Genomic DNA, 45,201 nt, shown 5'->3' with positions numbered 1-45,201 from the left:
TGTGCTGTCGAGGGTTTGCTGATTTCTCTGATTGTTCGATACCTAGTGAGTAGATGATACTTTTTATCAATCCACTCTTTTGCCATTTTGTCAATGCGTAAGTCCTATATATCAATATAAAATCAGGCAAAATCACACACATTACGGTAAATCTGACATTAGCTGATTGCCATCAAACTTAATTAACAAAGGAAAAGAGTAATATAAATTACGAATTACCAATTATTTAATATGTCTCTAGCTCCTTGGCGAAGCGCGATCGCCCATGCCCTCCATCGTAACCGCAGCCTAGTTTACTCCCGCTACTTACAACTAGCCACAGTCAAAGCAAACGGTCATCCAGCTAACCGGACTATCGTATTTCGCGGTTTTTTGGCAGACAGCAACCAACTCAAATTTATCACTGATGCTCGTAGTGAGAAAATCGACCAGATACAGCAACAGCCTTGGGCAGAAGCTTGTTGGTATTTTGCCAATACCAGAGAGCAGTTTCGCATCACCGGACAATTAACTTTAGTGGCAAGTGATGAATCTCATGCTCACCTCCAACCAGCCCGGATTAGCACTTGGCAAGAACTGAGTGATGCTGCACGCTTACAGTTTGCTTGGCCTTACCCTAGTCAACCGAGAGATGAGGATCAGGCAGCCTTTAATCCACCGCCACCAAATCCCCAGCAACCAGTACCTAATTTTTGCTTACTACTATTAGAACCCACCCAGATAGACCATTTGGAATTACGAGGTGAACCACAAAACCGTTATCTTTATCGTCGTGATCACAACCAAGAGTGGACTATCCAAGCTGTTAACCCATAATGGGGAGTGCTGAACCCTAATAGGACTTACGCACACTGTCTGTTGAGACCCGGTGTAAGGGTATAGGGGTGTAAGGGTGTAAGGGTTTCAAAAGACAATTAGCGGGAGCTTGTTGGCGCAGTCTTGCCATAGGCTATTTTGAATTGAGGACTCACGTACTGAACCAAAAAACCCTGATTTTGACTATTGACTATTGACTATTGACAAAAAAGCCAGAAAATTGGTAACACTGCGTAAGTCCTGGAATTGTTAAATGCCAGCACCGTCTAAAAACTCTTGAATTGCCTTATCTCTGAGGTTGCACCACTGAGAATCGTGGGATCTCTCTGCTTCTTGTGAATTTGCAGCAACCAAAACCGGAACTTTAGCAGCAGATTGATTATTTTGTAAGGCTTGTATTTGTTGTTCTAGCGATTCAATGCGGTCAACCAAAGCGCGAATTGCTTGAGCTTCCGAGTCTGGTAAATTGTTATGTTCTAGGGGGTCAACTCGTCCACCAGAACGATAAACAATGCGCCCAGGAATACCTACAACAGTACAATTGGCGGGTACATCCCTAAGGACAACAGAACCAGCACCAATGCGGACGTTATTCCCGATTTGAAGATTGCCCAGTACCTTAGCACCAGCACCAACAACAACATTTTCGCCTAAAGTAGGGTGGCGTTTGCCGCTTTCTTTACCCGTTCCCCCAAGGGTGACACCTTGATAAATCAAAGCATAGTCTCCCACGATCGCAGTTTCACCAATAACCACACCCATACCGTGGTCGATAAATACACCTTGTCCAATTGTGGCACCAGGGTGAATTTCAATACCTGTCAAAAACCGAGCTATGTGAGAAATTAAGCGGGGAATAAACGGTAATCCAAGGCGATACAGCCAGTTAGCTACCCGATGGAATAACAAGGCTTGCAAACCAGGGTAACAAAACAAGACTTCCAGCAAATTACGAGCAGCCGGGTCACGTTCAAAGATGATACGAAAGTCAGCACGCAGTATAGAGAGCATCGAGATAGCACCCTCGGAAACCATAACAAGGTACTATCCCATAATATCTTTAATAGGGATTGGGTACTGGGGATTGGGTACTGGGGATTGGGGATAAAGTAAATGTTTATCTCCCCTGCTTCCCTTGCTCCTCTTCTCCCCTGCTCCCAAGCTATTGCTGTACCGTCAACGTGTAGTTAGTTTTGACTCCAGAGTGGAATTTACCTATCCAAATTCGATAGGTACCAGTTTTCCAGTTGATATCGTCAATACTAGCGTCTTTACTCTTTCCTGTATCGTCACCACAGCGAATTGTGGTGTCGTCTGGCCCTTGAATTAATAAAGTAGTATCTTTCCCGCCACTATTGATAAATAATTTTAGGCGCGGAAAGTCCTTTTCCAAAACCATTATGTGATCCGGCTTGGGGTCAGCAAAGCCAATGCAGGGTTTTCTTGAGCGATCGCGGTTACTAATAGCAGACAATGAATAAGACCCACCTGTATGACCGGAAACCTTCCCCTTTGCCGGTTCAAATCCTGGTGATAGGTGAAGTGTGGCAAAATTAGCTGTCTGAGCGATGACAGGTGTAGCAATTACACTTGTGACCATAGCCAACAGCCAACAGCCTCGCAAATAAAGTCGAGGGCGACAATCTTTCATAGCAGCCCTCCAACAGGCTCTAATAATAGTTTAGTAATGGTATATACATATTCTATTGAAAAAGTTTCGGAAAAATATAAACAGTTTGTGAAACCTTTTAATGTGGCACAAATTACGTATTTATGATTAGTATCAATTATGTTTTTTTAATGAAAATTAAAAGTTTTTACACCATCTTCATTGGAGTATATTCTCTGCTTGATAAATGCTGATGAGGGAGATTTTACTCAGAAAAGTGAAAACCAGTAAGAAAAGAGGTATGTTTCACATTTTGATTAATTGCTGGGATTCCAGATAAACTCTCCTGTTCTATTGATATAGCCAGCCTTGCCGTCAATATATACTAACGCCAGTTCATTTGTAAAACTCAAAGCCAAGTCAAATTTTGGCTGGATTACCATCTTACCTTGAGTATCAATATAGCCATACTTGTTATCGACTTTGACAGCAGCTAATCCTTCAGAAAATTTTGTGACTCTATCAAATTCAGCAGCAATTACTATATCACCACGAGGATTGATATAACCCCATTTCTCACCGATTTTTACTACTGCTAAATTAAAAGTAAATTCCCAAGCATCATCAAATTCTGGTGGGATAACAAGCTTACCAGATGTATTAATGTAACCGTATTTGTTGCCAATTTTAACTGCTGCTAAACCTTGGGAAAAAGCTAAGGTTTCGTCAAAATCCGGTTGTACAACTATATGTCCTTGAGAGTTTATATAACCCCATTTATTGTTGATTTGAATTGCTGCTAATCCTTCGTTAAAGTGTAGAGCCTTATCATACTGTGGCTGAATGACTAATTTACCACTAAAGTCTATATAACCCCACTTTTCATCAACCTTAACTGCTGCTAGCCCATTTCTAAAGGCTAAAGCTTCCTCGAATTGAGGTTGAATAACTAATTTTCCATTAGGGTTGATGTAACCGTATTTATAATCAACCAATACTAAAGCGAGTCTGTTAGAGAAAGCAAAGGCTAATCTAAACTGTGGAGGTATAATCTGTTTACCTGTAGTATCAATATACCCATATTTATCATCAATTTTAATCTGCGATCGCTCGTCTATAAAGCCCCAAGCTAAATCAAATTTTGGCTCGATGACTATTTTGCCAGTTTTGTCGATAAAACCATATTTGCCATTTTTAAGAATACGAAACAACGGACTTGTCACACGCTGAGATGCTAATAATTGATTAGGGTTTTGTTTTTGTCTAACAATGATACTTGATGCTTGTAATTTTGGATGATAAATACCAATTAGAGTATTAATGATAGTCAAACAGAGAAAAAGACAAATATATTTCTGCATTATTGATATGCAAATATTTTAGTAAGTTTATATTTATTGACTCATCCCTTGTAAAAATTGTTTTCTTGCATCAATAATTGAAGGCATTAAAACACAGCTTACCAATAAACTTATATCTAAATCCGGTAATAATTCACTTTCAGTAATTTGTTCATAATTATCATTTTTGAGACGATATAATAGTAATTGATTGTTTTCCCAAAACCAAACTTCAGTAATATTGAACCGTTTGTATTTTTCTAGTTTATCAATACTGCCACTGGTAATATTGACTTCAATTGCTAAATCGGGATTTTCTTTTTTCTCTCCGATGTAATAAGATTCATCAGGTTCAAAGGATGCACTTTTTTCTTTCGCCCGTCGTGTAGCACTCCCTACTGGAATGAAGTTTATACCTTTTTCAAAAAAGTATAATGCCAATAATATACCAATCACGCTTTTAATCATTTCATGCTGTTCACCAAGAGTCATAAATTCAATGCACCCATCAAGATAAGTTATTCGCAAACCTGCTGCATCTGCGGTTAAATTTTCTATTGTCTCTAATTCTTCCCAGGTATAATGACCTGGTAGGAGAAATCGCTGCTCTGAAATCGTGGTGTTTTTATTTAAGATTTGTAGTGTCATAGTTAGTGTGAGTAGAATAGTTTAGACAAAAATGATATTTAGGTAAATACTCAAAGTCCCATTTTTGATATAGGAATCCGATTTGATTATTGAAATTATCTAAGTATCTGTAGGGTGGGCAATGCCCACCACAAGCATGATACTGTGGGCATTGCCCACCCTACTTATATTTTAGAAATAAAATACTAGTCCTATATATGTAAAAATTTGAATATTTTTGAATATTTTTGTATAAAAATTAAGCTTAATCAAGAATAAATTAGTAGCCTGAGCAATTTGTTGGTAAATGGAACAAATATTTAACAAATTTAATATTTGTAGCCACTGGGATTAGTAATATTATAAAAGCTTTTGTCTGACTCAGTAAATGGCTGGCCTTTTCTTGTTCCCATTGTAATCAAGCGATCGCCGGCTATTCATAAGGCGCGATCGCTTGACTAAATTAATGATCAAGTTGGAATAAAATACCGCCTTTAAGCGTTCCCGACTCATTACCGTAACTACTGAAGGTGAGCGATCGCAAATTCTCAAAGAATGGTTTCCCGACTAATTCTACGAGCTTAAGTATGGGTATTTGCTGCTCTACTAAATTTTGACTTCTTGCCCAGTCCAGATAGATATAACCTTGATTTGGTTGGGGAATGGTAGCGATACTATCTTGGAAGTTGCGGTTATTGATTAAAGATTTGTCTTTATCCGTAAAAATCTCATAAATGGTTGCTAGGTCAGAGGTGAAAATTTCATAATTGCCTAAGGTTGTATGTACCCCTTTTACATTGGCTTCCACTATAAATGATGGTTTGTTTTTGCCATCAGCTTTTTGAGTTGCAGTAGTTAATTCTGTCCAGGCGACGACTGTTTGCTTGTCCAGTTTAATTGTATTAGTACTGAGTCCTTGAGATGAGGCGATCGCATCTAAACGCCCAATAGCTTCTGGTACATTTTCTGACTTTTCTGCCACAAAAACCCAGTCAGGAATGGTCTGACCTGTACGGGGGATTAATGCAACGGCGTATTCTCCCTGTACCCAGCTAAATATATCTTGTTCTAAATTGATACCCTGACTTTTCTGGACATCGGCTAAGGGTTGGATCAATCGGGAAATTATATCTGTTCCTGAACCAGAGATAGCTGTTTTTGCTTGTGTCCAGAGTTTGGCTAAATCGCTGTTACCCAAATGGTCTAAGTGGGAACCAGAAATGACCAACCCTGCTGATGCGGGAATATATTGTAATGCGCCTACAGGTTTAGATAGTGGGGATGATGTTGGCGTAACTTCGGATGAAGTAAGAAAACTGGTTTCTGCCAAGATTCCCTGAGGATTTAAAGTAAAAGCTACAGTTTCACTATCGTAGGTTGGTTCTGGTAAATCTAACCCTTGCCATTGTGCCACTAGAGGGAGATTGAGAAAAGCCGTAGCTAGAGAACCTTTAGGTATTTGTTCGATAGCTTTTTGGTATTGGGAAGAACTGAGCAAATTTAAATCAGGAGCCTGGACATTATTAATCGCGTCACGCAATACTTTAGGGTTGTTGGCGAATAACACAAAGTTATCAACCACTGCACCAGCCAGAGAATCGGACTCTGGTAAAGAACTATCATAGATAACCTTTGCGCCTTGATATTCTTCCGTTGCTAAGTTTGCTCCAGCTAATACCCGTTTGGAGAACAATAATTGCAAAAATTCCTGGCTTTTCTCTGGTTTGCTAGTTGCTAGCGCCATCAGATAGCCTGGTTGTCTACCATTCTCTGGGTCACGGTCAATATCTAGGGTAGTGACAGCCAATGTAATTTCATCTTTTAGCCAAGGTTGAATGTCTTGCTTATAATCTATGCCACTCTTAGCCAATAAGCTGGTTTTGAGTTTAGTTAATTCGCCTGAACTGTCGAAAGATTGTAACTTATCAGGATTAACCAGCAATGAAACCGTTACAGGAGCCAGCTTGGATATAAATATGGCTGCACTAGGTTGAGAATTAGACGCGACAATGTTAACCGGACTTTTAGCAAAGAACCAGTAAAAGCCAGCGATCGCCGCCACAATCAAAGCGATCGCCCCAGCAACAATAAAACCAGAAAATGAGCGTTGTGTGTTCATTAGTTATTTTGTCAGTTGTTAAAGACGCGATTAATCGCGTCTGTACAGTTGTCAGTTGCTGACGGGTGTGGGGGTGTAGGGGTTAGTGAAGTGATGATTTTCTCGTTAGTCTGAGAGTCATAGCTCACTGCTTAGTAAAAAACATACACTAATGATCTGCCTCCCCTGCTCCCCCGAAGTTCGCCCGGAGGGAAACCCTCCTTGCGACTTCTCCCCCTGCTTCCCCTGCTTCTTTTCCCTCCCCACTCTTCCCCTTTTCTGTCAACATAAATAATATAGGATTGTTTACTAAAACCTCATGACTGGGAATACTTCTGGGCAACCAATGACTCAAATTAGTGTAAATGACTTAGCTCTATATCTTGCTAATAAAGATGCAAATATTCAGTTAATAGATGTACGGGAACCGCAAGAGTTAGCGATCGCCCAAATTGATGGCTTTGTCAATCTGCCACTGAGTGAATATGCTCAGTGGTCAGAAAAAATCCCAACTATGTTTAATCCAGAAGCAGAAACCCTTGTATTATGTCACCACGGTGTCCGTTCTGCTCAGATGTGTCAGTGGTTAGTATCTCAGGGATTCACCAATGTCAAAAATATTGCTGGTGGTATTGCTGCCTACTCTCTGCTAGTTGACTCCTCAATTCCCCAGTATTAAGGGCTTACTAGCTCATTAAATTATCTCAAGCTGGAATACTAAACTCCAGCTTATTTGTGCTATTGTTGACAAAATTCTCTGAGTTTGACATTGCAGAAATGAAGCCCAATATAGTTAGGTTAAACCTACATTTAGCTAGCATCATAAGTATATATATCAACCATAAAAATACGTATCTTACAATACAATTTATATAATTCATATATGCAAAAATACTGAGAAAATCAAATAATATTACATCAATTTTTTTGTTTCATCAGGCGACACAAAAAATAGCAACTACAGAAATTTAATAATAGTTATTACAATAGAAATATATATTTTGCGTTTCTAATTAACTATTATTAATTTTTGCTTTAAAATTTCACAATTTTTCAAAAACTACTTAGCATTTGCCTTCCGTCAAACATATCCCTATGCAAGTCCAGTTGACTAATCGACAACAGCATATACTTTGGGCAACGGTACGTCATTATATAGCCACAGCAGAGCCTGTGGGTTCAAAAGCTTTGGTCGAAGAATACGACCTGGGCGTTAGCTCTGCCACTATTCGCAATGTAATGGGCGTACTAGAGAAATCTGGGTTATTGTACCAACCGCACACATCTGCTGGACGAATACCTTCTGACTCAGGTTATCGCATTTATGTTGACCAGTTAATTACCCCCTCTCTACGAGACACTACACGAACGGAAGTGTTAGCAAAAGAGGTAGAATCAGCCTTACAACAGCATCTGCAATGGGAAGACTGGAGTCTGGAGATACTGTTGCAAGGAGCCGCCCAGATTTTAGCTAGCTTGAGTGGGTGTATTAGCTTGATTACTATGCCCCAAACCAATACAGCATCAGTCAGACATTTGCAACTAGTGCAGATAGAAACGGGAAGAATCATGCTGATTTTGGTGACGGATAGTTATGAAACCCACTCAAAACTGATGGATTTACCCCCAGCCAGGAGTGAAACAAAACCCGACCCAGAAGTAATTGACAGGGAATTACAGATTGTTTCTAACTTCTTAAATAGTCACTTACGGGGGCGGAGTCTGTTAGAAATCAGCACCTTGGATTGGAGTCAATTAGATCGAGAATTTCAAAGTTATGGAGAGTTTCTAAAAAATTCCGTAGCAGAATTAGCCCATCGCAGTGCTGCGCCTGCTGCAACTCAAATTATGGTACGGGGTTTGGCAGAAGTTTTGCGTCAGCCAGAATTTTCTCAGCTTCAACAAGTGAAAACGATTATACAACTATTGGAAGAAGAGCAAGAACAACTGTGGCGGCTAATATTTGAGGAACCAGAGTTAGATGATACGCACAAATCCAAGGTAACAGTGCGTATCGGCGCAGAAAACCCGCTAGAACCGATACGCACCTGCTCCTTAATTTCTTCTACCTATCGCCGGGGAGCAGTCCCTTTGGGTAGTGTGGGGGTTTTGGGGCCGACACGCCTAGATTACGAAAGTGCGATCGCAGTTGTAGCGGCTGCTGCTGATTACCTCTCAGAAGCCTTCAGTTAAATTAGATGAAATCATGGTCAGAAAAATTGCCTTTGGGGTGCTGTGGTTAGGCTTTACATTTTATGCTTTTGTCCTTGCTCCTCCCGATCAACCCGATACATTCGAGCTAATCAAAAACTTGTCCACCGGTCAATGGCAAGGTGTAAATCCCCTAGTTATCACCTTATTCAACCTCATGGGTATCTGGCCTATGATTTACAGCGCCCTCATGTTTATTGATGGTAGAGGGCAAAAAATCCCAGCTTGGTTATTCACCACGGCTTCATTTGGCGTAGGTATTTTTGCACTGTTACCCTATTTAACTTTGCGAGAACCAAATCCTCAGTTTTCCGGGACAAAGAACACCTTAATTAAACTATTAGATTCTCGTGTGACTGGCGTGATTCTCACCATAGTCGCAGCGATTTTAGTCGCCTATGGTTTGGTAACAGGAGACTGGAGCAACTTTGTCCAACAATGGCAAACTAACCGCTTTATCCATGTTATGAGCCTAGATTTTTGCCTACTTTCGCTATTATTTCCTGCCTTGTTAGGAGATGATATGGCGCGGCGCGGTTGGCAAAAAACTCAGTTATTTTGGGTATTTGCTTTGATTCCTCTATTTGGCCCGTTGCTTTATTTGTGCTTGCGTCCACCACTACCAGAAGCAAGTGTAGCTGTAATATCTAATCAGCCGCAAAAGGTAGCAAGTTAGGCAATTTAATCATGACTGGTATTAGTAAGACTCAGAAAAAAGGTAAGTCGCTACCACCTAAACTGATTATTGGGTTAGGTAAGTTTGTGTGGACAACCCTTTGGCAAATCATGATGTCAAAACTTGCCCCCCGCAATCAATCAGGAGAATATATTCGTCCTAGTAGCCAGTTTAGGAATTCTGTTAGAACTGGGGAAGATAGCCCTTATCAACCAGCCGCAGGACGTTACAATCTCTACGTTGGTTTGGGTTGTCCTTGGGCGCACCGCACACTAGTAGTCCGGGCATTGAAAGGATTAGAGGATACAATTTCGGTATCTATTGTTATTCCCTCTCCCGATTCAGGGGGTTGGGTGTTCAACACTCCAGAGGAAGGTCGTCAGACTTTAGCTGAATTATATGCCCTGGCGGAAGCTGGCTATAGTGGACGTTCCACAGTACCGGTGTTGTGGGATAAAGAAACCAAAACTATTGTGAATAATGAGAGTGCAGACATTATTGTCATGCTGAACTCTGAATTTAATGAGTTTGCCAAAAATCCTACACTGAATCTTTATCCTGAAGAACTAAAACAGAAGATTGACTGGTGGAACGAGAAGATTTACGCCAATGTCAATAACGGTGTATATCGTTGCGGTTTTGCTCAAACCCAAGAGGCCTATGACAAAGCCTGTGATGAATTATTCACCACCTTGGATGAGATTGAGGTTGCACTCGCCAATAGTCGCTACCTTTGCGGTGATCAAGTCACTTTAGCCGATGCACGTCTATTTACAACATTGTTCCGTTTTGACATTGTTTATTACGGCTTATTTAAATGTAATCGCCGCAGAATACAAGATTATAAAAATTTAGGTGCATATCTGCGCGACTTGTATCAGCTAGAGGGCGTTGCTAGCACCTGTGATTTAGAAAGCATCAAGCGGGACTATTATGGGAATCTATTTCCCTTAAATCCTGGTGGGATTATTCCCTCTGGGCCAGATATGGCATATTTATTAAAACCGAGCGATGTCTAAAGACAAGACGAAAAGCGATCAGCTAGACTGGATTGATTTTTGATTCCCAGTACTAGGTATCAGCAGATTTTTCGTGTTTTGGTAACTGACCGTGAGAACAACGGTCAAACCACTCTTGGTATTTTTTTTGGTGTTCTTCGTCTTCAACAACAATAGAGACTCGTACCTGTTGACAACCATGTTTGCGTTCTAGAGCGATCGCATTTAATAATAAACTAGCAATTTTAGGAGAGCTAAAGCTGCCACTCACAGTTAAACCACCATCCCAACCCGGCAATTCATAGCTAGCATTTTGAGCTAATTCAATGCCGGCAATTTCTCCTTGGCTTAAATCAATCTCTGCAAGTTGTTTATTTACTGAGCCTATTTGTTCCACAATCAGCTTTTCGCGCCGCACTGGAACTTGCACCATCTGAGTTTCGATTACCTTACGAACAATGACTTCACCAATTTTCTGTCTATTCGTATCAACTACAAGCTTTTCTTCTAATAAACGAATATTTGTCTCTTCTTCAATTATATGATAATTGTCTGGCTCAGTTGAATTATCAGTTATTCTTTGATGGATTTGTGTTTCTGCGGCTAAATTATCGGGCATATAATCTACTGTTAAAACTTATATTTAGAGTTTTTACAGGTACAGGTAAAGTTAATATTGATGATTAAAATTTTACCTGTACTGCATTAGGAAGATGAGTTATTAGTGATTATTTAATAACTCAATTAATGAAAAATTAGCGTTCTTCAATGGGAAGACCAGGAGCATTTACGTCTAATTCTTCACGACGGATTTTTTCTTGAGCTTCCACAGTGTCATGCTCAACAACTTTTTGCACCCTGACTTCTTCGCGGACAAAAGCTTCTTTGCGAATGTCAGGGGTTTCTTCATGAAGTTCTACGCGAGCAACTTCGCCTTCACGGAAGTCAGCTGTACCAGGTGCGACCGCAGTACCAGCATCATCTGGCGTAACACGTTCAATCACCACGCGTTCTCTTTCCACTGGTACTGCTACCCGTGCAGTTTCCGTTTCTACGTGCTTACCAATAGCTACTTCACCAGTTTTTTGACGGCGCTTATTAGCAATTAGCCGTTCTTCATAAAGTCTCAGCGTTTGGTGATCTTGTTCATTGATTCCGAACAAACCAGGCTCTTGTTCGTATCTGTAGGTGTCGCGGGTATGCGTAGTTGCAGGTGTAGTTGTTTGGTAACTTGCATCTAATGGTGCAGAAGCTTCTAGAGGTGTTCTGCTTTCCAGAGGTGCTGACCCTTCCAAAGATGTGGTTCTGTCTACATTGGTGCTACTAGCGTAACTGGGATTACGATATACTCCACGTACCCGTTCTTCATAATCGTAATCAACAGCTAAACGGTCGTTGAATTCAGGTAAATTTTCAGCTTGGTCTCTGGTCATCCCAATTGCATAGACGCGACCAGCGCCATAATCAATCCGAGAACGACCGACTGGCAGTAATACTTTTTTACCGAAGATCCAAAAACCTAAGTCAACAATTAAATAGCGGAAGTGTCCTTCATCGTCCACCAAAACATCGTTGACAGTACCAATTTTCTCATCGCTTCTTTCTGTATAGACACCAAGTCCTTTTATGTCGTTACCTTGAAAGGAATCTTGATAATTAGGATCAAAATCTGCTAACTTGTAAAGTACCATGTAATTCCACCTCAAATATATAAAATGTCTCCTAATAACTAACCTAAATATTTCTTGTTTAAATTGCCTCTTTCTAGCGAATGAAGTTAGTTTTTAAATAAAAATCAAAAGTAATATAGTAATCATATTTGATTTATGAAATATACTTGTGGTGGGCAATGCCCACCCTACTTGTACTCCAGACGGTAAGTAATTATTACCTATCTTTTAACTAATCTCAAACATTTCCATGCTTTTCTACATTAGTTTCATTGACAAGTAAATTACCAGCAGTATCAATATCTAACTCTTCCCGACGAATTACATCTTGGGCTTCAACAGTATCACTTTCTACTACTTTTCTTACCCGGACTTCTTCCCGTACAAAAGCTTCTTTGCGAATTTCTGGGGTTTCTTCATACAATTCAATGCGTGCTACTTCCCCTTGTTGAAACTTAACTTCTTTGGGATCTACTATCGTATCTGGCGATGTTGGTGCGGCTCTTTCAATTACTACACGCTCTCTTTGAATAGGTACAGCCACCCGTGCGTTTTCTGTTTCAATGTGTTTACCAACTGCTACTTCACCAGTTTTGACACGATGCTTGTTAGCAATTAATCTTTCTTCGTAGAGTCTGAAAGTTTGATGATATTGCTCATTTAAATTATATAAAGCTGGTTCTTGCTGATAGTCGTATGTCTGACGATCATAAGTTAAATTGCTAGTTTGTGGACGAAAAACACCGCGTACTCTTTCTTCGTATTCTTCATCAACTGCAATATTGTCGTGATATTCAGGTAAATGTTCTACTTGTTCTTTGCTCAGTCCATCAACATAAACGCGTCTTTCTGGATAATTGATATGGGACAGACCAATTGGTAGTAAAATTCTTTTGCTAATTGAATCATCAATATGAGTGTCAATTACTAGATAACGAAAACGTCCTTCATTATCAACTAAAACATCAGCGATCGCTCCAACTCTCACTCCACTTTGGGTATAGAGTTCTAAAGCTTTAACATCATCGCCACCAAAGGTTTCTCTGTAGTTAGGGTCAAAATCTTCAAGTTTATAAAGAGGCATAAATTGTTACCAATTGTGCAGAATAGAATAATCTATCTATCAGCGTAAAAAGGTTTGGTCTCGTTTCCCTCTGGCTGACGACTGAAGTCAGTTGAGAGATTTTATTAAGGATGTATTTAAACTCTGGTACCCATAGGATGTCTGACTTGAGATTTAACAGCTTCTACAATGGCATCAGCGTCAATTTTGGCTGCATGGAGTAATTCTTCGGGTGTGCCAGAACTAGGCATATTATTTACTGCTAACTTAATTAGTTGTAGTTGGGAACCATCGTAGTTAGGAATGTCCCCAATACCAGCAAAGGCATCCAGTACTGCTGCACCTAATCCGCCTTCCTGCCAATGGTCTTCGACAACTACTAAATTACCATCTGTATCATCGGCTGCTTGATGTAGAGTTTGTACGTCAATGGGTTTAACAGAGTAAGCATCGATGATGCGGACTGTGATACCTTCGTTTTTGAGGCGATCGCCTGCTTTGATGGCTTCATGTAAAGTTATACCTGCACCAATGATGGTGGCTTGGTCTTGGTCGGAACTACGAATAACTTTACTACCACCGATGGGAAACTCTTCTTCGATTCCGTAGATAACTGGTGTATTTTCTCTGGTGGTGCGGAGATAAACAATACCCTGGCGATCGCTCATCTGTTCTACTAGTTTCGCTGTTTGATTGGCATCACAAGGGTAGAGTACGGTACTATTCCACACTGCCCGAAAGGCGGCTAAGTCTTCCAATGCCATTTGTGAAGGGCCATCTTGACCAATGGATACACCCGCGTGGGAACCGACTAATTTAATATTGGCGCGAGAAATGGCTGCCATCCTCACAAAATCGTAAGCACGACTTAAGAAGGCGGCAAAGCTAGAAGCAAAAGGTTTATACTGGCGTACTTGCAAGCCAACGGCGGCTGCAACCATTTGCTGTTCAGCAATGTACATCTCAAAGTAGCGTTCTGGGTAAGCTTCGGCAAAATCTTCAGTGTAAGTAGAATTGCTCACCTCTGCATCCAGGGCAACAACATCAGGTTGAGCAGCACCTAAGGCTTTGAGAGCATCGCCATAGGCGCGACGAGTGGCAACTTTTGCACCTTGTTCATAAGTGGGTAGTTGCAAGGGTTGGGGGTTACCTAATGTGGGTTGTCCTGGTTCCGGTTTGGCTACTTCAATAGTAATGTGACGTTCACCACCTAATTCAGCGATCGCTTGTTTTGCCGCATCGGGTTTTAAAGCTTTACCATGCCAACCACCCAAATCTTCCAAAGACGCTACGCCTTTACCTTTCTTGGTACGGGCAATAATTACGGTGGGGCGATCGTTAATACTAATTGCCGCACTAAAGGCTTGGTCAATTTCCACCAAATCGTGACCATCTATCTCAATCGCCTGCCAACCAAAAGCCTTGGCACGATTAGCATAGGCTTGAGTATTCCAGCCTAACTCTGTCTGACCCCGTTGACCGAGGCGGTTAACATCGATAATGGCGATGAGATTGTCTAGGGTGTAGTGTGCAGCATGGTCGAAAGCTTCCCACACCGAACCTTCGGCTGTTTCACTGTCACCTAACAACACCCAGACGTTATAAGGTAGCTGGTCTAAATATTTCCCCGCTAACCCCAACCCCATACCGATGGGTAATCCTTGCCCTAAGGAACCAGTCGCCACATCCACCCAAGGTAATACTGGTGTGGGATGACCTTCCAGGCGGCTTCCTAATTGTCGCAGTGACATTAATTCCTCATCGGTGATGACCCCAGCCGCTTTATACATGGCATAAAGTAAGGGTGCGGCGTGTCCTTTCGAGAGAATGAAGCGATCGTTATTAGGGTGATGTGGATTGTCAAAATCGTAGTGAAGATAATTAGTTAATAAAACCGCCATTAAATCGGCTGGTGACATAGAAGAAGTAGGGTGGCCTGAACCGGCGACGGTTGTGGCGCGAATACTATCTATTCGCAATTGTTGCGCTAATTCATGCCATTGGTGTAGTTGCGCTTGTGTAGTCATAAGCTATGAAGCTTTTAAATTACATAGTCACTTGTATGATTTGTTAACAGTTGACGGTTAACAGTTAACAGCTAACACGAAAAAATGTGCAAGTTAAATAGATTCTTATTATGTAAATAGGAAAATGTTGTATAAGAATCTGATTTGATTATTGAAAAAATATAAATATCTGTAGGGTGTGTAATGCCTACCATGCTAAGTATATTTCACAAATCAAGGATGAATCCTATAGTCAATTTTTATTCAACTAAGACAAGATATTCGTGCTATTTAGTCCACTCTAGAGAGTTAAAAAATTAATTACTTCTTTCTAATGGAATAATCATTCTTTCTTCCAAAAGTAGTAGAAGATTAACAAAAATAGAATCATATTCAAGGCTAAAAAAGCTCACAGACTTATAGAAGACAATTTCAAGCACCAGAAGGTAATACTAAGGTTAAGGATTTATGCAACATAGGGAAAATGTAGGGGCTTACATATGTAAGCCCCTACCAAGGTATCTGCCACATTCTTTTTTCAAACTGATCTTAAGTATTAAGTTAAGGCGATCGCCTACACTTGTCCTGGTGCTTTATTAGGAGTTTGTTGTTGCCGTTAATCTACCACCTTGAGCAATCCGTTTTGTAAAGCAGTAAATACTCGGCTAATTTGCTGTTGTTCACCTTCGCTTAAGCCGTCTTTGGAGAGCAGTGTAGACATTAATAACTGCTGATCTCGGCGTGATATTCTGCCAATACTAAAAATGCGCTCAAAAAGTGTTTCTAAATTGATTTGGGTTGAGGGGCTAGTAATTTGCATATTCCTCACCAAAATTTATGTTTTTTAAATTTATCCCAAGAGAATAACAATTTTCTGTAAAGTCTGACATGAGTAGGCACACGGAATAGCAAATGCTCAATAGTTATAAGCTTGATGCCTCCTCTGATACTCACCTTTTAGGTACAATAACTGGGCAGTTCCGCAAGCAACAGGTAAAGAATCATGGCTCACGCACAGATTGGGATTATTGGTGGTAGTGGTCTCTACAAAATGGAAGCCCTAAAAGATGTAGAAGAAGTACAAATAGAAACGCCTTTTGGTTCGCCCTCTGATGCGTTGATTTTGGGAACATTAGATGGAACAAGAGTAGCATTTTTAGCGCGGCATGGTCGTAATCACACGCTGTTACCTACAGAGTTACCCTTCCGTGCCAATATTTACGCTATGAAGCAATTGGGTGTGGAGTACTTAATTTCAGCCAGCGCCGTGGGTTCCTTGAAAGAAGAAGCTAAACCACTGGATATGGTAGTCCCAGATCAGTTTATTGATAGGACAAGAAATCGAGTTTCGACTTTTTTTGGCGAGGGTATTGTGGCTCACATTGCCTTCGGCGACCCGATTTGCAAAAATTTAGCTGGGGTTTTAGCTGATGCGATCGCATCCTTAAATTTACCAGATGTCACACTCCACAAGGGTGGCACGTATGTTTGCATGGAAGGCCCAGCATTTTCCACCAAAGCCGAATCCAATCTATATCGTAGTTGGGGTGCAACAGTCATCGGTATGACCAATTTACCAGAAGCCAAGTTAGCCAGAGAAGCAGAAATCGCCTATGCAACTTTGGCATTAGTCACAGATTACGATTGTTGGCATCCAGACCACGATAGTGTAACAGTGGAAATGGTAATTGGTAATTTACTCCGCAATGCAGTTAATGCTCAAAAAGTTATTCAAGAAACAGTGAGGCGTTTGAGTGAAAATCCCCCACATAGTGAAGCTCATTCAGCTTTGAAATATGCAATTTTGACAAATCTAGAGAAAGCGCCTGTAGCTACAAAAGAAAAGTTGGGCTTATTGTTGCAGAAGTATTTATAATATCTTGTCTGTTTCAATACTGGTCATATTTGTGGTGATGGGTAATGGGTAATAAGTAATGGAAAACATAATTAATTACACACAGGGTTAAGGGGGTAAGGGTTTTAAACATTTACACCCCTATACCCCTGTACCCCTTTTTAAGGGTATTCATGAGAAACAAAGGGTATAGCAACTACTTCTCCCTCACTGTTTCCTACCTGCACTTGCAAACCCACACCACCAGCTTTGCTACGAATGTAAGCTAGACCAAAATAACCATCAGGAGTTTCTGTATAACTGGTGAGTTTACCAACTTTTTCCTCACCAATATTAATAGTATCTCCAATTTCTGCCGGAGCGTTAAGACGGATACCCCACAGATATTGTTTGACCCCTTTATATGTATTTAATCTAGCAATAGTTTCTTGCCCGATATAGCAACCCTTGCTAAAAGAAATAGTCTGCCATAAACCCGCTTCCAAAGGATTGTAATCGTCAGTTAATTCTGCATCTGGCGCTGGTCTTCCTTGTAATATGCGTAAAGTATCCCAACCGCGATCGCTCAATTCTACCGCCCCTGAGTCGAGAATTTGCTGCCATACTTGCTGTTTTTGGGACACTGGCAAAATCAAAGTATATCCAGGGGAAGCCAAACCACTGCCCACCGCAACGATCGCACCGCCATTGATAGTAATATGATTGCCGTGGGGTTGACCAATAATTCCTCCCGCCCCCAACTTTTTCACTACAGCGTCACTACCAGGCCCAATAATACTAAAAGTGGCAGTTTCTTCACTCACATCAGTTAACTGTACCTTATCAGCAAAGAAGATATAGCGATCCAGCCATTGCAGCAAAAATTCCCGACGACTAGGGGAAACTAAAAGTATGACTGCATCATCAAGAACATAACTACTCACCAAATCTATAGTCCGGGCTGTAGATGTCACCATTACAGTATCACAGCCCTGTCCTGGCTTCAAAGCCTGGAAATCATTAGTACTTTGATTGTGTAAAAACCGCAGACGGTCATCATCAGAAACACGGATAATTCCCCAATTGGAGCGATCGCATACAGCAACTTCTGCTGTTGCGGCTTGGATAGCGGCTGTGTCTTTACCGTCTATTGCAGATGTCGGCATGATAGTCAAGCGTTAAATTTAATTTATGTTAAATAACCACAGAAGCAATTACTTTAGATATATCCTAATTTCAGTTGACATATCTAAAAATATATTTTGTCCATTAAATGCTAACGTTATCCCCAAAAATGAATGCTTCATTTCCATGCTTTATCTGAATTATCCAGGGCAAACTGTATTGGTGTTTGTGCGTTTCTAGTCCCAGCCAACCTACTCGCCACATTATTGACAATTATCTTGGCTGTCATAGGTCGCCCAACCCAACAAATTTGGCAAGCTCTCAGCCTAGCTAGTATTTTTGCAGTAGTGATGATTCTACACGTATACACATGGTTCGAGATTGGCGTGGTCATGCCTCCTACATATATTTTGTTAGGATTAGCAGTCACTTGTTTAGTAGCTAACTTTGCCGCCCTAATCCTACACAAGCGCCACTTTTATCGCCAAAGCATTTCTCAAAACGCCTAAAATCCTTGATTAGGAGTGAGGAGTGATGAGTAAGAATTCCTCCCTCATCTCCTCATCTTTCTCAGTCCACCATCTCATCAACCCAGTAGCAAACTCTCCGCGTAACTCCGCGCACACCTCCGCGCCCCTCTGTCTTGAAAAGTTTCCTACGGAGGGAGACCCTCCTACAGAACTTTTCGCTGCGTTCAAAACACTCCCATCATCTCACCACGAATTTACGCACAGGGATACCAAGTAATTCAAAATTTTCATAGTAAATTTATAATCTCTCCTCACCCCTACATCATTAGAGAGACGGTAAATGCTGATAAAGTCAATACTTTCTTTCATCTAGACTTATCTAAGTTAGTAGATGCACTTATGGTGTAAATTTATTTTTTTAGTGAAAACACCGAGTAATATCTTCCGATAAGTAGATGAGTGTGTCAATATTACTGAATCAATAGGTAACAAAAATCCCTGGCAAGTCTATATCCGAAAGCAGCACATCTGCACAAAGTAAGATATCTGATGCCATACCAAATGACTCACTGCTTAACTATCCCAGAAGTTGCCAATGACAAACGTCTCTACCCTGGTTGAACTGCTACGCGCTCGTGCTAATCATGAGCCGGACAAGCTCGCCTATATGTTTCTCATCGATGGGAAAACAGAAGGCCCAAAGTTAACATACGCAGAACTTGATCGTCTAGCCCGTGCCATTGGTGCATTATTGCAGAAACATAATGCTAAAGGTGAACGTGTTTTGCTGCTGTACCCCCAGGGATTAGACGTGATGGCAGCATTTTTGGGTAGTCTTTATGGTGGAGTCATCGCCATCCCCGCACCACCCCCTGATGCTGGTAGATTGAAACGCGCACTACCACGATTAAGGGCGATAGTCAAGGATGCCAACGCTAAATTTGTCTTGACCAACCAGCACCTGTTGAGTGTTCTACAAGCAGCCAAGTTAGATTTTCCCGAATTTGAGGAAATGACTTGGTTCGCCAGCGAAGACATCGATTTAGAACTAGCAGACCAATGGCAAGACCCGCAAATTACTCCAGATACCCTGGCATATTTGCAATACACATCAGGCTCGACTTCCACACCCAAGGGTGTGATGATTAGCCACCACAACATTATGCACCACTGTGCCTATCTACAAAAAGCCTGTGGTTACGATGCTGAAAGCGTTTCCATCACCTGGATGCCATATTTCCACGATTACGGGCTAGTAGAAGGGTTGACCGTACCTATCTACAACGGACATCCTTGCTATGTCATGTCACCAATGGCATTTATCAAACAGCCTGTACGGTGGCTGCAAGCAATTTCTCGCTATCGTGGTACTCATAGTCAAGCTCCTAACTTTGCTTATGAACAGTGCGTTCGTCGCGTCACCGATGCACAACTAGCTACCCTGGATCTCAGCAGTTGGGTAGCAGCAGGGAACGCCGCCGAACCAATTAACCCTAGAGTTTTAGAAGAGTTTTTTGAGAAGTTTGCCCCTAGTGGTTTCAAGTGGGAAACCTTTGCACCTGCTTATGGATTGGCAGAAAATACACTGTTGGTTTCCACTAGCCCCAGAAATACACCACCTGTTCTGTGTTTGGTCGAAAAAACCAAAATTGAGCAGAACAAAATTGTGGAAGCCACTAGCTGGGGTGATGGAGTCCGGGCTATCCCTGGATGCGGTCGTCTAGTTTGTGAGACACAAGTCGCTATAGTCAATCCAGATACCTTGACTCGTTGTGAAGCGGATGAAGTTGGTGAGGTATGGGTAGCAGACCCCAGCGTGGCTGGTGGTTATTGGCAACGCCCACAGGAAAGCGAAAGTACCTTCCGTGCCAAGATTGCCGGGAATAATCAAGTCTCATTCCTCCGCACAGGTGACTTGGGCTTTATCAAGGGTGGTGAGTTGTTCATCACCGGACGCATCAAAGACTTGATTATTATCCGGGGGACTAATCATTATCCCCAAGACTTGGAGTGGACTGTACAGGAAATTCACCCGTCCCTGCGCCCAGACTACGGTGCAGCCTTCTCCATCGATGTGGATGGCGTGGAACAACTGGTAGTAGTCCAGGAAGTTAAACGCAAACCAGAAGAAGAGTTTAACTCAGATGAGGTATTGACCAATATTCGGCAAGCGATCGCCGAAATTCACGAACTACAAGCATACGCTGTGGTTCTTGTCAAGCCTGGTAATGTTCTCAAAACCTCCAGTGGCAAAATTCAACGACGCGCCTGCAAAGCCAGTTTCCTCGCCGGTGAGTTGGAAGTTTTAGCCGATTGGAGCGAAAACCCCAAATACACCGCCAGCTATCGGCGACTACAAGGGGAAGTAGACTCTTTGCTGGAAAAGGTGCAAGTTACTCACTAAGGAGAAAATTATGCAGCCACTCAAGCAATATTGGATCGCAGAAGCATTAGAAAAAGATTTGGGCGACCCTACTAACCCAGATAATGTGATGTCGTTCAAGCAGGTAATTGACCTGGATGAACGAGAAGAGTTTCCCCACGAGATTATTAATTGGCTCTACAACTGGAAACTCCAACACTATTACATTCCCACAGAATGCGGCGGCGAATTTACCTCCTTTGACGAGTTTATCGCCTTTGTGCGCGTCCTTTCCCGCCGTGACCAAACCGCAGCGATCGCCTTCACCACCATGTTCTGGTCATACCTGACATGGATGGCAGGCACAGACGAGCAGAAGCGCATCCTGTCCAGCTTTATGAAAGATGCCAACGGGGCTATGTGTCTGGCATATTCAGAAAAAGCCCACGGTAGCGATTTACTCGCCAGTGATGTGAGAGCGACAAAAGTTCCTGGCGGCTACATCCTCAACGGTGAAAAATGGCCGATTAACCGCGCCACCATCTCCGGCGTTACCTTCGTCCTCGCTAAAACCGACGAAGAGGGCGGAGCGCGTAGCCTTTCCCTATTCATGGTAGAAAAGAGCAAAATCGACCCCGCCAACTATAGCCACCTACCAAAAATCTTTACCCACGGTGTGCGCGGTTCCGATATGAGCGGGATCAAGTTTGAGAACTGCTTCATCCCTGAATCCATGCGCTTGGGAGCAGAAGGGGCAGGACTAGAACTAGCACTCAAAGGCTTCCAAATCACACGCGCCCTGTGTGCCGCCTTTTCCCAAGGGGCTGCTGATACTGCCCTGAGGACTACCCTCAAATTTGCCTTGGGACGGCAGCTATACGGCAAGACCGTCTATGATATGCCCCAACCCAAGCGCACTTTAACCGATGGGTTTTTAGATATCCTCGTTTGCGACTGTGCCACCATCGGCGTTGCTCGTGGCTTTAACACCATGCCAGAGCAAATAAGCGTTTGGTCAGCAGTGGTGAAATACTTCGTCACCACGACCCTAGAAACAGTCGTGCAGAATGTCTCCGTCGTTTTGGGTTCACGCTTTTATATGCGTGAAGAACACGACTATGGCATTTTCCAAAAAGTACTGCGGGATAACGCCATCATCAGTATGTTTGATGGCAGTACTGTAGTTAACCTCCATGCCCTGTTGCTGCAACTACGTCAGCTTACCAAGTCCCGCATCAGAAATGCTGGACGCAACCAAGACACCTTACAAGCACGTCTAGCAGCCACCTTTGACTTAACCCAGCCCTTACCCCCATTTGATGGTAAGAAGTTGGAACTAGTCAACCGAGGCGGTGACGACGTTCTCCAAGGACTCAGTTTAGCGCTGACATCCCTAATTGATTTAAAGACAGACTCCAGCCTCAATGGGGAGGTATTGCAGCAAATTATCCAACTAACCGAAATAGTACAGGAGGAATTAAATACTCTTGATCATCAGATTACAGAGTCTGCCTTCCAGTTTGGGCATGAGCAAGCGCCAGAAGTCTTCGACATAGCCAAACAATACTGCGTCCTGCACGCGGCTGCTAGCTGTGTCCATATGTGGCTTCACAATCGCCATCATTTGGGAGACTTCTTTAGTAATGGCGAGTGGTTAGCACTCGGCCTCCGCAAACTGCTGTTGACCTTCCGCCCGGCTAAAGCCTTACCAGGGCGGATTGATGACGCAGCAGTTGCCCAAGAGTTAGTCCGGTTGTATACCGACAATCGGATGTTTTCCATCGTTCCCTTTCAATTAGCAAACCCTCAACTACAAGAGACTACGACTGATGCAACTCAAAGACTCCAACTCCAAGCCTAGTACTAATAACGCTGTTGACACCATCCAAGAGTGGTTAGTTAACCAGATTGCTACACAACTGAGCATTAAAGCTCAAACCATCAAAGTGACTGAACCCTTGACTCGCTACGGTCTAGATTCCATTGATTCAGTTACCATCGTTGGTGAATTAGAAGACTGGCTTGATGCAGAACTACCTCCTACCTTACTCTGGGACTACCCCACCATTGAAAAAGCCTCTCAATATTTGGTGAACGAAGTAGGTGTAACACCTGCGGAAACAGCAACGGCTGAACCTGTCGCCAATCAACCCAAACAAGAAGCCCCCAAAGAAAAAGCTTGGGGCGGTTTGTGGAACAAAATCAGTGGCAGTTAAGTAATTCGTAATACCCTACGGCAAGGCTAACGCCTATGTAATTCGTAATTCGTAATTACAGTCTCAACTACGAATTACGAATTAGTAATGATCAATTATTCATGGGGGGATGTTAATTGAATTTCTCAGAGTTTTCCTTCTGGTGGGTGCTGTTGCTGTTTAGCATCCCTTACTTTACAGTCCGGTATGTTGCTAAGTCATTGAACCTGTGGAAAGGTTCCTTTGATGCCATCGGCTTGGCGGCAATGTCTTTGCTGTTGTTTGTCAACGCTTCTCGTTCTAGCTTTGCCATTTTTGTTTGTGAAATCATCTTCAACTACGTCATGGTGTGGTTGATGTTGCGTCAACAAGGATGGAAAGCTAAAGCGATCGCCACAACTGTCATAGTTATAGATATTGTCATCCTGGCTTATTTCAAATATCTCAACTTCTTTGTCGAAGATGTTCTAGGGCTGTTAGTACCAGGATTAGCCACCAATTGGCAATCCAAGAGTATTCCCGGTATGGGTTCCATTCCCCCAGGATTATCTTTTTACACCTTCCAGATGGTGGCGTTTGTTGTTGACTCCTACACCAGCCGGAAAAAACGTGCCATTGGCGCATTAGATTACGTCAATTTCGTCTCCTTCTTCCCCCAGGTAGTAGCAGGCCCCATCGAACGCCGGGGTGATTTGTTTCCCCAAATTGAATCATTCCGTTTTAAATTCACATACGACAACTTTGAAGCAGGTTTTCGCTGGCTGTCTTTAGGACTATTCATGAAGTTTGTCCTAGCAGATAATATTTCACCTTATATCAAATTAGACCAAGCCCAAAACCCTTGGCTGGTATGGTTCTTTGCCTTTTTATTTACATTACAAATTTACTTTGACTTCGGCGGCTATAGTTTTATTGCTCTGGGTTTAGCAAAATTTTTAGGTATTAACTTAACGATTAACTTTTTGGCTCCTTACACATCCCAAAGCATCAACGAGTTTTGGCGCAGATGGCACGTCACCCTCAGCACTTGGTTTCGGGATTACGTTTTCTTACCTCTCATGGGTAAGAACAAACAGTGGGCCCCATTTTATCTATTTCTCACCTTCACCCTTTCGGGATTCTGGCATGGAGCCGCGTGGAACTTCGTCTTCTGGGGTGCTTACCACGGGCTATTATTATTAGTCATACGTTACGCCGGACGACCTTTTTACAAACTTGTGGGACAGCAACGCTTCCTTATGCCCCAGTTTATTTCCTGGGCGTTGACCTTTGGTTCAGTAATCTTGGGATGTCTGTTTTTCATGGAAACCAAGACACCAAGATTATTAGAGAAGTTGCAAACAATCCTCAATCCCTGGACATATTCCCTAGCCAATCTTGGCGAAGCCATGAGTTTCTTCAGTGGTAACGAAGCGATCGCACTAGGATTTACTCTAGTATTAGCCACGGCTGTATTGCTGATGGAACACATTGGAGTCTGGCAACAACGGGCGTGTGAATATGACTTGTTACTCTCCCCCTGGGTTTCGCGGGTGCTGTTAGCCTTAACTGTCTTACTAGCTGCGAATACACCATCGCCCTTTATCTACTTTGAGTTCTAAGGAATTATATGGCTGCTATGAAAAAATTTCTACAGCTTAACAGTTGGTTGGCGATCGCCGCTTTAGCCTGGGGTGTCGGTTACTTATACAATGCCCGTTATGGGGGCGAACTCAGTTGGCTACGCATCATGTACGAGCAGAAAAAAGCGATCGCCAGTGAAGTCAAAGCACCTCAACGGATTTTAATTGTCGGGGGTTCTGGGGCGCACTACACCGTAGATGCCGGATTGATGCAGCAACAATTAGGCATCCCGACTCTCAACATGGCCACAGATGGCCCAGTAGGCTTAAATGTCATTCTACCCAGTGTCACCGATAGCATTAAAAAAGGGGATATTGTGGTACTCATACCGGAGTATCTCATCTTAAATGATAAAGATGGATTTGGCGATCGCTCTGGTCAGTTTAGTGTAGCCATTGGTAAACCCGGACTTGGGGGTGTTCCCGCCAAACAACTAGCCCAAGATATTATGTTGCTTGGTGTTCCTACATTGCGCGCAGTCACAAAGTCATCTGTAGAATTAGTAGAAAAAGGCCGCTTCACTGGTTATTACTCCGACCCCATCACTGCTAACGGAGATCCCACAGTGATGAAACAGCGCCTCAAGTCAGCTTGGTGGCAACTAAAAATTCAAGAGCCAGTTTCTCCTCACGCTTTACGACGTATTCGTCAGTTTAAAAAAGAAGTCGAAGCTAAAGGCGCAACTTTGGTTCTCGGCCTTTCGTGGATTTATGCCAGTACTGATACTAAAACCCTCAGCAATATCAGCAAAACTGCTGATAAACTCAGTGAAATTGCCCCTGTACTCTACGATAAACAAACCTTGAATGTAAAAACCGATTCTAGTCTGTTTGCTGATACCCACTACCACCTCAATCCTCCAGGTCGCCGCACCCGCACCACAGAGTTAGTAGAACAACTCAAGACCCTCAATATTATTCGTAATTAAGCTCAGGCAGAAGTGCAGGGGAGACAACAGGCGCGATTAATAGCATCTCTAACAATTGTACAGACGCGATTAATCGCGTCTCTGACCAATGACTCTTAACTCCACACTTTATAATTATGGCTGCAAATGAGGGAATATCCAAAAATATATTGACAAAGAAGCTAGATGATGTATTGGGGCTGGATTTGCGATCGCTAGCGGCTTTTCGCATCGGCATATCATTGATTCTCTTAACCGATTTGGGCATTCGCTTCAGCGATTATACTGCCCACTACACCGATGCAGGCGTTATGCCCCGCGCCTTACTGGCAGACATCAGCAAACCTTGGCACTGGTCACTCCATGCCATTAGTGGCGAACCTATCTTTCAAGTGGCGTTGTTTGGCATTGCTGCTGTGATGGCGCTCTTGATGCTAGTGGGGTATCACACGCGGATTGCCACCATTGCATCTTGGGTTTTGCTTATCTCCCTCCACAACCGGAATCCAGCACTTATTTTTGCCGCCGATGATGTGTTGCGCGCCCTGATGTTTTGGGCAATGTTTTTACCTCTTGGTGCTAGTTACTCCGTTGAAAGCGCTCTGAATACTCATACTCGCAAATTACCGGAAAGGGTAGTTTCTGGAGCTACTTTTGCCTTAATTTGCCAACAATGCTTTATTTATATATTCTCTGCCGCCTTCAAAACTAAAAGTCCAGTCTGGGTTGATGGGAGCGCTGTTTACTATTCTCTCAGTTTTGATCAGTACACCACTCCTCTCGGTCATTTTCTGCTCAACTTCCCGCCACTATTAACCCTGTTTACCTACGTTACCTTGGTGCTGGAATGGGTGGGGCCATTATTGCTGTTTATTCCCTTCCGTAACAGCTTCTTTCGGATGTGTGCTGTTACTACTTTTATCTTGCTGCACGCGGGATTTGGCTTAACTTTGAACTTGGGTATTTTCCCATTTTTGAGCATCTTCAGTTGGTTAGCCTTTTTCCCCAGTTCTTTCTGGAATGGACTGCAAAAGCGCCTGCAAACAGCAGAACGTCAAGGCTTGACAATTTACTTCGACGCTGATTGTGGTTTTTGTAAAAAAGTAGTGCATCTGTTACGGACACTATTAATTTTGCCAGGAACGCCGTTACTAATGGCGCAAGAATACCCAGATATCCATACTGATATGCAAACCTACAATTCCTGGGTAGTGGAAGATTGGCAGGGAAACCGACATTTCAAATTTGAAGGAATAGCCTATATCGTTAGTCTCTCACCTGTATTCCGCTTTCTGGTTCCCCTACTAACATGGAAACCGATCATGGCAGTAGGTACAAAATTTTATGAAGTAATTGCTTCTAACCGCAAAATAGCAGGTAATTTCACCAAACCCTTTAAATTCAAACCAATACAGATACGCTCATCACGGATTCTGAATATTTTGGCGCTGTTATTGCTGTTGTATACTTTTGTCTGGAATATCAGTAGTTATTCCCCCGATGCTTTCAAACGCAAGGTTTGGCAAAGTACACAATTTATCGGACGGGCTACACGCCTAGACCAATCTTGGAGTATCTTTGCGCCCGCACCACCGAGAGATGACGGCTGGCACGTAATTCCGGCTCGTTTGCAAGATGGAACCGAAGTGGATATTTTCCGGGGAGGAAGTCCAGTAACTTGGGATAAACCAGACTTGGGTTTACGAAGTGCCATTTACCAAAATATGCAGTGGCGTACTTATTTTATTAATTTGAATCGGGCAATCGGTAAAAAGCTCTACCCATTCTACGGAAAATATCTGTGCCGTACTTGGAATGCTCAACATACTAATGGGCAAAGTCTGAAAAGCTTTGATATTTACTTTATGAGTGAGCGTACTGTACCGCCAGGTAAACAGCAAAATGTTGAGAAAAAACAGACTTGGCAACAGTCTTGTTCTCAATAATTTATTAATTATTTGGTTGGTAATGGGTAATTGGTTTTTACCATTACCAACACTACATATATTGTCAATGTTCAAACGAACATAAAAGGATTATATTCTAGTAGTCTGGCAAGTCAACTTTGCAAGGTTAATAGGAGCAAAAAAATCTCCTTCTCCCCCTGCTCCTCTGCTTCCCCTGCTCCCTCTGCTTGCATTAGCCTAGCAATTTTGGGTTGGTGAACTACTAGGAAGCCTGACTGACTTTTTGCGGCCAGAGATAAATTCCGCCAGAGATTAATGTCAAAGCCACAGAAAGCCAAAAGGCAATTAAGGACACTTGTTGCCAATCTGATGATAGAGGTGCAATTAAAAGAGCGATCGCTACTATCTGACTCACAGTTTTCAACTTACCCCAAATATTCGCCCCTGTAATCGTCGTTTGATTAACGCGCCAACCAGCGATCGCCAACTCCCGCGCTAAAATCAAAAACACTCCCCAAGCCGGAATTTTCCCCAACTCCACCAAAACCAATAACGGCGCTAATACTAAAAATTTATCCACCAATGGATCAAGAAATTTACCCAAATCACTAACTTGGTTAAGTTTTCGCGCTAGATAACCATCTAACCAATCAGTCAAAGCAGCAACTAAAAAAATTGCCACACATACCCACCTAGCCTGTGATGTAGAGTCGTACAAACCATACAACAGAAATGGCACACCAAGAAGGCGAGAGAAGGTAATCCAGTTGGGTAAAGTCATGAATTTGGGTGAGGAAGTTTTTATTTATTAGTCCATAGTCAATAGTCAATAGTCAATAGTCAGTAGTTCATAGTTCTAGGACTTACGTATCTAGGTTGTCTGTTGAGACTGGGTGTAAGGAAGGGTTTTAAACATTTACACCCTACACCCCTATACCCTTACACCCCTATACCCCTCTGCTTCCCTATTCCCCATTTTCATCAGTATTGGGTTAAAAAAGAAACATGAAAATCCTTAAACCCATCACTGACTGGTTAGAAATCCGTGCTAGCGCCCCTGCATACACCGGCTGGGTGCTAGTGGGAGTTGCTGTTTGTTTTTTTGGTGCAGCGATTAATACAATGGCTGGCTGGTTGTATGCCATTAGCGGCGTAAGTTTTGCATTATTGGGGATAGCAGCTGTTTTACCACCGCGATCGCTCACAGGTCTATCTGTCACTCGCCATCCTATCCAACCTGTATCAGTCGGGGATGACTTAACTTTAGAATTAGAAATTCACAATCCCACCAAGCAATCCGTCAGTCTGTTACAAATTGAGGATATATTGCCATTTGTTTTAGGTAAACCCATCAAACAAGGGGTGGAAACAATTGCCAGTCAAGATACTTACCGTTGGGTACACTACCAACCTACCCAGCACCGGGGTATCTATCGCTGGCATACCGTAGAACTGGGAACAGGTGCGCCTTTAGGGTTATTTTGGTGTCGTCGTCAGCGTCAATGTGATGCTACAGCCGTTGTATATCCGACGGTATTACCTTTAACAACTTGTCCTTTAGTCGATGAATTAGGACAAGAAGAAAGCCAAAGGAGTGAATATCGTGGTCAACCATTGCAGACAGCCACATCTGGATTAGTGCGATCGCTCCGTCCCTATCGCCTTGGCGACCCCACGCGGTTGATTCACTGGCGGACTAGCGCCCGTTATGGAGAATTACGGGTACGGGAGTTAGAAATGGTGACAAGTGGACAGGAGATAATTATCGCCCTGGACAGCGCTGGTAATTGGTCAGCAGAAAATTTTGAACAAGCAGTAATTACCGCAGCATCTTTGTATTTTTACGCACAGCATCAGCAATTGCAAGTGCAGATTTGGACTGCATCGACAGGGTTAATCAAAGGAGAACGCCTCGTTTTGGAAACACTAGCAGCAACCAAATTCCTAGAAGAAGCTACCAATTGCGAACCACCAAACTCACCTTGGATTTGGTTAACCCAAAACTCTCTCAGTCTTTCTGGTCTGCCTCAAGGTAGTCGTTGGGTATTATGGCAAGACACATCATCTCTAAAAGAACAAGTAGTAATTAACAAAGATTACCCAGGCATCATCCTAGAGCAAGAAAAGGCTCTCCAACTCCAGTTACAACAACCCTTACATTCATTATGAAATTGTATTTTAATGATTCAAAATTTCAATGAATGCTGACAATTTAAATATCTTTCATGCCTAGCAATTCTTTGATCCCATCCCTTCTGCCCATAGCCATGTTTGAAAAATATAAATCATATCCCAAAACTAAACTTGGGGAAAACTCCCCAGCAATTCTCTAGTGAGGCTGAGGTACAATGCAAAGAAATATTTAAATAGTCAGCCGCCGATCCCCATGATTTCATCAGAAACTAACACAAAATCCAGCGATAAAAGTCTAGAGGCAATGCGCCATTTTTCAGAACAATATGCCAAGCGCACTGGCACTTTCTTCTGTTCTGAACCATCTGTGACCGCAGTCGTGATTGAAGGATTAGCCAAGCATAAAGACGAATTAGGAGCGCCTTTGTGTCCTTGTCGCCACTATGAAGACAAAGAAGCTGAAGTAAAAGCTACATACTGGAACTGCCCTTGCGTACCTATGAGAGAACGCAAAGAATGTCATTGTATGCTATTCCTCACACCGGAGAACGACTTTGTTGGCGAAAAACAAGAAATTTCGCTGGAAATGATTAAAGAAGTACGAGACAGTATGGCATGAGTGAAACCATGCCCACAGAGTTTTGGCAAGGTGTAGAACAATTTAACGCTGGACAGTTCTACGCCTGTCATGACACCTTAGAGGCTTTATGGATTGAAGCCAGCGAACCAGAAAAAACCTTCTATCAAGGTATTTTACAAATTGCTGTGGGTCTTTATCATTTGGGCAATCGCAACTGGCGAGGAGCGGTAATTTTGCTTGGGGAAGGCAGCAATCGCCTGCGACGTTACCCTTCAATTTATGGCAATATTGACGTAGATGAATTACTAAACCAGAGCGTGGGCTTGTTAAAAGCACTACAAGAACTTGGCGCGGACAAGATAAACGCTGGCAATCTCAGTGAAAGTCTCGCACTGTCATTACCGACAATTATGGTAACAAATAATTAGTTAGTCAAATGATAAGGAATAAAAATTTGGGGAACGAGAAACTTCTTATTCCCTAATTTTTTATGTGTGCGAAGAGACAACAGATGCAATGAATCTCTATTGTAATGGATCTATATTGTACAGACGCGATTCATCGCGTCTCTGAATATCGCTGAAACTTTAAACTTTAGCGTAGCGTCAAGATTTCAGCTAGCGACTATCTCATGCTACTCCTGATAGGAGATTATATTTTAGGAGAAAGTACTTGAGATAATTAGTATACAAGCCAGAATCCCGAATATTAAATTCCTATGATGCCCTGCTATAAATTACCTCTGTCAAAAATGCGCCGTCTGGGATTAGCTTTGCTACTACCTGTGACTTTATTCGCTACGGTAGCCTTGCCTAACCAATTATCGAGCGTTACAGCACAAACACCAGGGGGAAATCGCCCGCTTACGATTCGCTCTGATATTCAAGAATACGATGCTAAAAATCAGGTGATCACTGCTCGTGGTAATGTGCAGATGTTGTATCCAGCTCGTCAAATTCAGGCGACATCTGCTCAAGCACAATATTTCAGCAAGGAACGCCGCATTGATTTTAGTGGCAATGTCTATATTTTGCAGCAAGGTGGCAATAGTATCCGCGCAGAAAAGGTAACATACTTGATTGATGAAGGGCGATTTGTGGCCTTACCCCAATCCAATCGCCAGGTAGAATCCATTTATATGGTGGATGATGCAGAGCAAGGTGGCCAATCTAACGCGCCGGCTCCGACAACACCAGCATTACGACGTTCCAATTAGCATCAACCAACAAGACAGCATAGGCATAGTGAAAATTGTTTTAGAAAATATTCACAAGTCTTACGGCAAGAGAGTAATTGTCAATCGCGTTAATCTTTCTGTCGCTCAGGGTGAAATCGTTGGTTTACTAGGCCCCAATGGAGCTGGTAAAACGACGACGTTTTATATTGCTACAGGCTTAGAAAAACCTAATCAGGGGCGAGTTTGGCTAGATAGTTTAGATATTACTGGCTTACCTATGCACAAAAGGGCAAGATTGGGCATTGGCTATTTAGCTCAGGAAGCTAGTGTTTTTCGCCAACTTTCTGTACAAGATAATATTCTGTTGGTGTTTGAGCAAACCAATGTGCCGCGTTGGGAGTGGGCAAAGCGATTAAACACTTTACTACGGGAGTTCCGCTTAGAAAAAGTTGCCAGAAGTAAAGGTATTCAACTATCTGGAGGAGAAAGACGGCGGACGGAATTAGCAAGGGCTTTAGCGGCTGGGGGAGAAGGGCCAAAATTCTTATTGTTGGATGAACCATTTGCTGGTGTTGACCCGATCGCAGTCTTCGAGATTCAACAAATTGTCGCACAATTACGCGATCGCGGTATGGGAATCTTAATTACAGACCATAATGTTAGAGAAACCTTAGCCATCACCGACCGCGCCTATATCCTTCGTGAAGGGCAAATTCTGGCCTACGGCAATGCTGATGAACTATACAACAATCCCCTTGTCCGTCAATATTACTTAGGTGATAATTTTCAGGTTTAGTAGACGACGGTTGACGGTTGACGGTTTACTGATGACTGTACAGACGCGATTAATCGCGTCTCTGACAACTAACAACTGACTAATTAAATTATGGTAGCCAAGAAACTCTCGTCTTTTTACAGCTTTCATTCGCTGCTGCCTTTTACAATTATGGATCGCTACTTGACTAGCGAATTGCTGCCGACGTTTTTATTTGGTGTTGGGGCTTTTTCATCCATTGGTGTGACGATTGACGCTGTATTTGAGTTAGTCAGAAGAGTTGTAGAGTCTGGACTACCCGTTAGTATTGCGGTGCAGGTTTTTTTATTAAAACTGCCTAATTTCATCGTGTTGGCTTTCCCCATGTCTACGCTGTTGGCGACTTTGATGACTTATAGTCGTCTATCAAGCGAAAGTGAGTTGATTGCTTTGCGTGGTTGTGGGGTGAGTGTCTATCGCATGGTGATGACGGCGGTAATGTTGAGTTTTGTTGTCACAGGGCTGACGTTTTTATTTAACGAGCAAATTGCCCCAGCTGCAAATTACCAAGCAACTCTCACTTTAGAGAAAGCCCTGAAATCAGATAAGCCCAAACTCAAACAACAGAATATTTTTTACCCTGAATATCGGGATATACAAGAAAAAGATGGGACAAAGAACAGAATATTAACCCGCCTTTTTTATGCTGACCAGTTTGACGGGAAGCGGATGAAAGGGTTAACCATCATCGACCGTTCAACAGATGGTTTAAATCAAATTGTCGTCGCAGAATCTGCTGAGTGGAATGGCGCGCAAAGCATCTGGGATTTTTATAACGGCACCATTTATTTAGTAGCGCCCGATCGCTCTTATCGTAATATTCTCCGGTTTGAGAAGCAACAACTCAAACTACCCCGCACACCCTTAAGCTTGGCAGAACAAAGCCGCGACTACGGGGAAATGAATATTGCCCAAGCTTTAGACCAGCTAAATATTGAACGCCTTGGTGGCGATCGCCAAAAAATTCGTAAACTGGAAGTAAGAATCCAACAAAAATTTGCTCTGCCTTTTGTCTGTGTAGTATTTGGTTTAGTAGGTGCAGCGATGGGAACCATACCCCAACGCACAGGCAAAGGTACTAGTTTTGGTATTAGTGTCATAGTAATTTTTTCTTACTACTTACTGGGGTTTATCACTGGTGCTTTAGGACAAGCTGGGGTTTTTTCCCCCTTCATCGGTGCGTGGCTACCAAACTTTATTGGGCTAGGAGTAGGCATCTTTTTATTAGTGCGAGTTGCTCAACGCTAAACTAAAAGTACATTTCCCCAAAATTCAGGAGCCATGACTCTGACAATTCCCCCAGCTTATAGTCTGGAAGAATTCCTGAAACTCCCCGAAACAAAACCAGCGAGTGAATACATCAATGGCGAGATTTTACAAAAGCCCATGCCAAAGGGAAAGCATAGTCGATTGCAGTTAAGACTTTGCAATAGTATCAATGAGAACGCAGAGAGCCAGAAAATTGCTTATGCTTTCCCTGAGTTACGCTGTAGCTTTGGTACTCGCTCCATCGTACCTGATATAGCGGTCTTTAAATGGTCACGAATTCCATTTGATGCAGATGGGGAACCTCCAAATGATTTTTTATTGTATCCAGATTGGACAATTGAAATCCTTTCTCCAGAACAAAGTTCCAATCGGGTAATTGGTAATATTCTTTATTGCTTGCAGCATGGTTGTCAGCTAGGTTGGTTACTAGACCCAGCAGATAGGTCTATTTTAGTCTTCCAGGCAGGTCAACAACCAGAACTGTTGCAAGGTGGTGATTGCCCTTCTGTGTTGCCGGATATTCATCTAGAATTAACAGTAGATATGATTTTTGGTTGGCTCAAGATGTCAGATAATTAGCCAAAGAACATATCCTGCTGAAGATTCAAAATATCTATGGGAATTGGTGATTGGTCAAGTCGCTTTGCTCCAATTGAATTCGGCGCGAAGCGACTTGACTAAGTATATCTTCAACGGAACTTAGGTAAAGGTTGACCAAATTCAATTACTGGATAGTTAGGTAGAGTAGGGACTGGAGGATTAGAAGAATTAGTGTTGTTAAAATTGCTGGATTTTGGCGTGGGATTATTGGAGTTGAGGGGCGGTACACTGACAAACGGTTGCTGTTGCAGACCAGTTATGGGAGGCAGGGTACTAGGTAATTGTACATAAGAAGGGGTTGTTGGTTGTTGATTTTTGGGTGACTGTTGGAAGTTGCTTGATTGTTTAGCCACTTTGACAATTGCGGGACGTAAAACCCAGCGAGTGGGGTTTTGTCGAGTAGCAGGTTGTAGTTGTACTTTGTTTGCATCTACAGTAGATCCTGGGGCTAAATCTAAGACAATGCGAGTAACATTAGCGCTTAATTGAGAAACACGGACTCTTTGAACCGAACCGGTGTAATTTTGTTGTGTAGAAACCTTGCCTAACTGAGTATCGGGAATATCTACCACTAGTCTTGGCGGTTCATTTAAATAAAAGTACTGCGGTGTTTTACTAGATGAAAGGGTTATTTCTAGCTTTTTGGTGTCTGGGTAAAAGCGCCAATTATTCAGTTTTGCCATCTGTACCTGAGCCGCAATACTACTGCTTGTGACTAAAGTTATGGCGGTACACAAACTAGCGCCAAATAATTGTTTGCACCCCTGGATGTTGTTACTCATAATTGCCTTAGACATCACTATTTATCCCTTGTATGTTCAGCCATCAGGCCGGGAAATCATTGATCACCCATTGATTCTGAGACATTATTTGCTATGCTAATGGCTACGAGAATTTTCCGGTCTGACCTGGGCTGCTTCAGGTGTAGCATTAAATTCTAAAGTTTGCGAGATGTCACTGATAATTAATTGCCCTTGCAGATTACCTTTATCTGTCAGTTGCATTTGCATTTTCACTGATTGCGGTACGGTTATATTACAGAGTGTAGGTTGGTCAATTTTCCCGGCTAAACTCATTTGTTGATTTTTCCAAATACCAGACATGGTAAGAGGTTTGGCTTCTCCTGCTGAGAATAGCGCAGCGTTTAAGTAAATGCCCGACTGTTGAATGTTGAGCATCATTGGTGCTGATTTTTCGCAGTTAAGAACGTTATTTTTCCAGGTAAGACGATAACTATTTTTGAGGACTGGAGAAGCTTGGAGGTTTTTTTCTCCATAAAGAGTAACAATTTTAAACAAAATGAGAACTGAAGTAATCGCTACGCCATAAAATACTAAGGATTTCGAATTGAAATGATTCATGGTTTCAGTTCCTAACTGTGGGTTCTTGATGGATAACTTCAGGTAATACGGAAGTTAGGTGAGAGGCGAGTTGACTGTAGCGACGGGTAATTAGTAGGGAAGAACGGCATTGAATTGCTAGTTCATCGGTGTATCTGCCAAGGGTTTGACGTTCAATACCCCAGGCGCGGCTAGTACCGGCAATTGTTAAGTCTACAGTTTCCGATGCTGCTACTACTGCTTGTATTGGTTCTGGTGCTTGGATAATGGTAATTTGGATGCGATCGCTTACACTCTGAGGTAATTGTTCAATCATGGCGTGTAGCTCGTAGCTCAATTCATCTTGAATTTGCTGTTGGGGAATTACTTGTAATATCTGCAATGTGCAAGTGTCACGATTGATTAACAATCTTAACGCCAGGGTCAGTGCTAGATCATCATGAATATTTGCCGAGTAGGGAACTAATATACTTTCTAGTCTCTCCCCTCCCTTATCCACAAATACCGCTACATCCACGGGTGCAGTGCCGAGAATTTGCCCGACTCTTCCACCCAAGCGATTGTTACTAAAAGCCGGGCGGTGCCATCCCACGATAATTAAATCAGCCGACTCATTTTTGGCAATCTGTGCGGTTTCTCTGGCAACATTGCTGGATATTCGCACAATAGGATGAATGAAAGATTGCGTTGCTGGTTCTAAAGTACTAATTAACTCTTCTAGTTTTTGGTGACGTTGGGCAATTAAGCGGTTAGCCTCAGTCGGGGTACTTTCAAAGCCATAGTCTTCTTCTAATTCAATCAAACTCAAGGGGTTAACAATTGCCGGTTGTCGGTAATTAAGGGCAATGGCGACTGCTAATTGCAGCAAGCCTTTTTGGGTGCTGGGATTGGCTACAGGGACTAAAATGCGGTAAGGATAAGCTGTAATATCTAAACTGGTTTCTGTTTCTGCTTCTGCCTCAACTACATCTAATTTGATGAGTTTTTTGGGGTAAGTCCACTCTAGTAATGGCGAAGTCATAAATGTGGTTACCAAGGCCATAATTACCAGCATGGTAAACAGTAAGGGCGAAATGACACCCAATTCCAAACCGATGTTGAGGACGATTAACTCAGTTAAACCGCGAGTGTTCATCAACCAACCAAGGGCTGATGCTTCCCTTTTATTAATGCCACTGACACGAGCTGCTGTATAAGTACCAATATACTTGCCGGCGATCGCCACCAGTAAAACTGCTGCACACAATAACCAAAGTTCGGGGCGGTTCAACAAACCAATCTGTGTCCGCAAACCACTATAGGCAAAAAACACTGGCAGTAGAAATATTAAAACAAAATCTTCTGTTTTAATGGCTAATTCTCGGACTAAATCTGCATCCTTGGGCATAGCTGCACCTAATAAAAATGCTCCGAAAATTAGGTGAATGCCAATCAGTTCTGTAATCAATGCAGAAGCAACTACGGCTACATAAATCCCCGCCAGGACAAATTGGCTCAATCTGCCGGCGCGACGGTAGTGAACAGCCAGACGTTGAAGAAACCAACGCCCCACAGTCAGCATAAAGCCAATATAAACGGCACTTTCGATAATTGTGGGGAATGCTCCCATAATATTACCAGTACGAGCAACGGCGATCGCCACTGCTAATAAACACCAGGCGGTGACATCATCTACTGCGGCACAAGTTAAAGCCAATGTTCCCAAACGTGTACCTTGCAAATTATTTTCTGTGATAATTCGCGCTAATACGGGAAAAGCTGTAATCGACATAGCCGCACCTAAAAATAAGGCAAAGGCCGTAAAAGAAACACCAGCGTTGGAAACTAAAGGATAAAGCAGTAATGCCAACACTGTTCCTAAGGAAAAAGGTACTAAAATGCTGACATGAGAAGTTAAAACAGCTACTTCTAACTGACCACTCAAATATTTAGGATTGAGTTCCAACCCAATCAAAAACATGAAGAATATCAGTCCTATTTGAGATAAAACATTGAGAAAAGGAAGAGTCTCTGGTGGGAATAAAGTAGCCGCTAGATTAGGGGCTAATAAACCAAATAATGAAGGGCCGAGCATAATTCCCGCCACAATCTCACCAATTACTAAAGGTTGCTTGATTGATTTGAATCCCAAGCCTACCAGCCGTGACAATCCAATTACAATCAACACCTCAACCAGAACAAGAATAACTGTATGCATAGTTTCCTCAACAGTGAATACCTTGTTTCTCTAAGATAATTCTTCAAGTGAGTAGAAAATGTCAACCTTACTTAGCACATTTATAGTTAATTTATCTTGATTACTGATAATATTATGCAACTATAAATCCTGAAGAATTTTGGAATTAATTGCTAAATTATTGGCAAAATAGTCAATTTTTTTTAGATGCCTGATTTATTCGATGATTTGGATAGATTACACCTCAGGTTACTTGTCTTAAGGTATTTTGTTTATAGAGATTTTCACGTAAATTAAATATACTACTTTATCTTATAGCCTCAGATTTTACGTAGTTTCTCTACGAGGGAGTATTTACTTATGATTAGGTATTAAATGTTAAATATAGTCTGTGAAATAAACTACTAAAACATCTGCTCTAAATACTAATTATTATGTCTAGTCAAATGATTTCTATGCTGATTAACCCGGACTTCTCGCCAATTATTGCAACCTCAGTCCAGAGTCCGTAGGGGCGGGTTGAGCGAAATATTCGTGAATGATTCGAGCATATCTGTGAACCTGCCCCTACTGTTAAATATTTACAACACACTACTGGCGTGGCAAGTGGGCAATGCTACGTGTTTTTCAGGAATAAAGATAAACTAAGTTTATATTTTTGTAGTCAATAAATATACATTAATTATTGCTTGCTTAACTGTCTTAACTGTCCTTGCATTTTTACTTTATGGAAAATATTGTTAGAGGGCTGAAAAATAGTTTTTGATAAATAGCTTCTGCCACATAGTTAAGGTAATTGTGCGATCGCCTGAAATATCTGGAGACTCCAGGGACACTTAACCGTCTTTTAATTATTTGGGCTTGCTTGATCAAGCAAACAGATGTATTTTAAAAGATATCTGCTAATATCTGCGAAAAAAATCATAGCCAAAAAATTACAAAGCACTTGTTCCGTGTGGGCTTAACTCTGTGAGGATTAAGCATTTATGGCTGTGGTAAATCATATCAATTCTTGGTGAGTAAATAGTAGAAGTTGTGAAAATTCTGCTGGTAGAGGACGATGTACCAACGGCAACCTTACTGAGTGAGGTTCTCATGGCTGAGTACTATACAGTTGAGCTGGCAACAGATGGTCAAAATGGGTTAATGCTGGCGACTTTATCAAATTTTGACTTGATATTGTTGGATCTGCTAATTCCCAAGCTTGACGGTATCAACCTTTGTCGGCAACTCCGCGCTCAGGGGATTCAAAAACCGATTCTTTTACTTACAGCCAAGGATCAGAGTGCTGATGTTGTCAAAGGACTAGATGCAGGTGCAGATGATTATGTTACCAAACCCTACGATATCTCAGAACTGCTGGCGCGGATACGAGCATTATTGCGCCGAGGCAAGACGGAACTAATACCTAACTTGCTGAGTTGGGGAAATCTGGATGTCAATATTATCTCCGCAGAAGTTACCTATAAAGGACAGCCTATATCTTTAAGCCCTAAGGAATATAGCCTGCTAGGGTTGTTTTTACGTAACCCCCAGCGTATCTTTAGCCGTAGCGAAATTATTGATCGCCTGTGGTCAATTGATGCTACGCCAAGTGAAGGAGCTGTCACGAATTTGATTAAAGATTTGCGACAAAAGCTCAAAATGGTGGGAATGTCAGCCGAATTGCTGGAAACAGTTTATGGCTTGGGTTATCGGCTAAAGATGCCACCGCAAATTCAAGATGGCGAACAAAGTCACAAGACAGATGAACTGCGAAAAACCAAAAGTCAAACAGCAATTGCTGCCATAAATAAAACCATAGAACGCTACAAGGATACCTTTGCCCAACGAGTAACTTTGCTAGAGCGAGCCGAACAAGCCTTGCATACAGGACAATTGCTGGACGAACTAAGACAACAAGCCAGTAACGAAGCACACAAACTAGCAGGGACACTGGGATCTTTTGGTTACGAAACAGGTTCAAAGTTAGCGCGAGCAATTGAACATCTACTAATTAGGGACAAAAATTTAGCGTTAGAGGATGCTGTGCAACTGTCGGAACTTATTAGGCAACTTAAAGAAGCACTAAGTCAATCGCCCATTTCCTTTACCATTGAACAACTTGAGCCAGTTCCACTTCCTCTAGTACTGGTTATCAATGATGAATCCTTTGCCAATCAACTGAAAATGGAAGCTGCTGTTTGGGGAGTGCGGATAGAAGTAGCCCTCAATTGGGAGAACTATCCGCAAAGTTTTTCTCAGTTTCCCAAGGTAATTTTACTCAAGATCAATGGGCAGAAATCGAGTCAAAAAAGTCTAAAATTATTGGAGCAACTCAAACAACAGTTTCCTAATACGCCAATTCTTGTCATAGCAGAGCAAGATAACCTTACGCAGCGAGTAGCTGTTGCGCGTTTGGGAGCGCAGCGTTTTCTCACCAAACCTACTACTACTGAAGTATTGGAAGCAATCACCCAAATGTTAGCCCAATTCCAAGGTAGTCAAGGAAAAGTCATGATCATTGACGATGATCCGGTAATGTTGGATATATTGAGCAATTTACTCCAACCTTGGGGACTAGCGGTAAAGACATTGCAAAATCCGCAGAAATTTTGGGAAATTTTAATTACGACAACCCCTGACCTATTAATGATCGATTTAGAAATGCCTACATATAGTGGTATTGACTTGTGCCGTGTAGTGAGACAAGATTCTCATTGGGGAAATGTGCCTATTTTAGTAGTTACCGTCCACACAGACATCAAATCCATTCAACAGGTGTTTGCCGCAGGAGCCGATGATTTTATTGGTAAGCCTGTAGTCGGGCCAGAATTAATAACTCGTGTCATCAACCGCATTAATCGCTCTCGTTTACAACAAAAACTCAAAACCTAGAACTGGAGGATGCAGAGGTGAGGCTCTCCAATCTTTTTAGGAAAAGGTCAGCTAACAACGAAAAGCTGAAAATTTCCTTACAATTTATCCTCACCGTTCCCTTTGTGCTGCTAATAGGGGGAACAACAGGTTTAGTCAGTTATGTATCATGGCAAAATTCCCAAAATTCAGTCAATAGCTTGGCATATCAGTTGATGAATGAGATGAGCGATCGCATTCATTTATATTTGAGTAATTATTTAAAGACTCCACATTTAATTAACCGTCTCAATGTTCAAGCCAGCACACTCCAACATATAGACGTTACCAACCCTCAAAGTTTAGAACGTTATTTTTTTGCTCAGGTTCAAGAATTTGCTTCTCTGAGAGTCCATTTTATCAATCCTCAAGGGGGACTGATTGGAGCCGGCAACGATGAACGGGGTGTTACCATTTCCTCGACCAAAGATTTTAAAAAAGGAGAGCTTTATGTGTATAGCGTAGATAGTCAAAGGAAACGGAAGAAATTATTAGTTCATCAGCACAACTATGATGGCACTCAAAGACCTTTCTATCAACAGGCGCTCTCCACAGGCAAACCAACGTGGACATCGGTTTATTTATATGTACCGACTTCCAAAGGTTTAGGAATTGCTGCTAGCTACGCGCTTTATAACCAAAGACAAGAACTTCTGGGGGTTTTCACCAGCGATATAGACCTTGTGAGCATTAGTAAGTTCCTCCAGCAATTGCGGGTGGGTACTCACGGACAGGTATTTATTATGGAGCGTTCAGGATTGATCGTTGCGTCTTCAACCCCTGAACAACCATTCCTGACAGGTATGGGTGGGACACAAAATCAACGGCTCCAGGTGATACAAAGTCAGCAACCCCTAATTCGTTTAGCGGGTGAACATCTGCGATCGCACTTTGGTAACTTAACTCAAATTCAGACCATACAACAACTCACTTTTGACATTAAAGGCAAAAAGCAATTTCTCCTCGTCATCCCTTACAGTGATCAATTAGGACTTGACTGGCTGATTGTGACAGTGATCCCCGCCTCAGACTTTACCGCAGAAATTGATGCCAATACACGCCTAACGATAATTTTTACTATTGGGGCTTTAGCAGGAGCGATCGCTTTAGGATTATTTTTGACCCAATTTATTATCCGATCAATGGAACAATTGGGTCAAACTAGCTTGGCGCTATACAACGAGCTGCACTTACGCAAAATTGCCGAATTAGAACTGCGACGGCAAAAAGACTTGTGTGAAAGCATTTATAATGAATCGGCTGATGCTCTGTTCTTGGTAGATCCGCAAACACTGTTAATTGCCGACTGTAATCGTCGAGCAGTAGAACTATTTGAAGCTGACAGTAAAAGTGAACTACTTAGTATTAAAGTGAATACGCTTCAACTGCAACCATTCACCTCAGACGAACTAGCACAAATCACCGCCCAAATCCGGCACAAAGGTGTTTGGAACGCGGAAATTCAATATTTGACGCGCAAAGGAAATTTGTTTTGGGGCAACCTCGCAGCCAAGGAAGTGGCGATGGTCTGCGACTTACCGTCGGTCATCACTAACCAAGTGGTTCATTTAGTACGAGTAACAGATATTACTGAGCGCAAGCGAGCCGAAGCCGCCCTGCTACAAAGTGAAGCTCGCTTTCAAAAAATTGCCGCCGCCTCTCCTGCACAGATTTATATTTTGGCTTATTACCCAGATATAAATCAAATGCGTTATGAATATATCAGTTCCGGGGTGCAAGAAATTCAAGAATTAGAACCCCATCAGGTTTTGGCAAATCCTCTACTGACTTATCAGCAAGTTCATCCTGATGATCTCGCTCTCTACAATCAGCTAACAACTCGTAGCCTCAAAACCCTCAAACCCTTTGCTCATGAATGGCGAATTATTACACCCTCTGGCAAAGTGAAGTGGGTACGCGCCAACTCCCGGCCAGAACGCCGCCCCAATGGTGAAATTGCTTGGTACGGAGTGGTATTAGATATCACTGACCTCAAACAAGCCGAGGCCGCTTTGCGTGAGAGTGAAGAGAGATTTCGCCACGCGTTTTATGATGCTCCCATTGGTATGGCGTTGCTGGGATTGGAGGAGCAACAATGGTTGCAAACCAATCCCATGCTCAGGGAAATGTTGGGCTATTCTGAGTCGGAATTTTTCAACTTTCAAGCATTTGAGATCATTCACCCAGAAGATATTCATCGGCTAGAAAACTGCATCACACAAGTTTTGAGTAATCAGAATCCCAGAGTTCAGGTAGAGTTGCGTTACCTGTGTAATGGAGGACGCATTGCTTGGGGATTAACAAGCCTGTCCCTGGTGCGAGATTGCCAGAATCAACCGTTGTACTATGTGCTGCAAATCCAGGATATCACCGAACAACAAGCTATTGAACAGATGAAAAATGAGTTCATTTCTATTGTCAGTCATGAACTGCGTACTCCACTCACAGCCATTCAAGGATTTTTAGGATTGTTGAACACTAGTATATACGACAACAAATCACAAAAAGCCAAATGGATGATCCAACAAGCTTTAACAAATAGCGATCGCCTCGTGCGTTTGGTAAATGATATTTTAGATTTAGAGCGTTTGTCTTCTGGACGAGTACAACTTGTCAAAGAAGTCTGCAATGCCGCAGATTTAATGCAACGAGCTGTAGAAGCAGTACAGTCGATCGCCCTAGCATCTGCCATCACAATTTCCCTGACTCCAACCACCGCTTGCGTTTGGGCTTCTCCCGACTTAATCATTCAAACCCTCATCAATTTATTGAGCAACGCCATCAAGTTTTCCCCTTGTAACTCAGTGATTGCTTTGTCTGCTCAAACTCAATCAAACTGGGTACTGTTTAAAGTCCAAGACCAAGGCAGAGGTATCCCTGCCAACAAACTAGAAACCATCTTTGAACGTTTTCAGCAAGTGGACATCTCCGACGCTCGTGCTAAGGGTGGTACCGGTTTAGGTTTGGCAATTTGTCAAAGTATTATTCAACAGCATGATGGTAGTATTTGGGCAGAAAGTACCCTTGGTGAAGGCAGCACCTTTTATTTCACTTTGCCAATATCAGTAAAAGAACTATGAGCAAACGCATCTTGGTAATTGACGATGAAGAATCGCTGCGAGACCTTGCCTGTACTTGCTTAGAGGATTTGGGCGGATGGGAGGCAATTATCGTTCAATCGGGTCGTGAAGGACTTTTAAAAGCCCAAGAGTATCTTGTGGATGTAATTCTCCTTGATGTGTCAATGCCTGATATGGATGGGTTTCAGGTTTACGAGCAAATCAAAGCTAATCCTAAGACTCAAGCAATTCCCATAATTTTGCTCACAGCTAAAGTATTACCAGATGATTACAAGCGCTTTGCTCAATTGGATATAGCCGGAGTCATCACTAAACCATTCAACCCACTACTGATTTGCGAACAAATCATGCAAATGCTTGGTTGGAGTGATTAGTTAGGACGTTGTGGGTGTTCAGATCCCCGACTTTTTAAAAAAGTCGGGGATCTACCAATTACCAATTACTCTTATAAGTTTCTTATCTTCTTGATTTAATCTGAATTAACGTGAGTTCGACGAATTTTAAAAACCCCTCTCCATAGCTTGCTTCCCTGCAAGGCTACGGTGTACACACATCTTTTTGCTGGATGCAAAATGTCGTTCGATCCCCCTAAATCCCCCTTAAAAAGGGGGACTTTGATTCTTGTTCCCCCTTTTTTAAGGGGGGCTAGGAGGGATCAAAACGTTATGGGGCTAGGTTATTAGACTTGTGTGTACACCATAGCCCCTGCAAGGAGAGAGGCTTCAAAACACTAATTTCTCCTTGAGCTTTTAGGCTATTTAAGCCCCTCTCCGCCTCGGAGAGGGGTTTGGGGAGAGGTCATCGAACTCACATTGAATTAATAAATTCCAGCTTCCACAGCATTTTAATCATGACAATCAGGAAAATATTATTGATTGATGATGAACCGACGATTAGAGAACTTGTAAAAATTTGTTTAAATGATTTGGTGGGATGGAATGTGGTGACTGCTGCTTCTGCTCAAGCTGGGCTGAAACAGCTAGAGATCGAACGTCCTGATGTGATCCTACTTGATGTTTTAATGCCGGGTATGGACTTTACTACGTTTCTCTACAGATTGCATGGAAACCATTCACTTAGAACAATTCCTGTTATCCTGTTGAGTGTTAGAGCAGATTGGTTTACATCACAGCAACTTCAGCAGCTTGGTGTGGTTAAGGCGATCGCTAAACCTTTTAACCCTTTAACTTTACCTGATCAGATAACTCGCGCTTTGAATTGGAGTTTTCAGCCTGAGTATGAATTTACACTGTGAAGGGTATGGGGTTTGTTATGATTCCTGCGTGTAGTGTAGGGTAGACGGAGGAGATATCAGGCGTAATGGATTTTCTGTGTCAGCCCAGGCTCCACTCAGAAAAATTCAGTAGTCTACTTATCGCTGGAGAATAAAAGTCACACTATCCTTATAAGTTTCTTATTTTTGAATGGTATTTTGAAACCAATTAATGAGCAAGAGGGAGTTGATTGTCCATGTCTGAACAAAAATAATAGTCTAGGACTTACGCATTGACAAAATGGCAAAAGAGTGGATTGATAAAAAGTATCATCTACTCACTAGGTATCGAACAATCAGAGAAATCAGCAAACCCTCGACAGCACA

Annotated in this window: 40 protein-coding genes; 24 read left to right on the top strand and 16 right to left on the bottom strand. The window is 42.3% G+C overall.

Going from position 1 to position 45,201, the window contains the following annotated elements; genetic code table 11:
- The first annotated feature begins 231 nt into the window (after positions 1 to 231).
- A complete protein-coding gene (locus H6G14_RS24315; protein WP_190570384.1) occupies positions 232 to 816 on the top strand; it encodes an Npun_F5749 family FMN-dependent PPOX-type flavoprotein in 585 nt (194 codons plus the stop codon).
- 249 nt (positions 817 to 1,065) lie between these two features.
- Here the strand turns inward: H6G14_RS24315 and cysE are convergent, their stop codons facing one another.
- From cysE to H6G14_RS24290, 5 genes are all read right to left on the bottom strand, one after another.
- Positions 1,066 to 1,827 (bottom strand): serine O-acetyltransferase, encoded by a 762-nt coding sequence (gene cysE, locus H6G14_RS24310; protein WP_190570383.1) that lies wholly within the window; start codon positions 1,825 to 1,827, stop codon positions 1,066 to 1,068.
- Positions 1,828 to 1,978: 151 nt separating this feature from the next.
- Positions 1,979 to 2,467 (bottom strand): hypothetical protein, encoded by a 489-nt coding sequence (locus H6G14_RS24305; RefSeq protein WP_190570382.1) that lies wholly within the window; start codon positions 2,465 to 2,467, stop codon positions 1,979 to 1,981.
- 275 nt (positions 2,468 to 2,742) lie between these two features.
- The gene (locus tag H6G14_RS24300; protein WP_190570381.1) at positions 2,743 to 3,786 is read right to left on the bottom strand and encodes a WG repeat-containing protein; all 1,044 of its coding nucleotides are present in this window, start codon (positions 3,784 to 3,786) and stop codon (positions 2,743 to 2,745) included.
- A gap of 33 nt (positions 3,787 to 3,819) precedes the next feature.
- Positions 3,820 to 4,413: a Uma2 family endonuclease gene (locus H6G14_RS24295; RefSeq protein WP_190570380.1), complete on the bottom strand. Its 594-nt coding sequence runs from the start codon at positions 4,411 to 4,413 to the stop codon at positions 3,820 to 3,822.
- A gap of 442 nt (positions 4,414 to 4,855) precedes the next feature.
- Positions 4,856 to 6,511 (bottom strand): DUF3352 domain-containing protein, encoded by a 1,656-nt coding sequence (locus H6G14_RS24290; protein WP_190570379.1) that lies wholly within the window; start codon positions 6,509 to 6,511, stop codon positions 4,856 to 4,858.
- A 298-nt stretch (positions 6,512 to 6,809) separates the two neighbouring features.
- Between H6G14_RS24290 and H6G14_RS24285 the strand changes: the two genes are divergently transcribed.
- From H6G14_RS24285 to H6G14_RS24270, 4 genes are all read left to right on the top strand, one after another.
- The gene (locus tag H6G14_RS24285) at positions 6,810 to 7,169 is read left to right on the top strand and encodes a rhodanese-like domain-containing protein (protein ID WP_190570378.1); all 360 of its coding nucleotides are present in this window, start codon (positions 6,810 to 6,812) and stop codon (positions 7,167 to 7,169) included.
- A gap of 416 nt (positions 7,170 to 7,585) precedes the next feature.
- Complete coding sequence (hrcA, locus tag H6G14_RS24280) at positions 7,586 to 8,683, top strand: heat-inducible transcriptional repressor HrcA (RefSeq protein WP_190570377.1); 1,098 nt, start codon at positions 7,586 to 7,588, stop codon at positions 8,681 to 8,683.
- A 13-nt stretch (positions 8,684 to 8,696) separates the two neighbouring features.
- Positions 8,697 to 9,377 (top strand): DUF2834 domain-containing protein, encoded by a 681-nt coding sequence (locus H6G14_RS24275; RefSeq protein ID WP_190570376.1) that lies wholly within the window; start codon positions 8,697 to 8,699, stop codon positions 9,375 to 9,377.
- A gap of 11 nt (positions 9,378 to 9,388) precedes the next feature.
- Positions 9,389 to 10,396, top strand: a complete 1,008-nt coding sequence (locus H6G14_RS24270) for a glutathione S-transferase family protein (protein ID WP_190570375.1) — start codon at positions 9,389 to 9,391, stop codon at positions 10,394 to 10,396.
- A 52-nt stretch (positions 10,397 to 10,448) separates the two neighbouring features.
- Here H6G14_RS24270 and H6G14_RS24265 read toward each other — a convergent pair whose 3' ends face one another.
- The 5 genes from H6G14_RS24265 to H6G14_RS24245 all read right to left on the bottom strand — a co-directional run bounded on the left by H6G14_RS24265 (position 10,449) and on the right by H6G14_RS24245 (position 15,934).
- Entirely contained in the window at positions 10,449 to 10,994 is a 546-nt protein-coding gene (locus H6G14_RS24265) for a DUF2382 domain-containing protein (RefSeq protein WP_190570372.1), read from the bottom strand.
- A gap of 136 nt (positions 10,995 to 11,130) precedes the next feature.
- A complete protein-coding gene (locus H6G14_RS24260) occupies positions 11,131 to 12,066 on the bottom strand; it encodes a DUF2382 domain-containing protein (RefSeq protein ID WP_190570369.1) in 936 nt (311 codons plus the stop codon).
- Positions 12,067 to 12,283: 217 nt separating this feature from the next.
- A complete protein-coding gene (locus tag H6G14_RS24255) occupies positions 12,284 to 13,129 on the bottom strand; it encodes a DUF2382 domain-containing protein (RefSeq protein ID WP_190570362.1) in 846 nt (281 codons plus the stop codon).
- Positions 13,130 to 13,245: 116 nt separating this feature from the next.
- The gene (locus tag H6G14_RS24250) at positions 13,246 to 15,135 is read right to left on the bottom strand and encodes a transketolase (RefSeq protein WP_190570360.1); all 1,890 of its coding nucleotides are present in this window, start codon (positions 15,133 to 15,135) and stop codon (positions 13,246 to 13,248) included.
- A 595-nt stretch (positions 15,136 to 15,730) separates the two neighbouring features.
- Positions 15,731 to 15,934: a hypothetical protein gene (locus H6G14_RS24245; RefSeq protein WP_190570358.1), complete on the bottom strand. Its 204-nt coding sequence runs from the start codon at positions 15,932 to 15,934 to the stop codon at positions 15,731 to 15,733.
- 183 nt (positions 15,935 to 16,117) lie between these two features.
- On the opposite strand from H6G14_RS24245, the gene H6G14_RS24240 reads away from it, so the two are divergent.
- The gene (locus H6G14_RS24240) at positions 16,118 to 16,990 is read left to right on the top strand and encodes an S-methyl-5'-thioadenosine phosphorylase (protein ID WP_190570355.1); all 873 of its coding nucleotides are present in this window, start codon (positions 16,118 to 16,120) and stop codon (positions 16,988 to 16,990) included.
- Between the two features lie 140 nt (positions 16,991 to 17,130).
- On the opposite strand, the gene ygfZ is transcribed toward H6G14_RS24240, so the two are convergent.
- On the bottom strand, positions 17,131 to 18,114 hold the full coding sequence (ygfZ, locus tag H6G14_RS24235) for a CAF17-like 4Fe-4S cluster assembly/insertion protein YgfZ (RefSeq protein ID WP_190570353.1): 984 nt from the start codon (positions 18,112 to 18,114) through the stop codon (positions 17,131 to 17,133).
- 132 nt (positions 18,115 to 18,246) lie between these two features.
- Here ygfZ and H6G14_RS24230 point away from each other — a divergent pair, with 132 nt between their 5' ends.
- The 7 genes from H6G14_RS24230 (at position 18,247) to H6G14_RS24200 (ending at position 27,576) form a co-directional block, all read left to right on the top strand.
- Positions 18,247 to 18,582, top strand: a complete 336-nt coding sequence (locus H6G14_RS24230) for a hypothetical protein (protein ID WP_190570351.1) — start codon at positions 18,247 to 18,249, stop codon at positions 18,580 to 18,582.
- Positions 18,583 to 19,138: 556 nt separating this feature from the next.
- Positions 19,139 to 20,947, top strand: coding sequence for a fatty acyl-AMP ligase (locus H6G14_RS24225; protein ID WP_190570349.1), 1,809 nt, complete (start codon positions 19,139 to 19,141; stop codon positions 20,945 to 20,947).
- A gap of 10 nt (positions 20,948 to 20,957) precedes the next feature.
- Positions 20,958 to 22,766, top strand: coding sequence for an acyl-CoA dehydrogenase family protein (locus tag H6G14_RS24220; RefSeq protein WP_190570348.1), 1,809 nt, complete (start codon positions 20,958 to 20,960; stop codon positions 22,764 to 22,766).
- Entirely contained in the window at positions 22,735 to 23,121 is a 387-nt protein-coding gene (locus tag H6G14_RS24215; protein ID WP_190570346.1) for an acyl carrier protein, read from the top strand. The genes H6G14_RS24220 and H6G14_RS24215 overlap by 32 nt, the downstream gene beginning before the upstream one ends.
- 116 nt (positions 23,122 to 23,237) lie before the next feature.
- Positions 23,238 to 24,701, top strand: a complete 1,464-nt coding sequence (locus tag H6G14_RS24210; RefSeq protein ID WP_190570344.1) for an MBOAT family O-acyltransferase — start codon at positions 23,238 to 23,240, stop codon at positions 24,699 to 24,701.
- A gap of 17 nt (positions 24,702 to 24,718) precedes the next feature.
- Positions 24,719 to 25,651 carry a hypothetical protein gene (locus tag H6G14_RS24205; RefSeq protein ID WP_242053523.1) on the top strand — a complete coding sequence of 311 codons (933 nt, stop codon included), beginning with the start codon at positions 24,719 to 24,721 and terminating at the stop codon, positions 25,649 to 25,651.
- Positions 25,652 to 25,767: 116 nt separating this feature from the next.
- Positions 25,768 to 27,576 (top strand): HTTM domain-containing protein, encoded by a 1,809-nt coding sequence (locus tag H6G14_RS24200; RefSeq protein ID WP_190570340.1) that lies wholly within the window; start codon positions 25,768 to 25,770, stop codon positions 27,574 to 27,576.
- A 223-nt stretch (positions 27,577 to 27,799) separates the two neighbouring features.
- Here H6G14_RS24200 and pgsA read toward each other — a convergent pair whose 3' ends face one another.
- Positions 27,800 to 28,318, bottom strand: coding sequence for a CDP-diacylglycerol--glycerol-3-phosphate 3-phosphatidyltransferase (gene pgsA, locus H6G14_RS24195; protein ID WP_190570338.1), 519 nt, complete (start codon positions 28,316 to 28,318; stop codon positions 27,800 to 27,802).
- A 224-nt stretch (positions 28,319 to 28,542) separates the two neighbouring features.
- On the opposite strand from pgsA, the gene H6G14_RS24190 reads away from it, so the two are divergent.
- The 5 genes from H6G14_RS24190 (at position 28,543) to lptB (ending at position 32,223) form a co-directional block, all read left to right on the top strand.
- Complete coding sequence (locus tag H6G14_RS24190; RefSeq protein ID WP_190570336.1) at positions 28,543 to 29,706, top strand: DUF58 domain-containing protein; 1,164 nt, start codon at positions 28,543 to 28,545, stop codon at positions 29,704 to 29,706.
- Between the two features lie 217 nt (positions 29,707 to 29,923).
- Positions 29,924 to 30,289, top strand: a complete 366-nt coding sequence (locus H6G14_RS24185; protein ID WP_190570334.1) for a ferredoxin thioredoxin reductase catalytic beta subunit — start codon at positions 29,924 to 29,926, stop codon at positions 30,287 to 30,289.
- Positions 30,286 to 30,678: a DUF309 domain-containing protein gene (locus H6G14_RS24180; protein ID WP_190570332.1), complete on the top strand. Its 393-nt coding sequence runs from the start codon at positions 30,286 to 30,288 to the stop codon at positions 30,676 to 30,678. Before H6G14_RS24185 ends, H6G14_RS24180 begins: the two co-directional genes overlap by 4 nt.
- A 290-nt stretch (positions 30,679 to 30,968) precedes the next feature.
- Positions 30,969 to 31,466, top strand: a complete 498-nt coding sequence (locus H6G14_RS24175) for an LptA/OstA family protein (RefSeq protein ID WP_190570330.1) — start codon at positions 30,969 to 30,971, stop codon at positions 31,464 to 31,466.
- A 28-nt stretch (positions 31,467 to 31,494) separates the two neighbouring features.
- Positions 31,495 to 32,223: an LPS export ABC transporter ATP-binding protein gene (gene lptB / locus H6G14_RS24170; RefSeq protein ID WP_010998208.1), complete on the top strand. Its 729-nt coding sequence runs from the start codon at positions 31,495 to 31,497 to the stop codon at positions 32,221 to 32,223.
- Here lptB and H6G14_RS24165 read toward each other — a convergent pair.
- Complete coding sequence (locus H6G14_RS24165) at positions 32,200 to 32,352, bottom strand: hypothetical protein (RefSeq protein ID WP_190570328.1); 153 nt, start codon at positions 32,350 to 32,352, stop codon at positions 32,200 to 32,202. The genes lptB and H6G14_RS24165 overlap by 24 nt on opposite strands.
- A gap of 21 nt (positions 32,353 to 32,373) precedes the next feature.
- Here H6G14_RS24165 and H6G14_RS24160 point away from each other — a divergent pair, with 21 nt between their 5' ends.
- Together H6G14_RS24160 and H6G14_RS24155 are read left to right on the top strand one after the other, a co-directional pair.
- A complete protein-coding gene (locus H6G14_RS24160) occupies positions 32,374 to 33,489 on the top strand; it encodes an LptF/LptG family permease (RefSeq protein ID WP_190570326.1) in 1,116 nt (371 codons plus the stop codon).
- A gap of 33 nt (positions 33,490 to 33,522) precedes the next feature.
- Positions 33,523 to 34,089, top strand: a complete 567-nt coding sequence (locus H6G14_RS24155; RefSeq protein ID WP_190570324.1) for a Uma2 family endonuclease — start codon at positions 33,523 to 33,525, stop codon at positions 34,087 to 34,089.
- Between the two features lie 110 nt (positions 34,090 to 34,199).
- Here H6G14_RS24155 and H6G14_RS24150 read toward each other — a convergent pair whose 3' ends face one another.
- From H6G14_RS24150 to H6G14_RS24140, 3 genes are all read right to left on the bottom strand, one after another.
- Positions 34,200 to 34,907, bottom strand: coding sequence for an AMIN domain-containing protein (locus H6G14_RS24150; protein ID WP_190570322.1), 708 nt, complete (start codon positions 34,905 to 34,907; stop codon positions 34,200 to 34,202).
- 81 nt (positions 34,908 to 34,988) lie between these two features.
- Positions 34,989 to 35,471 (bottom strand): hypothetical protein, encoded by a 483-nt coding sequence (locus H6G14_RS24145; RefSeq protein ID WP_190570320.1) that lies wholly within the window; start codon positions 35,469 to 35,471, stop codon positions 34,989 to 34,991.
- A gap of 4 nt (positions 35,472 to 35,475) precedes the next feature.
- A complete protein-coding gene (locus H6G14_RS24140; RefSeq protein ID WP_190570318.1) occupies positions 35,476 to 37,647 on the bottom strand; it encodes a cation:proton antiporter domain-containing protein in 2,172 nt (723 codons plus the stop codon).
- 1,014 nt (positions 37,648 to 38,661) lie between these two features.
- Here H6G14_RS24140 and H6G14_RS24135 point away from each other — a divergent pair.
- The 4 genes from H6G14_RS24135 to H6G14_RS24120 all read left to right on the top strand — a co-directional run bounded on the left by H6G14_RS24135 (position 38,662) and on the right by H6G14_RS24120 (position 44,856).
- Complete coding sequence (locus H6G14_RS24135; protein WP_190570317.1) at positions 38,662 to 40,503, top strand: response regulator; 1,842 nt, start codon at positions 38,662 to 38,664, stop codon at positions 40,501 to 40,503.
- Positions 40,504 to 40,520: 17 nt separating this feature from the next.
- Positions 40,521 to 43,601 (top strand): PAS domain S-box protein, encoded by a 3,081-nt coding sequence (locus H6G14_RS24130; RefSeq protein ID WP_190570315.1) that lies wholly within the window; start codon positions 40,521 to 40,523, stop codon positions 43,599 to 43,601.
- Positions 43,598 to 43,975 carry a response regulator gene (locus tag H6G14_RS24125; protein ID WP_190570313.1) on the top strand — a complete coding sequence of 126 codons (378 nt, stop codon included), beginning with the start codon at positions 43,598 to 43,600 and terminating at the stop codon, positions 43,973 to 43,975. The genes H6G14_RS24130 and H6G14_RS24125 overlap by 4 nt, the downstream gene beginning before the upstream one ends.
- Before the next feature lie 476 nt (positions 43,976 to 44,451).
- Entirely contained in the window at positions 44,452 to 44,856 is a 405-nt protein-coding gene (locus H6G14_RS24120; protein WP_190570310.1) for a response regulator, read from the top strand.
- Positions 44,857 to 45,201 lie beyond the last annotated feature (345 nt).

The sequence above is a fragment of the Nostoc parmelioides FACHB-3921 genome, from assembly GCF_014696625.1.
Classification (GTDB): domain Bacteria; phylum Cyanobacteriota; class Cyanobacteriia; order Cyanobacteriales; family Nostocaceae; genus Trichormus; species Trichormus parmelioides.
The sequence above is the reverse complement of the archived record's forward strand: the minus strand, read 5'-3'. Positions and strand labels throughout refer to the sequence as shown.

Coding starts and splice junctions, on each gene's coding strand:
- H6G14_RS24265 (WP_190570372.1), bottom strand. CDS start 10,994: ATGCCCGATAATTTAGCCGCAGAAACACAAATCCATCAAAGAATAACT.
- H6G14_RS24220 (WP_190570348.1), top strand. CDS start 20,958: ATGCAGCCACTCAAGCAATATTGGATCGCAGAAGCATTAGAAAAAGAT.
- H6G14_RS24225 (WP_190570349.1), top strand. CDS start 19,139: ATGACAAACGTCTCTACCCTGGTTGAACTGCTACGCGCTCGTGCTAAT.
- H6G14_RS24125 (WP_190570313.1), top strand. CDS start 43,598: ATGAGCAAACGCATCTTGGTAATTGACGATGAAGAATCGCTGCGAGAC.
- H6G14_RS24230 (WP_190570351.1), top strand. CDS start 18,247: ATGCTTCATTTCCATGCTTTATCTGAATTATCCAGGGCAAACTGTATT.
- H6G14_RS24200 (WP_190570340.1), top strand. CDS start 25,768: ATGGCTGCAAATGAGGGAATATCCAAAAATATATTGACAAAGAAGCTA.
- H6G14_RS24175 (WP_190570330.1), top strand. CDS start 30,969: ATGATGCCCTGCTATAAATTACCTCTGTCAAAAATGCGCCGTCTGGGA.
- cysE (WP_190570383.1), bottom strand. CDS start 1,827: ATGCTCTCTATACTGCGTGCTGACTTTCGTATCATCTTTGAACGTGAC.
- pgsA (WP_190570338.1), bottom strand. CDS start 28,318: ATGACTTTACCCAACTGGATTACCTTCTCTCGCCTTCTTGGTGTGCCA.
- H6G14_RS24205 (WP_242053523.1), top strand. CDS start 24,719: ATGAAAAAATTTCTACAGCTTAACAGTTGGTTGGCGATCGCCGCTTTA.
- H6G14_RS24290 (WP_190570379.1), bottom strand. CDS start 6,511: ATGAACACACAACGCTCATTTTCTGGTTTTATTGTTGCTGGGGCGATC.
- H6G14_RS24315 (WP_190570384.1), top strand. CDS start 232: ATGTCTCTAGCTCCTTGGCGAAGCGCGATCGCCCATGCCCTCCATCGT.
- H6G14_RS24285 (WP_190570378.1), top strand. CDS start 6,810: ATGACTGGGAATACTTCTGGGCAACCAATGACTCAAATTAGTGTAAAT.
- H6G14_RS24190 (WP_190570336.1), top strand. CDS start 28,543: ATGAAAATCCTTAAACCCATCACTGACTGGTTAGAAATCCGTGCTAGC.
- H6G14_RS24120 (WP_190570310.1), top strand. CDS start 44,452: ATGACAATCAGGAAAATATTATTGATTGATGATGAACCGACGATTAGA.
- H6G14_RS24305 (WP_190570382.1), bottom strand. CDS start 2,467: ATGAAAGATTGTCGCCCTCGACTTTATTTGCGAGGCTGTTGGCTGTTG.
- H6G14_RS24295 (WP_190570380.1), bottom strand. CDS start 4,413: ATGACACTACAAATCTTAAATAAAAACACCACGATTTCAGAGCAGCGA.
- H6G14_RS24215 (WP_190570346.1), top strand. CDS start 22,735: ATGCAACTCAAAGACTCCAACTCCAAGCCTAGTACTAATAACGCTGTT.
- hrcA (WP_190570377.1), top strand. CDS start 7,586: ATGCAAGTCCAGTTGACTAATCGACAACAGCATATACTTTGGGCAACG.
- H6G14_RS24165 (WP_190570328.1), bottom strand. CDS start 32,352: ATGAAAGCTGTAAAAAGACGAGAGTTTCTTGGCTACCATAATTTAATT.
- ygfZ (WP_190570353.1), bottom strand. CDS start 18,114: ATGCCGACATCTGCAATAGACGGTAAAGACACAGCCGCTATCCAAGCC.
- H6G14_RS24250 (WP_190570360.1), bottom strand. CDS start 15,135: ATGACTACACAAGCGCAACTACACCAATGGCATGAATTAGCGCAACAA.
- H6G14_RS24160 (WP_190570326.1), top strand. CDS start 32,374: ATGGATCGCTACTTGACTAGCGAATTGCTGCCGACGTTTTTATTTGGT.
- H6G14_RS24300 (WP_190570381.1), bottom strand. CDS start 3,786: ATGCAGAAATATATTTGTCTTTTTCTCTGTTTGACTATCATTAATACT.
- H6G14_RS24155 (WP_190570324.1), top strand. CDS start 33,523: ATGACTCTGACAATTCCCCCAGCTTATAGTCTGGAAGAATTCCTGAAA.
- H6G14_RS24145 (WP_190570320.1), bottom strand. CDS start 35,471: ATGAATCATTTCAATTCGAAATCCTTAGTATTTTATGGCGTAGCGATT.
- H6G14_RS24150 (WP_190570322.1), bottom strand. CDS start 34,907: ATGTCTAAGGCAATTATGAGTAACAACATCCAGGGGTGCAAACAATTA.
- H6G14_RS24275 (WP_190570376.1), top strand. CDS start 8,697: ATGGTCAGAAAAATTGCCTTTGGGGTGCTGTGGTTAGGCTTTACATTT.
- H6G14_RS24270 (WP_190570375.1), top strand. CDS start 9,389: ATGACTGGTATTAGTAAGACTCAGAAAAAAGGTAAGTCGCTACCACCT.
- H6G14_RS24240 (WP_190570355.1), top strand. CDS start 16,118: ATGGCTCACGCACAGATTGGGATTATTGGTGGTAGTGGTCTCTACAAA.
- H6G14_RS24185 (WP_190570334.1), top strand. CDS start 29,924: ATGATTTCATCAGAAACTAACACAAAATCCAGCGATAAAAGTCTAGAG.
- H6G14_RS24255 (WP_190570362.1), bottom strand. CDS start 13,129: ATGCCTCTTTATAAACTTGAAGATTTTGACCCTAACTACAGAGAAACC.
- H6G14_RS24245 (WP_190570358.1), bottom strand. CDS start 15,934: ATGCAAATTACTAGCCCCTCAACCCAAATCAATTTAGAAACACTTTTT.
- H6G14_RS24260 (WP_190570369.1), bottom strand. CDS start 12,066: ATGGTACTTTACAAGTTAGCAGATTTTGATCCTAATTATCAAGATTCC.
- H6G14_RS24140 (WP_190570318.1), bottom strand. CDS start 37,647: ATGCATACAGTTATTCTTGTTCTGGTTGAGGTGTTGATTGTAATTGGA.
- H6G14_RS24180 (WP_190570332.1), top strand. CDS start 30,286: ATGAGTGAAACCATGCCCACAGAGTTTTGGCAAGGTGTAGAACAATTT.